Source organism: Epilithonimonas zeae, from assembly GCF_023278365.1.
Classification (GTDB): Bacteria; Bacteroidota; Bacteroidia; order Flavobacteriales; family Weeksellaceae; genus Epilithonimonas; species Epilithonimonas zeae_A.
Genome location: NZ_CP075338.1, coordinates 519,043 through 576,713 on the forward strand (window position 1 = coordinate 519,043; position 57,671 = coordinate 576,713).

Here is a 57,671-nt window from a genome sequence, read left to right on the forward strand (position 1 = left end):
GCCTGTTATTGTGATATTTCTGATACTGCCACCCGTATTACCTCTGAACACTGTGCCTCCAGGAAAAGAAAGCACATCCTCATTGGCATCAAGACCGGAAACATAAGCATCATTAAGGTTAATTGGAAAAGCTAAAGCAATGGTACCGTTAATTTCATAATACTTATTGCTGTCCAAAAGGTAGCTGCTACCGCCTCCAGCTGCCAGTTCGGGTGCAAGATCAGCTGCTGATTTGACAATCTTAAAATTATCTCTTCTGCTGCTGAGGTCATTTGCCAGTTTAAGCCAAGAAGTGGTAGATGTATTGTAATAAAAAAAAGCTTTTTCTGTGGTGTCAAAAACCAATAGACTTTCTGCAGGACTACTTATTGTATTGCGTTGCAAGGTAGTCATTCTTGGAATCAAAATACCTCTCAAAGCATTTCCTGACTGAATTTCCAATGCTGCAGAAGGATGCGGATTGGAAGTATTGATACCGACTTGCGCGAAGGTAAATGTCACTGACAAAAGTAGAATGAAAGAAGTAAATAATCGCATAATCAATGAGAAAAAAATTAGAATAATAATATTGTTACAAAACACTATTTGAATTTCAAATATATTGTGTGATGAATAGGAATTAAATTTTTATAAAATTAAATCTATGATTATTAATGGATTATGATTTGAGTCATATGCATTACATTTCAAATACTGACACCTATATTTAAAGCTGATAATAAACTGTAGTTTACCTAAAACTAGGAAGTCAAGTTTTAGAGCTTATTCAAAAAAGAATTTTATTAAGCTAATCATTCATCACAAACAAGAATGAAAATAACAATTGGTAGTTCGTATATTTGAAGAAAGAATGCAGTTGTACAATTTATGAATACAGATAAAAAAAACAATACGATCAAAGCTGTCTTTTTTGATATAGACGGCACTTTATTCAGTTTAAAAAGCAAAACAATCCCAGAGTCAACACAGAAAGCTATAAAGAAACTTCGAGAGCAAGATATCAAGGTTATCGTAGCAACTGGACGTTCTATTAATGATCTTGATCATGTTAAAGCCATTGAGTTTGACGGTTTCCTAACATTTAATGGAGGTTACTGTATGACTGTTGATGGCAAGGTTATGTCCAAACAGGCAATTCACCCGGAAGATATCCAAAATCTGATTAATTATTCGGAACAAACCAATGTGGGTTTCTCCCTGATGTATGAAGATAAAGTACAGATCAGCCATGCAGCGCCCAAAGTTTTGGAGCTTTATACAAATCTCAACCTTAAGATACCGCCACTGTATGATAAGAACAATGCTGATATAGATGATGTATTGCAAGTGAATGTTTTTATTGATCCTCAAGATGAAGAAACTTTTATGGAGAAAGTAATGCCCAATTCCTTATCATCTAGATGGACAGATTTGTTCGCCGATGTCAATCCAGGAGGCATAAGTAAGCAGAAAGGTGTTAAAAACTTCTGTGACCATTTCAATATTGATATCTCTCAAACGATGGCATTCGGTGATGGAGGCAACGATATTTCTATGCTGAAATATGTCAAAATTGGAGTTGCAATGGGCAATGCCAGTGAGAATGTGAAGCAGGCAGCCGATTATGTAACTGATGATGTTGACAACAACGGTGTTGAAAAAGCTCTGAAATATTTTGGACTTTTAGACTAGCAACTAACTAAGATCATCAGACAAAAACCATTCAAAATAATTGAATAATTATTGATAGGCATAGAACTTGTTAAGCAAGTGGCTATGAAAGCTAAAGAATTAAGAATAGGAAATCTGGTTTCCAATATGACTACAGGAAACAATGAACAAGTGGATATCAATATTATCCAAAGTATAATGAATGGCAGTACCGATTATAAACCGGTTGAGCTGAATGACGAATGGTTTAAAAAGTTTGGTTTTTCCAAAGAACATTTTGGTTACTATTATGAAAATATATATGAATTCTCAGTGCTGACTTCCCGGAACAATGCTTATATAGTACGCTGGGGAAACCAGGTCTTGGCTGGTGCAGAACCTATTCGCTATGTTCACGAACTACAGAATATATTCTTCGCATTAAAAGGTTCAGATCTTCCCACAAAAAGACCATATAAAAATATAGTAAGCCAGGCTTTATCTAGTTTTGCTTAGGTTACGATTTTATTAAAAGATTCTCAATAATTAAAACGTCATTAGTACTAATGACGTTTTTTTAGTGGCGCCTTTGCAATCAATATTCAAAAAGGGATAAAACTAATATAATTTTATCCCTTTTGACTTCTTATAATGTTGTGAAAAAATACTTTTTTGTTATCAGCTAATTTTTTCAAGAACTTTGAATTTGTTATAGGAAACACTAAGCTGTTGAAGCTGCTGTCCAACTAATGCTTCACTCTCGCGACATAGATTGCCACTTTTGAGTGCATTTTGGAAGGCATCGATAGCTGCTTTCTCACCAAAAACCACATTTTCAAGTGTCGATTCCACTTTATCCGAAACGAAGGTATTCTTAATATCAATCCAGGCTCTGTGGAATGCACCAGAAATACTAGTTTCGTTATCCGGATTTCCTCCTTTGCTTTTGATAAGATCAATCAGTTCATCCTTCATATCCCATGCTTCTGCAACCATATTATCGTAGGCTGGTCTAAGATCAGCATAATTTTCCCATACTTTGTCGGCTACTTTAGCAAATCCAGCAATCCTGTCATTGGTAATGTTCAGCAAATCGTTTAGTACTGAAATTGTTTTGTCGTTATTCATAATAAAAATTGTTTTAGTGTGCATCGAATTTTGCAAGAATGATGCCTATAAAACAGAATAGAGCAATTTTATGATATCCCAATTAATTATTTTTACTCCACAATAACCTTAAAATTCCGATTCAGATTCTCCCCAGAAACATTTAAAATATAAATTCCGACAGCTTTTTTATTAACAATATTCAAAGTGAAAACTCCTTTTTCATTAGAAGTGATATTTTCATTAATAATAATTTTACCTGTCATATCTCTTAATGTTGCTGTTAAATTAGACTTTTTATAATCAGGAAGTTGGATAGAGATTTTATCTTTTACAGGATTTGGATAAACAATTCCTTTTTCAGAAAGGAATTTATCCGTACTCAATGTCGTTTGGCTATACAAAGCTTGTACTTCCGAAAGAGGTAATGCATAATTGAACATTTTCAACTCATCAAATGCACCTTTGTAAGGAGCTGGAGCTGTGGTTGACATTAATTCAAATTCACCAATGTTTCCAATAATCAAATCACTGACTTCACCAATTCCAGTAACAGCAGTTTCATCGCCTTCCGCACTTAAAACTCCATTACTGTAAATTCTCATTTTATGAGCAACAATGTCTCTCATTATTACAACATTTACCCAATCTCCTGTGAAATAATTAGCGATAGGAGAAGTAATCTCTTTTTTCGTTACATCGTCATCAATAGCAAAACGTAATTGTCCGCCTTTTATCTCAATATTGTAACGTTTTCCTGTTGCTCCGGTTGTTGTATTTTTCGTAAATGAACCTTTGCATAAAACATAAAGACTTGTAGATGATGAAGATGGAATCATAGTCGTTGGAGCTTTCATCCAAAAAGAAACAGTGAATGAATTTTTATCAAAGAAGATATGGTCTTGATTCGGAACACTTGCGATGTACATATTGCTTGGAGAAGTTGCTAAATCAAGAGCGTAATTTTCCTTTCCTTGGATTCTGACGTTAGAATTATCATAGGCAACATCCAGTATTCCGTCATTTTCATAATCGGTTACATCTGCAATTTTTTCTCCTTCAAAAGGTGCTTCTTTGAATGGCCAATATCCAACAAGAGTGGGAGTTAATGTATGAAAATTCCAAACATCACCGGTTGCAGTTCCTTTTTCATTTGAAGCATCTATTCTCCAATAATAAGTCGTTGCAGGACTCAATCCGGTCAATTGATAAGATGGCGAAGTTGAATAATTAACATCTGCAACTTTACTTAAGGTTGATGAATTAGTTCCAAGATAAACTGAGTATTTTGTTGTATTTGTACTTCCTGCCCATTTCAATGTCAGATTTCCGCTGGTCAATTCTACATTGTTACTTCCGTTTGTAGGAGCAGGATTTGTGGCTTTCGTCGGAGCTGATGGAATTGGTGGAGTGGTAATAGATGCAATCGAAGTATAAACTGAAGATTCTGTTGCATTAATAGCTTTAACTCTATAATAATATTGAGTATTTGGAGTCAAACTGGTTTCATTATAACTTACAATATTAGCTCCCAATGTTGCTATTTCTGAGAAATTAGTTCCATCTGTTGAACGTTCCAAAATATAGTTGGTTTCGTTAGTTGAATTATCGCTCCAATTGACTGTAAAAGAGCTTGCCGGTGGAACTTCTGTTGTCGCGACATTCGTGAAATTAAGATTTGTCGGGGGAATAATAAAATCTGGCGGGGTTTGATTGGGTAAGCTGTTGATATAAACTTCAATATTTAGATATGGAGCATTTGTAGTGCTTACATTCAAAGCATCTGGAGTATATTTGTCTAATCCGTTTGCATCTTCCCAAGCATCTGGCATTCCGTCATTATCTGTATCCAAAGGAGCTGGCGCACCATAAACGTGTCCTGCACCACCATTTGTAAAACCAAATTGAGAAGTAAGGTCAGATTGAACATAAACATAAGTCGCCGTTGTTCCTTTTGACTGCAAATCAGAAATCATCAGATTCTCGACTTGGTCACGTCTCGGATAAGATGCACCGACATTCAAAATTGCTTTGTCATAAGCTTGTTGAGCTGTTAAAGTCGGATTTTTCATTGGATAATCGTAAGGCTCTGATTTGATGGAATTAATATCACCAGTAGGAAAACCTGTCAAATCCGAAGGTACCAAAGTTCCGTTCAGGATTCCGTCTTTGTTATTATCAAAATAATTTCCAGAACCATACAAAGAAAAATTGTCATTTCCTCTGTTGAAAGGTGTTGTAACAGTATTACTTGTATTTGGTCCGCCAATAAAATAATTATTAATGATATTCACATCCGAAGTTCCAGCCGAATCTCCGCCCATAATATAAGCGTCACCCGATTCTGTATGCCCATAAGTATTACTATAATTTCCCCAGTTATAAACAATGTTATTGACGAATTCGTTGATTCCCTTTACCTTATTGTTGCGAGTCTTGTTGCAGATATACAAATTTCCGATTAAACTGATTTTTCCACCGGAAGGTTGCATCAATCCTCCAGCCGAGTGATTGTGACGATGCAGACCTTGACCAATAATAGAATTCTGAATCGTGATATTATCAGGGCTATCGCCTTTGTTATCCCAGTTGATGGAGAAAACTTCGTCCGTTCCCCAAGTGAAAGACATATGGTCGAAAATCATATTTGAACCATTCGCAAGTCCTGATGTATCCTGACCTTGGGTTGTACTTCCGAAACGGATTCTTATATAACGGGAAATTGTATTACTTGCTCCTGTAAAAGTGACTCTGGAGCCAAGAAGAACAATTCCTTCTCCGAGAGCAGTCTGGCCTGCAATGGTCGTGTTTTTTGCAACTACGATTTGAGATTGAGTATTAATAATTCCCCCAACCTTGAATATAACAAATCGTCCTTCTTTGCTCACCGCATCACGAAAAGAGCCAGGGCCGCTGTCATTGAGGTTGGTTACTAAGTAAATCTCAGGATTTGCAGCACCTCTTGCACCTGTAGTATATCTTCCAAAACCGGTGGCTTCCGGAAAGGCTAATGTTTGTGCGTCAAGACCAATAGTTGTTGAAATTGTTCCGCAAAATATAAATAGCTTAAACATTCGATTGATAGGTAGAATTTTTTTCTTCATAACAATAAATTCTGATTAATTAGAAATAGGCTTTTGATATGAGTGAAAATTAGAGACAACAACTAAGATGACTGTCCTGCTGAATCCTGTTAATTATCAGTTGGTTATAGATTTTAATAATTTTAATGTTAATTAATTATGAACTGAATTTAAGATTCTATCAAGGTTTGATAGCGATTGATTTTACAGCAGATCATTGTTTTTTGAATTAAAATTTAACTCTTTAATCAATGAAAATCTTTTTGGCAGATTCAATTATATTTTATTGACAGGAGAGGACAGGATGCTCCAACTCCTCAAAAACTATACTTTTATTTTCGTTTATTAGCTATACAAAATCGATTATGACATTTCAAAATATATCAAAGCTTTGCTTAACTTTTTCACTTCTTTTTTCTTTTTCAGGATTAAAAAGCCAGGATAAATTCCCAGACGGAACCGCCATTCCGAAATGGTTTAAAGAAAACAAACCAACAGATATCAATAAATTAGGCAAGAAATACATCATCACAGATTTTGGAGTAAAGAACGATAGCACAATTCTTCAGACAAAACAGGTTCAAAATATCATTGATGAAGCTTCAAAAAACGGAGGTGTCATTGTCGTACCAAAAGGAACCTTCCTCATCAGTTCTCTTTTCTTTAAGCAGGGAACACACTTATATTTAGAAAATGGAGCAAAATTAAAAGGAAGTGATGATATCAACGATTTTCCTGTGGTTACAACAAGAATGGAAGGTCAGACTGTGAAATATTTTCCGGCTTTGATTAATGCAGACGGATTAGACGGCTTTACAATTTCAGGAAAAGGAACTTTGGACGGAAATGGTTTAAGATTCTGGAAATCATTCTGGAAAAGAAGAGAATGGAATCCTAAATGCACCAATATGGATGAAATGAGACCGAGAATTATCTATGTTTCCAATTCAAAAAATATTCAGATTGAAGGAATTACAGTGAAAAATTCACCGTTCTGGAGCACGCATTATTATAAGTCTCAATTCGTGAAATTATTAAACTTAACGATTTTAGCTCCGAAAGAACCTGTAAAAGCGCCAAGCACAGACGCTATTGACATCGACGCTTGTTCAAATTTCCTGGTGAAAAACTGTTATATGTCGGTGAATGACGATGCGATTGCTTTAAAAGGTGGAAAAGGTCCAAAAGCGGATACAGACCCGAATAACGGCGAAAACAGAAACATTATCATCGAAGACAATACTTTCGGATTCTGCCATTCTGCGCTCACTTGCGGAAGCGAATCGATTCACAACTACAACATTATTTTCAGAAATTCTACCGTGAAAGATGCTTCAAGACTGTTGCACCTAAAAATGCGTCCCGATACGCCTCAAAATTACGAATACATCACTTTAGATAACATTAAAGGAAACGTAAAAACTTTTATTTACGCAAAAGGCTGGAATCAGTTTTTTGATTTGAAAGGCGAAGCAAGACCGAGAAAAGGATTGGCCAATAATATTACCATCAAAAATATAGATTTAAGTTGCGAAACAGCCTTTTCTATTGAGAAATCGGATTTGTTTGATTTAAAAGATTTCACTTTTGAAAACTTAAAAATCAAGGCTTTAAAACCGGAAATGGAAAATTTAAGCAACATTCAAAATTTGAAGCAAACCAAAGTCAATGTGACAAAAGTAGCTTCTCTTACGCAATCTTACGATAAAAAAGATGACTCCGACATCGCTGCAAAATAATGAGTTTTTCTTTCAAAATATTAGCTCTGTTATGTGTCTGTTCACAGTTTTTATTTTCTCAGTCTAAAGAAATCCAATTCTTAACTGGAAAAGATGCTGAGCACACCAAAGAATGGGATTTTTGGATTAATTCAGGACGAAAATCGGGAAGCTGGAGCAAAATCAATGTACCTTCACATTGGGAGCAACAGGGTTTTGGCTCGTACAATTACGGCCGGGATTATGTGACGTATGGCAAAAACTTCAAGTTTCACGACGAAACAGGTTTGTACAAACACAAATTCACCGTTCCCAATTCGTGGAAAGGAAAAAGCATCAACATCGTTTTTGAAGGTTCAATGACCGACACCGAAGTGAAAATCAATGGAAAATCGGCGGGAGCCATTCATCAGGGTGCTTTTTATGAATTTAAATATGATATTTCGGATAAAATTCAATTCGGAAAAGAAAATATTCTCGAAGTTAAAGTCTCAAAAATGTCGGCTGATAAATCGGTCAATAACGCAGAACGTCTCGCAGATTATTGGATTTTGGGCGGAATTTTCCGACCTGTTTATTTGGAAGCCAATCCAAAAGAACATATTTCTTCAACAGCGATTGATGCCAAAGCAGACGGGACTTTTCGTTCAAATATTCATTTAAATGAAATTAATTCTGCCAACAATATAAAAGTCCAATTATTTGATGTTAAGAATAATTTGGTTGGCGAATCTCAGGTTCAAATCCAAAAAGGCGATACTTTAAAACAGATTCAATTTTCGGTTAAAAATCCAAAACTTTGGACGGCCGAAACTCCAAATTTGTATAAAGCAAAATTCACGTTAAATAAAAACAGGAAAAACATCTTCCAAACCGAAGAAAAATTCGGTTTCAGAACCATTGAAATCCGGAAAGGCGACGGAATTTTCATCAACGGAACCAAAGTCAAAATGAAAGGCATTAACCGTCACGTTTGGTGGCCGGAAACGGGGCGAACTGTCACGGAAAATATCGATTTAATGGACGTTCAGCTCATCAAAGAAATGAATATGAATGCCGTTCGTTGTTCTCATTATCCGCCGAATAAATCGTTTCTGAAAATTTGCGATTCGCTCGGTTTATACGTTCTGGATGAATTGGCAGGTTGGCAAAAAAAATACAGCACAGAAGTCGGAAAAAAGTTGGTGAAAGAAATGGTAACGAGAGATGCCAATCATCCTTCAATTATTTTCTGGAGCAACGGAAACGAAGGCGGACATAATTTTGATTTGGATGCAGAATTTGCAAAATATGACTTGTCAAGTCGTCCTGTGATTCACGCACATCACAAGCCTGGAAACGCTTTCAACGGCATCGACTGCAATCATTACGAAGATTATTACAGCACAAAAAATATCCTCGAAGGCGAAAATATTTATATGCCGACCGAGTTTTTACACGCACAAGACGACGGCGGTGGCGGAACTTCTCTGGCCGATTATTGGGAACTTCACTGGAATTCCAAAAAAGGAGCGGGTGGTTTTCTCTGGGCTTTTGTGGATGAAGGTTTGGTGCGAACGGATTTCAATAATCAGATTGATGTGAACGCAATCAACGCTCCTGACGGAGTTTTGGGACCACATCGTGAAAAGGAAGGTAGTTTTTATGCTATTCGTGAAATTTACAGTCCGGTAAAAATTGATTTGAAAACCTTGCCGAATGATTTTACCGGAATCATTCCTGTGGAAAACCGTTATCATTTTACGAATTTAAAAGATTGTCAGTTTGAATGGAAACTGGTGAAATTTAAGACACCATTTTCTTCAGAATCAGGTTTTGATTTGATTAAAACGGGAAAAGCAGAATCTCCAAATATTAAACCGACAGAAAAAGGAAATATTAGCCTAAATCTTCCTTCAAACTGGAAAGAAAATGAAGGTTTATTATTAACCGCAACCGATGCTTTCGGAAAAGAAATCTACACCTGGACTTGGAAATTGAAGTCTAATGAGGAAATTTCAAAACAGTTTTCAAAATCTTTAACTAAGGAATTTCCAGTTTCTGTGATAGAAAATGAAACTGAATTTATTTTAAAAGCAGACGAAAAAGAATTTATCATTGGGAAAAACGACGGTTTATTAAAATCAGTCATTGTTGATAAGAAAGGCAAAAAAATGACCTTCAAAAACGGTCCTGTTTTCGTGAACGGAACAATGGAATTATCGTCCATAAAATCTTTTGCAGAAGGACAAAACCAACTGATTGAAGTCAATTACAAAAACGGAAATAAAATCATCTGGAAACTCAATCCAAACGGAGTTTTAGAATTAAATTATGAATATTCTTTGTCGGGAGATTACCAATTTTCAGGCGTAAGTTTTGACTATCCCGAAAATTATGTCATCAATGCAAAATGGCTTGGGAAAGGCCCTTATCACGTTTGGAAAAACCGTTTACAAGGACAGACTTACAATGTTTGGCAGAATTTGAAAAACTCAACAAGAACCGGACAATCGCCGTGGATTTACCCTGAATTTAAAGGTTATTGTGATGACGTTTCGTGGTTGCAACTGGATACGGCAGAAGGCAAAATAACGGTCGGGACCAAAGAAGAAAAAATGTTTGTCAGACTCTTCGATTTTTACGGAATTTACGGAGCGGAAGGATATCCGAAATTGCCAAGCGGAAATATTTCTTTCCTAGATGCGATTCCACCGTTGGGAACTGTTTTGGCGTTTAACATTAACGATAAAACTGAATCTTTAGGATTAGAAAGCGAGCCGAATCATCTGAACGGAACGTTTAAGAGAACCTTATATTTCTATTTTGGTTTGCCAGATTTGGGAGATGAAAATAAACAGTTTATAATGCCGAAAGAAAATATTTTAACAGATTAATAATGAGTAAAATAGTTCCATTTTTAGTGTTATGCATCTGTTCATTTTATTTTGGACAGCAAACCAGCTTCAAATTTGATTTTGGTGGAGACAGAGTAGAAGAAGGTTTCATTCCGATTCATTCAACTTCAAAATTCGACAGGAAAATCGGCTATGGTTTTATGGATATTTCGGGTTTAAAATCTGTTGACAATGGCGGAAATGCTTTGACGGGAGATTTTATCACAAGTGACAGACCTTTCTATTTTTCGGTGGCAATTCCTGAAGGAAATTATGATATTCAACTGAATTTAGGTGATACAAAAGGAAGTTCGGAAACAACAGTCCGTGTAGAAAACCGTCGATTGATATTAAATGATATCAAAACCAAGCAAGGCGAAATTGTTGAAAAAACAATCACCGTTCACGTAAAAGATAGCATTATCAGAAATCAAAACGGCGAAAAAATCGGAATGGTAAAATTAAAACCAAGAGAAACAAAATATTTGCATTGGGATAATTTGCTGACGATTGAATTCAATGATAAAACTCCGAAAGTTTGCTCAATAATTATTCAACCCAACAAAACGGCGAAAACCATTTATTTAACAGGAGATTCAACAGTTGTTGATGCGCAATACGAACCGTGGGCTTCTTGGGGACAGATGTTATCGTATTTTTTCGTTCCAAACGAAGTGGTGATTGCTAATTATGCCGAGAGCGGGGAAACCTTAAAAGCATTCGAAGACCGCCACCGAATCGATAAAATCTGGAATAAATTGAAACCCGGAGATTATTTGCTGATCCAGTTTGGACATAATGACCAAAAAGCGGGAAACAGCACAAAATCGGGTTACAGAAAAAGATTAAAAGAATGGATTCAAAAAGCCAGACAATTAGGCGCAGTTCCGGTTTTGGTCACTTCAATGAACCGCAGAGTTTTTGATGAAAACAATAAAATTGTCAACACTTTAGACGATTTTCCTGACGCAATGAGAGAAATTGCAAAAAAAGAAAAAGTGGATTTGATTGATTTGAATGCCTTAAGCAAAACTTTGTTCGAAGCGATGGGACCGGAAGCGGCGAAGAAAGCATTTGTTTATTACCCTGCAAACGCTTACCCAAACCAACCAAATGCTTTGGCAGACGATACGCATTTCAATCCATATGGTGCTTATGAATTGGCGGAATGTGTCGTAAAATCCATCGTTGACCAAAATTTACCTTTAAAAAAATACATTTCAAAGAATTATAAAAATTTTAACCCCAATAAACCCGATGATGTTGAAAAATTCCATTGGCCGGAATCTGTTTTTATGGAATCTTTAAAACCGGATGGAAATTAATTGCTGTGAATAAAGATATACAGTTTGTCATTCAGAACGAAACGAAGTGGAGTGAAGAATCTCAATTTTAAATAGATTTCTCGTTCCTCGAAATGACAAAACTTAAAAAAAATTAATAATGAATATTAGAAACATCATAAAACTCAGTGTCATCTGTTTTGCCTTCGGAAATCTTTCCGCACAAAATCCGTGGCCGAAAGCGACCAACACCGCTCAACCTTGGACGCGTTGGTGGTGGATGGGAAGCGCCGTTGACGAAAAAGGTTTAGACAAACAATTGACAACCCTTTCCAATGCTGGTTTTGGAGGAGTAGAAATTGTCCCGATTTATGGCGCAAAAGGGTTTGAGAACAAATACATCAATTATCTTTCTCCGGAATGGATGAAAATGTTGCAGTTCACAACAAATAAAGCCAAAAGTCTGAAAATGGGCGTTGATATGGCGGTCGGAACAGGTTGGCCAATTGGCGGACCGCAAGTTAATGAACAGGATGCTGCAACCAAAATGATTGTTCAGACTTACAGCATTCAGCCCAATGAAAAATTTTCTGAGAAGATTGTTTTAAAAGACGAAAAACAGAAGAATTTAAAGACCACAAACTTGGATATCGTTACAGCTTACAACGAGAAAAATGAAGCGGTTATCTTAACAGATAAAGTAGCTCAAGACGGAACTTTAAATTGGAAACCAACATCCGGAAAATGGACAATTTATGCGATTTTTGTTGGCAAAACTTTACAGAAAGTAAAACGCGCAGCTCCGGGTGGCGATGGCTATACTTTAGATCATTTTTCTCCCGATGCGACGAAGGATTATCTGAAAACTTTCGATAAAGCTTTTGGAAATTCAAACTATGGAATCCGTTCGTTTTTCAATGACAGTTATGAGGTTTACGGCGCCGACTGGACTGCCGATTTTAAAGAAGAATTTAAGAAGAGAAGAGGTTACGATTTAAGTCAGTATATCAAATATTTGGTGAGTGATGAAGAAAGTGAATTGGCAGGAAGAATAAAATCCGATTACCGTGAAACAATGAGTGAACTAATTCTTCATAATTTTACAGAAAATTTCACGAATTGGGCGCATTCCAAAAACTCAAAAAATACCAATCAGGCACACGGTTCGCCGGGAAATTTGCTGGATTTGTACGCCGCAGTCGATATTCCCGAATCTGAAACTTTTGGAAGTACAAAATTCGATATTCAGGGTTTAAGAAGAAATCTGGAAGATATCAATACAAAGGAAGTTCCCGATATCAATATGTTGAAATTTGCTTCTTCGGCAGCCAATATTACCGGAAAACCTTTGATTTCCAACGAATCTTTTACTTGGTTGACGGAACATTTTAAAACGTCCTGGTCGCAGGTAAAACCGGAAGCTGAACAGATTTTTTTATCCGGAATCAACCATATTTTTTATCACGGAACGACGTATACGCCGGCTGATGTTCAGTTTCCGGGCTGGCTGTTTTATGCTTCGACGAATTTCGTTCCGGAGAATTCTTTGTGGCCAAATATTAAAGGCTTAAATTCTTACATCGAAAGAACACAATCAGTTTTACAAAACGGAAAATCAGACAACGAAATCCTGATGTATTGGCCGGTTTACGACCAATGGGCAAATCCGAAAGGAAAGGATATGGCCTTCAAAATTCACAATATTGAAAAGTGGTTGCATCCGACCGTATTTTACGAAAACCTTGAGAAACTAGGAAAATCCGGCTATTCTCTCGATATGATTTCGGATAAAATGATTGGCGAAGCACAGCTTGATAACCAGAACATTCAGGTGGCGAAAAATGGAGGTTCTTATAAAGTTTTAATTGTTCCTCAATTGAATTATTTTTCTGAATCAACATTAAAAAATATTTTAAACTTAGCTCAAAATGGCGCTTCGGTGATTTTCCAAAGTGAGCTGAAAGACGTTCAGGGATTTTTTGAACTTAAAAAAAGAAGAAATGAATTACAGTCTTTATGGACTAAAATTCCTTTTCAGCAGGACGGAAATTTAAAATCGGCAATATTCGGAAAAGGAAAAATTGTCTTGAGTTCTGATGTTGAAAAAGGGTTGGAATATTTAAAAATCGAAAGAGAAAAATTAACTGATACAGGATTAAAATTTGTCAGAAGAAAGTTCGATGGTGGAAAATATTACTACATTGTCAATCACACTTCAAAAGGAATCAATCAAAATATTCCATTGAATTTTATCGGAAAACAGGTTGCTTTAATGAATCCTGAAAACGGAGATTTTGGTGTTGCTGAAGCACAGAATAATTCGGTAAAGGTTCAACTGAAATCAGGAGAATCCTTAATTATAAAAGCTTCAGAAACGCCGGATAATTCAATCTCAAAATGGAATTATGTTGAAAAAACAGATGCGCCGATTGTTTTAAATCAACCTTGGCAACTGACTTTTAAAGAAGGTGGTCCTGAACTTCCGAAATCAAAAACATTGGATAAACTTCAACCTTGGACGAATTTCACAGAAGATACATCCACACAGAGTTTTTCAGGAACAGGAGTTTACGCAACTTCATTCAAATTAAATAAAAAAGCCGACGATTTTATACTGAAATTCGACAAATTATATGAAAGTGCAAAAGTCATCATCAACGGACAAGATGCAGGAATGGTTTGGAGTCTTCCGTTTGAAATAAAAGTCGGAAAATATCTGAAAAAAGGAAAAAATACCATTCAGATTGAAGTTTCAAACCTGATGGCCAACCGAATCCGTTATATGGACCAGAATAAAATCCAATGGCGAAATTACCACGAAATTAATTTTGTCAACATCGATTACAAACCGTTCGATGCTTCCAACTGGAAAGTACAACCTTCAGGTTTAGATGGCGAAATTCAATTAATTCCAATTCATTATTCGAAATAAATTAAAAAATGAAACATTATTTGTTGAAAAAGTGACAAAATAATTTTATCGAAGATAAAATCTTTGCGCCTTAAAAAAGTATTTTTCTCATTAACTTGCGTCTTTGCGAAAAACCAACAAATAATTTAAAATAAATAGATATGAAGCAGAATATCGTAAAAACATTAGCATTAGGAACACTCCTCACATTCGGATTTTCCAATGCCCAAAACAAACCTAAAGTTGTTTTGGATAACTTTTTCAACAACGAAAAAAAGGAAAATAAAGAAACCAAAGTTCTGGAATCTTGGCATTACACGTGGAACGATACTTCCAACGGAGGATTTTCTTTGCTGGGCGAAATTTTCCAGAAACAAGGCGCAGAAATCAGTACTTTGACGACTGCACCTTCCAAAAAAGACTTGAAAAACGCTAATATTTACATCATTGTTGATCCCGATATCGACAAAGAAGCGTACGGTGGAAAAGCGAATCTTATTGATGCCAATTCCATCAAAAACCTTACAGAATGGGTAAAAAAAGGCGGTGTTTTGGTTTTGATGAGCAACGACAATGGCAATTCTGAGTTTGAACATTTCAACAAATTGGCGGGAGAATTCGGGATTCATTTTAATGATGACAGTTACAACCGCGTTCAGAAAAGAGAATTTGAGCAGGGAAAAGTAATGGTTCCGGCTGGAAACGAGATTTTCTCCGAGCAAAAATTATATATGAAAGAAGTAAGTTCGATGGACGTAAAAGCTCCTGCCAAAGCCATTTTGACGGCAGAAGGGAAGAACATTGGAGCGATTGCAAAAGTTGGCAAAGGAACCGTTTTCGCATTGGGAGATCCGTGGTGCTACAACGAGTATATCGACGGCAAAAAACTTCCGGCAGATTTCACCAATTATCAGGGAACTGAAGAATGGGTAAAGTGGTTGCTGAAGCAGGTTTCTAAAAAATAAACCAATCTGTGCAATCGATTGAATGTGAAGAATTGGAATCATTTGGGCAACTTAATCCACCTTCCGCTCCCAATCTTTTCACTCCACTTCGTTGCGTAAAAAGGATTTCCGCTCAAGTCGGGTTGCGAGAGATTAAACGTTTAAAATGTTATTATTTAGAGCATTTGTCATTCTGAACGAAATGAAATGGAGTGAAGAATCTCAACTAACCTAATGAGATTCTTCCTTCGTCAGAATGACATTATGAAAATATTAGTTTATAAAAGCATTTAGCCAAAACATAAAAATAATTAGATATTGATATAGAATTATGAAAATCAAATATATCTTCCTTACATCCGCTATTTTTCTTTCGCAAACATTCTTTGCCCAAAGACAAATGGAGTACCTGAAAAGAGGAATCGTTGCCATTCCTGCAGAATCAGGCGTTTTTATAAGTTGGCGATTGTTAGGAACGGAAGCTCAGAATACGCATTTCGATGTGTATCGTACAGAAAATAATCAGACCAAAAAACTGAATGAAAAGCCGTTACTCAATGGAACCAATTTTTTGGATAAAACCGCTGACAAAGGAAAAAATTATACCTACTTCGTAAAATCAAATACACAACATCAGGACGTTGACCAGGATTTTGCAAAATACACAGCCAATCAAAAACCTTATTTTTCAATTCCTTTAAAAACTCCTCAAGGTTACACGCCAAATGACGCTTCAGTTGCCGATTTGGATGGCGACGGAGAGTACGAAATCATCCTTCATCAAACCGGAAGATCTCACGACAACAGTCAGAAAGGAGAAACAGATCCGCCGATTATTCAGGCTTATAAACTGAACGGACAGTTTTTGTGGGAAATCAATTTAGGCAAAAATATCAGGGAAGGAGCACATTACACGCAGTTTTTGGTGTATGATTTAGATCAGGATGGAAAAGCGGAAATCGTTATGAAAACTGCCGACGGAAGCAAAGACGGAAAAGGAAAATTCATTGGTGACCCAACCAAAAATTACGTCAACGAAAACGGAATGATTCTTTCCGGACCGGAATTTCTAACGGTTTTTAATGGAGAAACAGGTGAAGAAATAAACACAGTCAATTATCAGGTTCCCAGATTTGCAGGAAGTTTAAATCCTACCAATGAAGAAATGACCGAAACTTGGGGCGACGCCAAAGGAAACCGCATCGACCGGTTTTTGGGAGCTGTCGCTTATCTCGACGGAAAAATGCCGAGCGTGATTATGTCGAGAGGGTATTACACCAGAACAGCGATTGCAGCCTGGGATTTTAAAGACAGAAAACTCAGTCTCCGCTGGCTTTTTGATACCGAAAGTTCAGAAGAAAACAAAAAATACCGCGGACAGGGAAATCATAATCTGAGCATTGCCGATGTCGATAATGACGGAAAAGATGAAATTGTTTTTGGTGCAATGACGGTTGATGACGACGGAAAAGTATTGAACAGCACAGGTTATGGTCACGGTGATGCCTTACACGTCGGAGATTTGGACCCAACCAATCCGGGATTGGAAATTTTTGATATTCAGGAGCGGTTTGATGATGCGGGAGCGCATTTCAGAGATGGAAAAACAGGAAAGGTTTTGTGGAAATTACCTTCGACAGTCTACAGCCAAGCGAGTAAATTTCAGGGGCCGGGAAGAGGTTTGTCGCTGAATATAGACCCTCGTTATGATGGCTCGGAATGTTGGGCAGCCGGTGCAGGTTTAAAAGGAGTTTACAGCGCAAAAGGAAAGAAAATTAGCGATAAAAATCCACCTGCAAATATGGGAATTTATTGGGATGGTGATTTTTTAAGCGAAATTTTAGACGGAACCGTTATTTCAAAATGGGATTGGAAAAAAGAGAAATCAAATGTGATTTTTGATGCTAAAAATTTCCAATGCGAATCGAATAACGGAACCAAGAAAAATCCGGCTCTGGTTGCCGATTTATTTGGAGACTGGCGTGAGGAAGTGATGTACAGAACTACCGATAATCAGGAATTAAGAATTTTCAGTACCACGATTCCGACGAAACATCGTTTGTATACTTTGATGCATAATCCGCAGTATCGATTAAGTATTGTCTGGCAAAATGTAGGGTATAATCAACCGCCGCATACGGATTATTATCTGGATGAATCGGTGAAAGAAATTCCGAAGCCGAATATTGTTACAATAAAACTTCAATAAATCATCAAGTGAGAAGAGAATTAATAAAATTAAATATAAGTATTATGAAAAAGTTACTAACCGCCAGTCTCTTTGCCGCATTGTTCTTTGGAGGGATTTCTTCGTGTACAGCGCAAAAGCAAGCTACAGTAAAGAAAAAATCTGAACTTCCAGATAAGAAGGAAGTTCTGGAAGTCGCCCAACGTGCCAATCAATATTTTATGAATAAATGGCCTGATGCTGGAAAGGAAGTTGTAGGTAAAAAAGTGTGGCCGAGCAATCTATGGACGAGAGCGGTTTATTATGAAGGTCTGATGGCGCTTTATAAAATTGATCCTAAAAAAGAATATTATGATTATGCACTAGATTGGTCGCAAAAACACAACTGGGATATGATGCGCGGAACTTACACCCGAAATGCGGACAACCAAGCTTGTGGACAAACTTATCTTGACCTTTATGAAATCGATGGAAGAAAACATCCTGAAAGAATCAAATTTGTGAAACTTTCTATGGATAGCATGATTGCTTCCGGAAGATCTGATGACTGGTGGTGGATTGATGCTCTTCAAATGGGAATGCCCATTTTTACAAAATTGGGTAGAATCACCGGTGAGAAAAAATATTTTGACAAAAATTACGAAATGTATGCTTTCACAAAATACAAACACGGCGGAAATGGTTTGTACAATGCGAAAGATAAACTGTGGTGGCGAGATAAAAGTTTTGTGCCACCTTATGCAGAACCGAATGGAGAAGATTGTTATTGGAGCCGCGGAAACGGTTGGGTAGTGGCTGCTTTGGCTCGTACTTTAGAAGATACGCCCAAGTCTGATCCTCATTACAAAGAATATTTGCAGGATTATAAAGATTTGTTATCAGCTTTGCTTCCGATTCAGAGAGAGGATGGTTTTTGGAATGTAAGTCTTCATGACCCAACCAATTTTGGAGGAAAAGAGATGACAGGAACTGCACTTTTTGTTTACGGAATGGCTTATGGAATCAATAAAGGTCTGATAGATAAAAAAACTTATTTACCTGTTTTGACCAAAGCTTGGAATGCGATAGTCAAAGATTCTGTTCAGCCGAACGGATTTTTAGGCTGGGTTCAGGGAACCGGAAAGGAACCGAAAGATGGACAGCCTTTAGCTATTGACAAAGTTCCTGATTTTGAAGATTACGGATTAGGATGTTTGCTGTTAGCTGCCAGTGAAGTTTATCAATTAAAATAGAATTTCAATTTCACCAGATAATTAAGACTTAACAATGAGAATTTGTTAAGTCTTTTTATTTATAGCTGTTAAATATAATTTTTGTGATGATTTTTATTTTTAAGTCGGAAATAATCACGACTAAGGTTTAAAATTTGGAAATAATTATAAATATTAAAACGGTAAAAACAGATATAACTATCAATAAAGTAATGAGTTAAAAAATCTCTTTGAGACAATAGAAAAAATCTTATTTTTCAAAACATTACACATGACAGTACAAGATGCGCAATCGATTACATCTTGTTAATTTTCAAATTCAATCGATAAGATAATATTATGAATGCATTACTAGGAGTTATTTTTCATTTTTTAGGAGGTTTTTCATCTGGCAGTTTTTATTTGCCTTACAAAAAAGTTAAAGGCTGGCAATGGGAAACTTTTTGGTTGATTGGTGGTGTGTTTTCCTGGATTATTGTTCCGCCGCTGGCTGCATTTCTTACTATTCCTGATTTTTGGGAAATTATTCAAAATGAGAGTTCATCGATTTTAGGATTGACATTTTTGTTCGGTGCGCTTTGGGGAATTGGTGGTTTTATGTATGGATTAGGCGTTCGTTATTTGGGCGTTGCTTTGGGAAGCAGTATTATGTTAGGATTGACGATGGTAATTGGTTCGCTTCTTCCTTCCATTTTTTATGAATTCTATCCACAAGCAGGAAAAGACAACATCGGTTTGATGCTTTCCAGCGATTGGGGGAAAATGGTTCTTTTAGGATTGTTGATTTGTGTTGTCGGAATTATAATCAGCGGTAAAGCTGGTGTAATGAAGGACAACGAACTTCAAACTAATTTTATTGATCCGCACGGAGCGGAAGTGAAAACAGAATATAAATTTGGTTTGGGGTTAATCGTAGCCATTATTTCAGGAGTTCTGAGTGCTTGTTTTAATTTTGGATTGGAAGCAGGAAAACCAATGGCACACGTAGCCAACGAAGCTTGGAAATTAGCCAATCCAAATCAAGGAGAATTTCTTTTTCAGAATAATGTAACTTATGTGGTTGTGCTTTGGGGCGGAATGGCTTCTAATCTTATTGGATGTCTTTATCTTTCATTTAAAAATAAATCTTACACGGACTATACCAAGAAAAATGTCCCATTTTTAAAGAATATTATTTTCTGTGCATTAGCCGGAACTATGTGGTTTTTGCAATTTTTCTTCTACGGTATGGGCGAAAGTAAGATGGGAAATGGACCTAGTTCGTGGATTTTACATATGGCGTTCATCATTTTGATTGCCAATCTTTGGGGCGTTATCATTAAAGAATGGAAAGGTGTTTCCAGAAAAACTATCTCAACTATTGTATTGGGAATGTTGGTAATGTTTATTTCTATACTCATCGTAGGATATGGTAATTCTTTACGATAAAATCAAATATTAATTCTATAATTTTCTCATTCAATATTCTTATTATTTTCAATTAAAATTGAATTAACATCGAACACTGACAAAAATCAGTGTTTTTGTTTTTAAGTATTAATTTTTGAAAATCAGCATAATAAAATAGTGAAATTCTATTATTTAATATGATTAATTATTTTTCATTTATTTGATATTATTTTTATTGATATTGTATTGATTGTCGATTTTTAAAGTAAATAAGGCTTTAAAATTATGATAAATTAATAATTTGATAATGCAGGATATGACAGGATGCTGAAAGTTTTGTAAGCATGTACATTTCGGTCATAATAATTAAATATTAAAAAAACTTAATATATGTCATTGATAATTAAACACAAGAATGTGAAGAGAATTGTTTTTCCGGCTTTTCTGCTTTCATCTCATTTGCTCTTGTCACAACAGGTTGCAAATGATAGTACAAAAATTAGTACTAAAGATATTGATGAGGTCGTTGTCATCGGGTATGGAACGGTTAAAAAATCTGACCTTACAGGTTCTGTATCTTCTGTTTCAGCAAAAGACCTGGCAGCAACTCCGGCAATGAATGCTCTACAGGCTTTACAAGGTAGAGCGGCAGGTTTGAACATTGTAACTGCAAGTGGTGCGCCTGGTGCAACTGCCAACGTAACCATCCGTGGTGGTGCATCTATTACACAGGGAACAGAACCACTTTATATTGTGGATGGTTTCCAACTAGACAACGCTCTAAACGTCATCAATCCTAATGATATAGAAAGTATTGACGTTTTAAAAGGTGCTTCTGCTATTGCGATTTATGGTGCGCGTGGTTCCAATGGTATCATTGTTATCAAAACGAAGGGCGGTAAGAAAGGAAAAACCATTATCAATTATAATAATTTTACATCGTTTGATACATTATCCAAAAAACTGGACATGTTGTCTAATGCAGAAGATTATGTAAAATACCAGTACGAGATGGCTAATCTGGCTGGAAGAACTGCACAGTGGAGTAATATATTTAATAATAATTTATCACCGGATTCGCCGGGTTTCTATACAGGCGTATATAACACAATAAGTGAAAGATATGCTAATGCTTCCACACTTGACTGGCAGGACAAAATGCTTGGCGGGTCTGGGGTAACTACGAACCATAACTTTAATTTTTCTGTTGGAACTGAAAAAACGCAAGCCTTCGTAAGTTATAACTACAACAAGCAGGACGGTTTGCTTGACAACTTTAGCGAGACTAGAAACTCGCTGAGAGCAAATATTAAATCCGAATTGTACAAGGGCATTAGGGTAGATTTCAATTCTGTATTCAATACCAATTCCTTAAATGGTGGCGGTGCTTATTCTGGGATGAAAAAGATATTACTACAGCCGATTATTGGTGGAACACGTTTCAGCCTGAATCAGCTTTTCAATACACAGACTTATGGTGACTTTGCAGCTTTGGATCCAAGTTATGATACTGAGAATCCATTTATCGAACTTCAAGCATCTACCTCCAATGCCCGCAATAGAAATTTTGTGGCTAATGCAGGTGTGGAGATCGATTTTCTTAAAAATTTCACCTTCAGAACGGCAGGACAGTATAACTGGAGAAGCGTTAAATCGACTTCTTTCTCCGATGAAAATTCAAGAGCCAATCTTACAGACCCAACGACTACAGGTATCAACGGGAAGATCGGAAACAGCGAATCTTATGGCTATCAGATAACTAATACGGTGACTTATAACAATACTTTTGGAGATAAACATACCATTAATGCATTGATAGGCCAGGAAGTCGTTTACTCACAGTCAGAAAGTAATAATATGACTTTGATAAAATTTCCTTTTCCCAACTTCGGACTAGACGATATTTCCACTGCAACCGTTTCCGACAAATCTACAGATAGAAGTAGCAACAGTTTATTATCCTACTTTGGAAGGGTAAACTATAATTACGATAACAGATATTTATTAACCGCAACCATTAGACGAGATGGATCGTCAAAGTTTGGACCGAATAATAAATGGGGAACTTTTCCATCTGTAGCTGCAGCTTGGAGAGCGTCTCAGGAAGGTTTTTGGCAGAATTCTAAAATAACAAATGTTATTAATGATTTGAAATTCAGATTCGAGTATGGTGTGACTGGGAATAATGACATCGGAAATAATCTCTTCCTCACGACCTATTCTATAACAGATTATCCAATGAATAACACACCAGGAAATCCAGTGTACGTTACAAGCTCTAATCTTGGAAATCCTTCTCTAAGATGGGAAGAAATGAAAACTACCAATGTTGGTGTTGATCTGGGACTATTTAATAACAGAATCAAACTGACGTCTGAATGGTATAATAATATTGTAGACGGAATGCTGATGTCAGCTGTTCTTCCAGCGTCATCAGGGTACTCAAGACAATATCAGAATATTGGAAGTATGAGAAACAGAGGTATAGAATTTACTTTGAATACTATTAACTTAAAATCAGACGACTTCAGATGGACAACAGATTTCAACATTGGGCATAACCGTTCCAAGGTTCTTTCTTTAGAAAAAGGAAGAGATTCCAGAACCTTCAGTGTGGGAAGTAACAGAGCAGGAGTTGTAACCTATTATGCGACAGTTGGGGAGCAGCTTGGTGAGATGTATGGTTACGTTTATCAAGGTATTTACACTACAGACGATTTTACCCAAAATGCCAATGGAACTCTAACACTCAAAGATGGAGTAGTAAAACCGGCAACTGGAACGCCAAAACCTGGAGATATCAAGTTCGCTGCAGATAACGAAGCAGGCGATCAGTTTACAAGAAAAATGGTGAAAATTGGAGATGCGACGCCTGACTTCATTGGAGGTATCAGTAATAACTTCTCATACAAAGGTTTTGATTTGGCCGTGTTTATGAAGTTCAGCGTTGGAGGTGACGTTTATAATGCAACTAAACATAGTTTAAGTCCATATGCTTTGTTCCAAAACGTTCCATCGGAATTCGGAACTAACTTCTATCATTTGATTGACCCCAACACAGGACAACAGACCATGAACCTGGCAAGGCTGAAAGAACTAAATCCAAATGAAGATTCTCGTCTTTGGAGCCTTAGCAATACCAATACACAGACCATTACTTATCCTTCATCTTATTATGTAGAGGATGGTTCTTATCTTAGAATTGCACAGTTGACTTTAGGATATTCTTTACCAAAAAGTTTCCTGAGAGACATTATGGTGACTAATGCCAGAATATATGTTACGGTTAATAATCTTGCCACCATTACAGGTTATTCAGGTTTTGACCCGGAGGTTTCCGCTGCAAGTGGAGTAGCTGTAACTCCTGGTTATGACAGTTCTACATTTCCAAGGTCAAGAAGTTACGTTCTTGGAATTAATTTAACGTTTTAATTTTTTTAAATTGATTTAAAATGAAAAATATATTTAATCAACATAGATTTATAAAAAAAATGGTGGTAATGTCTTCAGTTGTTATAACTGTTCTTGCTACCAATTCCTGCAGCGATGATTTCCTGGATCAGCCTTCTTACAACAATACAGATTCTAATAAGGTTTTTGAAAATTTACAGAGTGCGGAAATGTTTGTTTTGGGATGTTACAGAGGTCTTGTTCCTGCAGAGATGTTCTATCAGCTTGGTGCAGGCGATACGGTAAACCATTCGCTGGAGGCACTTAATAATTCAAAATATAATATCGGAAACTATAATTATGATGCCTATACACCTTTTACCGTAACAGGAATTTACTCTGCTATGTATGCTGTTATAGAGCGTACTAATATTGCAGTTTATCAACTGGGAAAAATGGCAGCAAGTGAGAAGAGGGATGCCTTGATAGGAGAGGCTAAGTCGATTCGGGCATTTTGTTATTATAATCTTATCAGGATTTATGGCGATGTACCTTCGGTATTCGAGCCATTGGAAACATTAGACCCAAATGATGAAAATACGTTCTATCCAAAACGTGCATCACGTGACCAAATTTATGATAGGATTGTAGGTGATTTGCAGGAAGCTGCAGTCAATGTACCTACCTTAGCAGCAAGCGGATATGGAACTACTGAACGTTTGTCAAAAGAAGGTGTCAATGCTTTATTAGCTAAAATTGCGCTTTACGCTGCTGGTTATTCACTTCGTTGGGAACTAAATACGTCTAATCCGGGTGTAGTTTCTCGCCGTTCGGATAATGCAAGAGTAAGAGAGCTGTATCAGATTGCAGATAATGCTTGCGCGGCTATCATAACAGGTGGTACTAAAAGTCTTGTACAAAGCCAAAGTGGAAAGAGTGGATTCGAAGCTCTATGGTTCAATTTTGATCGTAGGAATTTTGGTGCAGTCAATTCAGAAATGCTTTGGCATATTGCATCTCTTGGACAGAATACCAATTCTGCATTTCAGGTCTATGCACATCCTGGTTATCGTGGTGGTGTCTTTGGATCTCGTTCTTCACAACAGATGATTTTACCATCTTACTACTTGTCTTTCAATCAAAATGATACACGTAGAGATGTGACTTGTACATCTTATAGCGTTTATTTTCTGGAAAGCGGAGGTACAGGCGATACCTTTGTAGATGTAGGTACAACTTACTCTGCAATTATGCCAGGCAAGTTTAGACTGTCTTGGAGTGTGGAACCGCAGGCTGCTGCTGACAGAAACCTTAATATTCCATTGCTGAGATATGCTGATGTTCTATTGATGTATGCAGAAACTCAAAATTATCTTAATAATGGTCCTACAGCTGCTGCCAATGCTGCGTTAACAGCCGTACGTACAAGAGCTGGCATTGGTTCATTACCATTACCATCCGGGCAAGCCGACTTTTTGAAAGCTATTGTTCAGGAAAGAAAATGGGAGTTTGCAGGCGAGTTTATGCTTCGTACAGATCTTATCAGAACCAATAGTTTAACTACTGAAATCGAGGCTACTAGACAGGATATGAAAGACCTGACTAGAAGAATAGGTAAATATGCCAATGTTGCTACTTACAGACTGTACAAATTCCACAAAAATTCTCAGGTATATGGTGACCCGTTTTTAGCTTTACCTTATATTGATATCACGGATCCAACCGAAATTGCGACGATCAAAAATGTTCCTACCAGTTCAGCAAATTATGCAGCTTATCAAACTGCATTGAGAGCGATTGTGGCAGCACACGGACAGCCAACTTCAACAGAAGATAAATGGTATCCTACACAAATGTTTGAGGCTTATACCAGCACATTTAACGGAAATGCGAGAAAAGCTGTAGGGTTTGGCGCCGGATTCAACGTTTTGGGAATGGGTAATAATATGTATTCAAAAGCGTTTGGTTATGCTGAGAACGGAAATGCTTATCCTGGTTGGGTAGAGTCTGCTAATGATGGTTTATTCTTCGGATTCCAGACCAACAAAACAGAATTGTTGCCATTTGCAGCTGCGTCTGCAGGACACCCAATGATAGATAACCCAAATCTGACCCAATTACCAGGCTACTAATCTTTTACAAATTAGTAAGGTTGGATTTAATATCAATAATCTTTTGATTAATGTTGAATGTTATTTTAAATTAACTTTAAATATAAGATTCATCAGTATAGTACGGGATGCCGTTGACAATTCAACCTTCTAATTTTGAAGAAAAATTTAGAAATATAATTATAATGAATAAAGTAAAAACATTCAAATACGTAGACTATTTGTGGGATGATGAAAAAGCAGCATCTTTCGGAGATGACCAGGTTGCTTTATTTTTATACCGTTCAAACATCTTGGGGGCAGATCTTAGAATCACCAATTATGGAGGCGGAAACACAAGCTGTAAAACCATCGAGAAAGACCCTTTAACGAACGAAGAAGTTGAGGTAATGTGGGTAAAAGGTTCAGGTGGTGACATCGGAACGTTGACAAGAAAAGGGATTGCTGGTTTGTACACAGAAAGATTGAGAAATCTTAAAAATGTATATGAAGGTTTGGCAGACGAAGACAGAATGGTTGGGCTTTTCAATCACTGTATTTACGATTTGGACAGCAAAGCACCTTCAATTGATACGCCACTTCACGGACTTCTTCCATTCAAACATATCGATCACCTTCATCCGGACGCTCTAATTGCCGTAGCTGCAGCAAAAGACAGTCAGGCAGTGACTAAAGAAATCTGGGGCGATACAATGGGGTGGGTTCCTTGGCAAAAACCAGGTTTTGACTTAGGTTTACAGTTAGAAAAATGTTTAAACGATAATCCTGGAATCAGAGGAATCGTTTTGGGAAGCCACGGTCTGTTCACTTGGGGAGACACTTCTTACGAATCTTATATCAACAGTTTGGAAGTGATTGAAATGGCTTCTGAATATATCGCTAAAAAAATCGAAGAAAAAGGTCAGGTTTTTGGCGGACAAAAAGTAGAATCTTTACCAGCTGACGAACGTAAAGAAAAAGCAGCTCAGATTATGCCTTTACTAAGAGGTTTAGCTTCTTCCGAAAACAGAATGGTGGGTCATTTCACAGACAGCGATGTGGTGTTGGAATACATCAACAGTAATGATTTGGAAAGATTGGCTCCGCTTGGAACCTCTTGTCCTGATCACTTCTTAAGAACTAAGATTCAGCCTTTAGTTTTAACTTTAGATAAAAACGAAGATTTAACAGATTCTAAAGCGATTTTAGAAAAATTAAATCCACTTTTCGAGCAATACAGACAGGAATATAAAGACTATTACGAAACTTGTAAGCATCCAAACAGCCCTGCGATGCGTGATCCGAATCCGGTAATCATCATTTATCCGGGAGTGGGAATGTTCAGTTTCTCAAAAGATAAGCAAACAACACGTGTTGCAAGCGAGTTTTATGTGAACGCAATCAACGTAATGAGAGGTGCTGAAGCTATTTCTGAATACACATCATTACCAAGACAGGAAGCTTTCGACATCGAATATTGGTTATTAGAAGAGGCAAAACTTCAGAGAATGCCAAAAGAAAAACCATTGTCAAGAAAAATTGCTATCGTAACCGGAGCCGGAGGCGGAATCGGACAGGCAATTGCTGATAAAATGGTTGCTGAAGGTGCTGTTGTCGTTTATACAGATTTAAATACAGAAGCGGTAGAATCTGCAACTTCAAAATATAACAAAGACCAGGCGGTTGCTGTTCAGTGTGATGTGACGAGTGAAGAAGCGATTGCCAACGCTTTCAAAGAAACTGTTTTGGCTTTTGGTGGAGTAGATATCATCGTTCATTCAGCTGGTTTGGCGATTTCTAAATCATTGGAAGACACGACTACAAAAGACTGGGATTTGCTGGAAAATGTTTTGGTAAAAGGTCAGTTCCTGATGTCAAAAAGCGGTGTAGAAATTATGAAAAAGCAAAATTTGGGTGGCGACATCGTAAATATTGCAAGTAAAAATGGTTTGGTTGCAGGCCCAAATAACGTGGCTTACGGAACGGCAAAAGCAGCGCAACAGCATATGACGAGACTATTGGCGGCAGAATTGGCAGCAGATAAAATCCGTGTGAATGTGGTAAATCCTGACGGCGTAATCGTTGGAAGCAAAATCTGGGAAGGTTCTTGGGCAGAAGGCCGTGCAAAAGCCAACGGAATCACCGTTGAAGAATTGCCTGCATTCTACGCAAAAAGAAACCTTTTAAACGAAATTATTCTTCCGGAAGATATCGCCAACGGAGTGTTTGCCTGTGTAGCGATTTTAGATAAATCTACAGGAAATATCATCAATGTAGACGGTGGAATGGCAAATGCGTTCCCGAGATAATATTTTTGGTTGTCGGTTTTTAGTTGTCAGTTGTTAGTTTTTTAACTTTCAATTTATTTGGGCAGCTTTATCCGCCCTCCGTTCCCGCTTTTTTGTCTCCGCTTCGCTGCGACAAAAAGAGCTCCACTCAGGTCGGGCTGCGAGCGATTCGAAAGCAATTGAGGGAACGAAAATAAAATATTTAGTACTAATTTAGACAATAAATTTAGCCTTGTTAAGATTCAAAACCTAGACAAGGCTAATCAAAAATCAAAATATGATTATAGGAAAAGATATCATTGAACAAAATAATAAAAACGAGGTTGAAAATTTCAATTCAGACTTCGCATATTTATCAGATAAATTAACAAAATCAGGAGCAAACGTTTCTGAAATTGTCAACAAAATTGCTGACTTCCAAGTAGCAATTCCAAGTTGGGCTTTGGGAGCAGGCGGAACACGTTTCGGAAGATTTTCTTACGGCGGCGAGCCCTCTTCTTTAGAACAAAAATTAGATGATGTAGGATTAATTCACGCTTTAACACATTCTGCAGGAGCTATTTCATTACATATTCCTTGGGATATTCCGAGTGATGTTGCAGCGATTAAAGAAAAAGCAGCCTCTCACGGATTGATTTTCGATGCGATGAATTCAAACACATTCCAGGATCAGCCGAACGCAAAACAATCGTACAAATTTGGTTCGTTAAATGCGGTAAATGAAGATGCAAGAGCTTACGCAGTAGAGCATAACAAAGAAGTCATCAGAATCGGGAAAGAATTAGACTCAAAAAGTTTAACCGTTTGGTTGGCAGACGGAGCAAGTTTCCCGGGACAGTTGAATTTCCAGACCGCTTTGTCAAAAACTGAACAAAGTTTAAAAGAAATCTACGCAGGAATGCCGGAAGACTGGAAATTATTCATCGAATATAAACCTTACGAACCGAATTTCTATTCAACAACCATCCAGGATTGGGGAACATCTTTTATGCTGGCAAACGCTTGCGGAGATAGAGCCTATACTTTGGTAGATTTAGGTCATCATTTACCAAACTCAAACATTGAGCAAATCGTTGCAACTTTGATGTACAAAGGTAAATTAGGAGGTTTCCATTTCAACGACAGCAAATATGGAGATGATGATTTAACGGTAGGTTCCATCAAACCTTATGCATTATTCCTGATTTTCAATGAACTGGTGTACGGAATAGAGAACAATCCTCAAAACCCTTATCCGGCTTGGATGATTGATGCAAGTCACAACATCAAAGATCCGTTAGAAGATTTAATTCAGTCTTTAGAAGCGATTTTAATTGCTTATGCACAGGCACTTTTAGTTAATCAAAAAGCATTAAAAGATGCTCAGTTGAACAACGACGTGGTTCGTGCGCAGGAAATTTTGCAGAATGCTTACAGAACAGACGTGCGTCCGTTATTAAAAGCGGCAAGATTACAGACAGGTGCTGCATTAGACCCAATTGCAGCGTACAGAAACCTTAAAGTAAGAGAAACATTAATCTCTGAAAGAGGTCTGAATGTAAAAGCAACAGGATTATAAAGTCCTACCTAATATGATAGAAATAACTTTCATCTTATAATTTGAAAGTTTGAAAAATAAACCACTTATTTTTATTTTAATTAAGGGTGTTTAGGATATTAAGTTTCACTAGTAATGATTTTTCTTAATTTCTAAACACTCCTTAATTATTTTTAATTGAAAGCGTAAGATTCGGAAATTCCATTTTTATACTTTCATACAATTATTAAATTCATTTTCAGGAATGTCCAAAAAGAAAGTAACCATTGTATTTGATATTGGAAAGACCAATAAAAAATTCTTTTTATTTGATAAGAATTATCAAGAAGTTGTTAGGGAATATACAGAATTGCCTCTGACAACGGACGAAGATGGTTATCCCACAGAAGACCTTCCGGCTTTGCAAAATTGGATCAAAGAAAATTTTCATAACATCCTTGAAAATGATGAATATGAAGTAAAAGCTATTAATTTTTCCACTTACGGAGCAAGTTTTGTACATCTGGATCAAAAAGGAAATGTTCTCACGCCTTTATACAATTACACCAAACCAATGGATCAAGAGATTCTTGATCTGTTCTATGAAAAGCACGGTGACAAATTGAAAATTTCCCGTGAAACAGCTTCTCCACAAGCAGGAATGCTCAATTCCGGTTTACAGTTGTTTTGGTTAAAATATAAGCATCCTGAAGTTTTTAAGAAAATCCGTTACAGTCTGCATTTGCCACAATATTTATCCTATTTATTTACTGGAATTTGCGTGTCGGAATTTACTTCAATCGGCTGTCATACCAATCTTTGGGATTATGATAAAAATGATTACCACAATTGGGTTTATGAAGAAGAAATTGATGTTTTGTTACCACCAATTGTACCAACCTCTGCGAGTATCAATACGTCTTACAGAAATAAAAAAATTAAAATCGGTGTTGGGATCCACGATAGTTCTTCAGCATTGTTACCATACATTTTAAGCAAAAAGGATCCCTTTTTATTGTTATCAACAGGAACCTGGAGCATTTCTCTCAATCCATTTAATGATGAAAGTCTGACTGATGAAGATATCGAAAATAATTGTCTCAATTATATGCGAATCGACGGAAAACGTGTGAAAGCTTCTCGTTTTTTTATGGGAAATGAATATAGGATTCAGGTTGAGAAGTTGTGTACTTACTATGGCAAAGAATATGGGGCTCACAGAGAAGTTCAGTTTGATCAGGATTTGTATCTACATTTGATGAAGCACAAAGCGGTTTATTTCCGTTTCGAAGGTATTATTTTGAAAAGAAAAATGATTACAGAAACCGACCTGAATTCGTTTTCAACATTTGAAGAAGCTTATCATCAACTGATGATAGAACTGATGGATTTACAGATTCACACAATAACGAATGCTATTGGAAACTCAGAAATCAAAAATATTTATATCGATGGCGGATTCACGGATAATGATGTCTTTATGAAGCTGATGTCGCATCATTTCCAGCATTACAATGTGATGTCCACGCATTCTCCGCTTGGGTCAGCTTTGGGTGCTTCGATGGTCATCTCGAATAAGAAAATAGACGAAACATTTCTACAGCAACATTATCAGATGAAAGTGCTTCAACCGTTAATTTTTAATCTATAAATTTTGTTGTTGGTTAATAGTTGTCAGTTGATAGCAAATCTCAAAAACCAACAACAATCAACCAACAACCACCAACCAATTATGTCATTTCCATTTGATACCAAATATGCATCGCTTGAACTTTTAATTGAAAAGGCAAAAAAAAGAATGCCTCGTTTCGCTTTCGAATATCTGGATGGCGGTTGTAATGAGAATATTAATCGAGATAGAAATACAACTGAATTAAGAGAAGTTTTACTTCGTCCGCGCTATTTGGATAACAATTTTGCTGAAGCCAATATGGAAACGGAATTATTTGGTGTCAAATATTCTGCACCATTCGGGATTTCACCTGTTGGATTGCAAGGTTTGATGTGGCCCAATGCTCCGGAGATTTTGGCGAAAGCCGCTTTCAAACATAATATTCCATTCATTCTAAGTACCGTTACAACAAGCAGTATCGAAAGAATTGCTGAATTGACCGAAGGAAAAGCGTGGTATCAGTTATATCATCCAAGAGAAGAATGGTTACGTGACGACATTCTAAATCGTTGCGAAGCTTCTGGTTATGATGTGCTTTGCGTATTGTCCGATGTTCCGACGTTTGGTTACAGAGCCAAGGAAATCCGAAATGGTTTGGCAATGCCTCCTCAATTGAATTTCAGAAATGTTTCTCAGGCTTTGGCAAAACCTCAATGGTGTCTTGAAATGCTGAAACACGGTGTTCCGAGTTTCAAAACGATGGATAAGTATATGGATAATAATATGAACGTGAAACAGTTGGGACAGTTTATGAACTCGACTTTTTCCGGCAGATTGAATTCAGATAGATTAAAACAAATCCGTGATAAATGGAAGGGAAAATTAGTGATTAAAGGTGTTGCTTCCGATGAAGATGCGGCGGAAGCTGTTCGTCTCGGTTTCGACGGAATGATTATTTCCAACCACGGTGGAAGGCAGTTGGACGCTGGGGAATCTACAATTGCTGTGGTAAAAGAAATCAGTGAAAAATATAAAAATCAAATCAAAGTAATGATGGACAGCGGTGTGAGAACCGGTCCTGATGTGGCGCGTGCCTTGAGTTGTGGCGCCGAATTTACCTTTATGGGCAGAACGTTTATGTACGCTGTAGGTGCTTTAGGAGAAAAGGGCGGTGATCATATTATCGAGATGCTCAAGATGCAATTCCGACAAGTGATGGAGCAGGTTTGCTGTGAGAAACCTGAAGATTTACAAAATTTCAGAGTAAAATAATTAGTTGTTTGTTTAAGTTTATTCTACTCAGACGGGCTTTATCAAGTCCGTTTTTTTGTCTAAATTCAAGAGAATTCTAGAATAGAATTGGAGTTGAGCTCCGTAGGATCAGAACAAAATCACAGAGATTCTCTCTCAATAAATTTGAAAACATTATTCACCTGTTCTTTTTTATTTTTCAAAACCATATAAGCTGCAGACTCTGCCATCGCTTTGAAATCCGTTGTGACGACGGTGATTCCCAATAGTTCTTTCAGAGGTGTTTCGTTATAGGAAATAATGCCAATGTCTTCACCTAATTTCAGATTTTTCTGTCGGATTTGCTTAACAAGATTTACCAAATCGCGCTCTTGGATGGTGATGAAAAGGTCTTTATCCTGCAGTTCCATATCAGGGTAAACTTCGTCCAGAATTTCATAGTCCAGTTTATAATCTTTGCAGAATTGTTCAAACCCGTGAACAATGCGGAAAGGGTAGGGATGAACCGATTTTGCAGGATAAACCAGAATCAGTTTTTCATATTTTTTTATTTTTTCAAGACCTTCCTTTAATGCGTTGTAAATATCGTGCTCAAAATCCTGAAAAATCGTTCCGTATTCGCCGGAGATATTCGGTTTGGTATTATCCAGAAGCAGAAGTTTGTTCTTCGGGATTTTTTCGATGATGTCAATAACTTCTTTTGTAGAGCTTGTATGCTTGGAGTTTTCGTCGCGGAAGTGCGGCATTATCACATAATAATCATAGACGCCGAGATTCTTTTTCAAGGCATTGATGAAGAGTGTTTCGTCGCAGTGATAAATATACATTTCCACATTACCTTTACTGCCAATCGCATCCACAAAATAATTATAAATCATCATTTTGTAAGTACTGGACTTATTAATCAGAAAAAAGATGTTGATGCTGTCACTCTTATTGATTCTCGAGATGTAGTAACCTTTCCCTTTTACAGACTCGATGATTTGTCTTTTTCTTAGTTCTTTGTAAGCCTTTTCCACCGTGTCTCTAGAGAGAAAACAGGATTCACTCAGCTCATTGATGGACGGGATTTTTTCCCCGATTTTGATGTCTCCGGCGTCAATTCCATTAAGTATAGAGTCCACAATCTGTTTATATTTTGGCACTCTGGAATTTTCATTGATTTGAATTTCTAATATTTCAGACATCGGATTAAGCAATGTTAATGTTTTATGTTGATAAATTCAATTTGGGTTATTAGTGTTTCAAAATCTAAGACAAGTTACAAATTTTATATCAATTGGTTAAATTTCTATTTTAATTAAATGATTAACGCACCAAGTCATTGACATAAACTTCGATATTGAGATAATTGCTTTGCGTTTTATTGAATTTCAATGCATCAGATGAATCATTAGGATCAAGTCCCATTTTCAGTTCAGCAACATCGGGAATGCCATCAGAATCCGAATCTTTCAAAGCATCAATCTTTAGGAAATCGTCAATGCCATTATTGCTTAGCGGCAAATCATTTTCGGTGAAAACATAGATTCCCTTTTTTCCCAAGGATTGAACTTCCGAAATAATCAACTCATCGACATCATCACGTTTTGGAAAGCTGGCGCCGGCATTTTTGATGACATCATCAAACGCCTGCGTAGCAGATAAATCTGTTTTTGCAAAAGGATATTGAAATGGTGAATCCATAAAAACAACAGGCGTTTCACCCGGAAAACCTTCGGAATTATGAGGAACCAATTGACCATCCAAAATGCCGTTTTTATTGTTGTCAAAATAATTCCCGGATTCATAAAGATGAAAAGTGTTTGTTCCTCTGCTGAACGGTGTTTTACGGTCTTCCAAAGTCAGTGGTCCCCCTATAAAATAATTGTTGATGATATTAACTTCAGATTTCTGCACAGAACCGCCCATAATGTAGCCATCACCCGAAACGGTATGACCGTTCTTGTTGCCAAGATTTCCGAAATTGTAAATGATATTATTGACAAACTCATTTTTACCCTTCACTTTCGGATTACGGGTTTTGTTGCTGGCATAAAGTGATTTGATAATGCTAATGCTACCATTCGTCTGAATCAATCCACCTGCCGAATGATTATAGAGATGCAATCCCTGCGCAATAATCGAATTCTGAAGCGTAATACTGTCAGGTTCTGTGCCGCGCTTGTCCCAGTTGATGGAAAAAACCTCGTCCATTGACCAGGAAATTGAAAGATGGTCTAGCATTATATTTTTACCGTTCGATATTCCGGAAGCATCGGTATTATTGGATGGTTTATTCTTATTCCCGAGACGTATTTTCAAATATCTGGCAATGGTATCATCGGCTCCGCTGAAAGACACTTTTTCACCATAGAGAAAAATACCTTTTCCCGGCGCGGTCTGTCCCGCAATTGTAATGTTTTTAGAAACCGTAACCGGACTTTTCAACTCGACAATTCCATCAACAGAGAAAACTACAAATCGCCCGGGCTGGCTCACAGCGTCGCGAAAAGAACCTTTACCACGATCATTCAGATTGCTAACAATATAAACTTCTGGTTTTGCTGACGCTCTCGCACCTTTTGCAAATTTTCCAAAACCTTCCGCTCCGGGGAAAGCAATCGTTTTTGGACGGATTGTCCTGGCATTCTCAAGATTTTGGGATTGACAACAAATAGATAAATACGAAATGACGATAATTGCTATTTTTTTCATAACTGATAATAGATGAACAAGTTATTATCTTAACCTTATTAAATCGTCCTGCACTGTGCTGTAAATAAAAAGTCTGCCATTGCTGACAGACTTCAAATTAAAAATATGAACGTAAAATTAAAGTAATATTTAAGGCATCTTTTTGAACCCTTCCGCTTTTATTTTCCAGGTTCCGTCTTTCGGGAAACCGGGAAATTGTCCTGTAGAATTATCCCAACCTTCCAGCATCATTGCAACGGTCGTCAGAATACCACCATTTCCGGGAAGATAAATTCTCAGTCTACCATCCTGAAAATTATGTCCGTTCTTAAGGTATGTATTGGTCTGAACATCCATAAATAAAGCATCCAACGCTTTGTTCGGAAGTCCTAGTCTCGCTGCATTCATTGCTGTCATCGGGAAATCCCAACCCCACGTGTGACCCCAGTTCCATCTGTCCCAAACGATGTCGAGCGTGTTTTTCATTATTTTTTTATCCAATTTCGGAGATTCGGGAACCATTCCCAAAGCTCCTAAAACTGCAGGATGATCGGTCATCCATTTTGGAAATGTGAAAGAATCTTTCGCCGATTCTGTCGATAAATAGACTCCATCCTGAACCGGAAGCGGAGCTAATTTATTAATCACATCATCCCACTTTTTATCTCTCGACTCTCCTAATCTTTCTTTCCATTTTTGCGCCACTTTCAACGCCCAGTCCCAGTACGCAACTTCATAAGTCGGGTTAAAAGTATCTTTCGCGGGGAAAACTTCCTGTGCTGGAATGACACCTTTTCCTAAGTTGTAACGGTTTTTTTCTTTATCATAAGTTGCATAATCAGCCATAAATTCTGCTGTTGCAAAAACCAGATCCTTATATTTTTCCAACACTTTTTTGTCTTTGTTGTGACGGTACAAAAGTTCGGTCATATAAATCAAATGCGGTTGTTCCCAGATCAGAAATGCGGCTACGGAAGACGGACTTTCATTACCATCATTATCAGACATTTTAATCCAGCGAACACCTTTATAGCCTTGTCTTTCCGCTAATTTTTTTGCTTTTTCAAACGACCTGAAATAATAATCCAGCTGTTTTTCCAGAATCTCCGGTCTTCCCCACAACGCGAAATGAACGCCGTGCCACCAGTGCATTTCTGTGTGTGGTTTTCCGTACCAGCTGTTAAATGTTAAACCTGTTTCCTGCGGCGGATTGCTTCCTCCGCACTGAACTTTTGTTAAATATTCTGACAAAACAATTCTGCGCTCCAGTTCGTTGGCTCTTTTATCCGTACTTCCTTCAAAATCGACAGCTGCACCGCTTTCCCAAAAGTTTTTCCAACCTGAAATACTTTCTTTTTCAGCATCAGCAAATAAACTTTTACTTGATTTTTGATTTTTCTCTGAAAACTCAACAGTCAATTCAACCGTTTTGTTTTTTGATGAAGGTTCGTAAACGAAATAATGTTTGCCTGCTTCACTTAATTTTCCATCGGTAAAATACATTTGCGTAAAATAATCCGCAGTCTGCAACTGATGCTCAATTAATCCCTGTGTTGAGTTTGATGAAACAATTTTTGTCGAATGTTTATCTGTGTTTCCGTAGAAAGCCGCTTCATCCAAAAACTGTCCGCTTGGATAAGGATATTTTATAAAAACTTTGAGTCTCTTTTGCTTTACCAAATCCGATTCGATTTTAACACCAATTTTATCTGAATTTTGGAAAGAAGCCGTCCAGACTTTTACAGGAGTTCCTTCTAAAGAAAATTCACTGGTGATAATTCCCGTCCACAAATCAATTTTCTGATTGATATTCTGTAAATCTGCAACCTGTGCTTTTTGTCCGTTCTTTTTAATCAGTTCAATCCCAACATTCCCCAACTGCAGACGATGTTGATTGACTCTGAAATATTCAACTGCCTTTTTGTTGCGTTCCGGTTCCTTGATTTGAACACTGTACAACGCTTTTCTTCCGTCATTATTAAAATCGTAAGGCTTTAAAGTCTCCTCGAATTTGAAATTTTCGGTATTCGGAAAACTGTTCCAGCCCCATTCTGACTGCGTTCCCAAAGAAACCCCGTTTTTGTAATATTCAGGGAACGACTGCATTCCGGTGATGTCAACCGTGTAAGCAAATTTTCCGTTTCCAACCGTCAAAGTTGATAAAGTATCTGCTTTTACATTGACGATATTATGTCGCTGAACGACTTTTTTACGGTCGATTTTCTGAGCATTCAGGGACGAAAGCTCGATGCAGAAAAGACTCAGATATATTGCAATTTTCTTCATTTTAAATTTTTATTTTATGTTTTCACGTTTGTCATTCTGAACATAAACCGAAGGTTTACGAACGTAGTTCAGTGAAGAATCTCAATTTTCCAATAGATTTCTCGTTCCTCGGAATGACAAACCGTCAACTATATTTTATTTATCATTATCTCAAAACAGTCGCACTCATCATTCCGATCACCACATCATTGCTCACAGCTGTTAATTTTATCGATTTTAATTCTTTACTAGCATCAATTGGCAAATCAAGAATCGTTGCAGCTCCACCATCAACCTGACGGTCTGTAAATCCTTTAATGCTCGAATATTTACTTAAAGTTCCGCCTTTGTACAATTCGCCCGTTTTCAATTGAACTCGATACGGAATTTTATCATCCGGAATTTCAAAAGCAAAATTGTCATCAAACAAATCCTGCTCAATCGGCCACCAATTCACTGGATTTTTCAATTCCAATTCAGAAGTTGAACCGTCAACATATTGAACCGTAATTGTTCCATTTACAATCTGCGACTGCATTGGATTGGTAGAGCCAGCCATCAGAAAATAAATTTTCTTTCCTTTTCCATTCAAAGGAATTTCAATAGAATCAGGATAATTGTCCCATTGACTTGCATAGGCAATATTTTTATCTGATTTATCAATTAAAAAAGGAATTCCAAGAAAATCAACTTTGCCATTTTTTCTTTTGTTCATTAATCCGCTGTCATCAATTTGAGCGGTAATCAAAGGATAACACCAATTCCCAATTCCCTGCCACGGAAGTTGCAGGGTAGGGACTTTCAATCTCGGTGAAAGATATTTTTGATTGAAAATTTCGGTTACCTTTTCATTGTATTTTGATGCTAATGAAATATTGTTAAATTGACCTTGATTTCCAATTTCCCAATCTGTAATTTCTACATTTTGTTTAATTCCGTTGTATTCAAGTGTGATAGAATTGGTTCCTTTGCTCAAGTAATTTGCAGGAATTTCAATCGATGTATTTTGATTTTTCTGAATGTTAAAAGTTTTGTTTAAACCATTAATACTCAGTTTTCCATTAATTTCATTCGAAGATTTTGACTGAATCTGCAGTTTTTTATTCACCCATTCTGTCTCCAAAGGAAAACGAATATCCACATTCACAGGTTGCCACCAACTCGTTCCGTTTTGTTCGACCTGCACGAAAAATGTTCCTTTTCTCTCTTCCTGAATTAAATTGAACTGATTTCCGTTTCGATTTTTAACTAATTCCTGTGGGTCAAGAATATCTTTAATTTTCTTTTTTGAATCGAAATTCAACTGAAGATTTTCCGAAATATAATTAGTAAAATCTGTCTGTTCGTTTTTCAGTTCTTCACCGGAATAATTAATTTCAAGCTTAAATTCTTTTCCTTTCGGCGTTTCAAACTGTATGATTGGCTGTAAAATAGAATTAGGTTTAATCTTCCAATCCACTTTTTTACCATTCACTTTCACCGATTTGATATTGGACTCATTCACAGGAATCTGCATTTCCAACGCTACAGGATTCTGATATTTTGATTTAAATAAATATTCCGTTTTTTTCGAACTTCTTTTAAACTGATAATCCCAATCCGGAAGCTTCAATTCGGCAGAATTCCAGTCTTTCGGGAAACCAGGTTTAATGCTGATTTTATTTTCAAGCAAATTCGGATAAACGCCGAAAAGTCCTTCTGTCAAAGTTCGTGAAGCCACCCCAATCGGGTCGGCAAAATCCCGGTACAATTCGCCACGAAATGCATCATAATGAGACAGTTGCTCAAAATTTCCCGGACTGATGCCGTAATACATCGACTCGACCAGATTTCCTTTCCAAAGTTGGTAGGCATCCTCATTTCTTCCGGCTTGCCAATATGCCAAAGCGGTCTGTAAATTTTCCGCCAAAGCGACGTTGTTAATCGACCAGTCGTAAGGTTGCCAATTGGTTGTTGCTAATGTAAAATAGTCTTTATTGTCCACACCCTTTACCGTAATCGGGATTTTCGGAGTGTGATTGTTGATGTATTGTAAATTCTGATAATCCTCAAATTCATTCAAAATAAACGCATCGGAAACGTGATAAATCGACCAGATTCCCGGTTTGTCGTGAACGATTTGATTGCCCAAAGCATCTTTATATTCAGCAAAATAGCCTTTGTTTTTAATCCAAAGTTCGTTTTTCATCGCCTTTAAAATCGCATCAGCTTCCTGTTCGTAAGGTTGCGGATTTTCGCCAATAATTTTTGCGAGCTTCGCCATTTCACGGTTGGCTCTGTAATTATATGCTGAAGTATGCGTCACTTTTCCACCCGAATATTGAAGGGCATCACTCGCCCAAATCGCCGCGTATGCATCATACAAATCGCCACGCTTGAAATTCCGCTTTTCCCAACTCATATGACGAACCATCGTCGGCCACATTTTTTTGAGAAATTCTTTGTCGCCCGTGTAATTGAAATGCGAAAAAAGCTGGTCAAAAAATACCAGATTCATATCGTAATGATGCGGTTTTGTATTGTCATTCGGATTTCTCGAAATATATCCGCTTGAAAAAACAGAAGTTCCCATTTTCTCCACACTTCTCGCCAAATGAAGCAAAGTATCCATTTCTACAGGTGCAGAATCCGGCTTCAAAACCTGTGAATTCGCATAACTTTCAAAATGTTCTTTCGCTCGGTCGTGCCAACTCAACGCATCAGCTGTGTAAGCTCCTCTCCACGCATTCAGTCGCATTCTCCACGCCACTGCACCGTGAAGAAAGGTAGGACTTTCCCAAATTCCGTCTGCGGCAACGGCTAAATTGGCTCCGAATTGATTTAAATCTGCATCCGGAGTTTTTAACTGAATTCTGTTCGTTAAGATTAAACGAGCTTTTTCAGCTTCATTAAATATGTTTTTTAAGTCTTCGTCCGAAAAGTTTTTAGCTGATTTTCCTTTCGCAATCTGAATAAAAATCGGTTGCTTTTGTGAAGAATAGGAAGCGTAAACAATCGGTGATTTGTCTGTTTTATTTTGAGTAAACTCAGCCAATTTTTCTAAAGTCTGAGCATCGGTTTGTTGCAAAGAATTCACATTTGAAAAACTTCCGCTAACGATTTGAGTTTCTTTTTTCTTATTTAAATAATTGAGTTGGAATTGATTTTTATTCAACTGAAACTGATTATTCAGACAATATTCTGGTAAAAGATAAAATCCGGATTCCGGGTCTGCGCCGATGTCGCCATTTCTGCTGAAAGTTGTTCCGCTCGCTCCGCCATAAACCGCATAGATTTTTGTTGAAGAATCTATATTGACCATTTCCATTTTTAAAACCAAACCTTCTTCTTTCGCTTGAGCCAAAACGGTTAGTTTCAAAGTTCCGGTTCCAAGAATCGGGTCTTTGATTTCATACAATATCGTTCCGGGACGATAACGGGTTTCAATTTTATCAGCCTGAATTAATTTTTTAATGGAATTTCCTTTCTGAATGACGAATTGAAGATTTCCGCCCATCCCCGGAAGATACAATGCAAATTCCGGCAAGTCTCCCGCTTCAACTCTCGATGCACGATTATCTCCGTACAAAGCTCGATTGAAACGGTATTTTCCGTTGACCAATAAAAAATCACCTTTGTCTTCTTTATAATGCAGTTCACGCTCTTTGTTCTGCCAATGCTTGGATTGGGCAAAAGAATGGGAGAGTGCCGATAAAATGATGAGTCCGGCGAAAATGGTTTTCCTGCGCATTTTAATTGTTAAAATATTTTGTAATCATTTCTGTCACATTGATTTTTTGAACACTAAGCTCACAAAGAGTTTTGATAATCATCTAATAATTTTAGTCTCACAAAGCCGCTTCGCTTATAAAAGATTCTTTGTGAAAAACTTATAATGCTTTTATAAGCGAAGCGGCTTTGTGGACTTTTAAACAATATAATTTTTAAAAACATTGTGTTCTTTGTGTTCACTTATACAAAATCTGAATTACGGTTTTAACTCAGTTAATGGTAGTCCGTTAACGGTTACATTTTTCAGCGTCACGTTTTTCATATAATCCACTTTGTAAGGAATCTGAACGCCCACCATTTTAGCATTAATCATTGTGAAATCGGTTACCGGGGAGGATTCGTAAGCATCAGAAAATACGGCATATTTTCCACCTTTGTCAACGGTTAGATTTTCAACCCAGATATTTCTCATCGTCGGAATGTGATTTCCCGGCTTTTCATAATGCATATTGAAACGAACCGCAGCTTCTTTGTAAGCACCCACTTTTGTGTTGTAGAAAAATACGTTTTCGATAATTCCGCCACGGCTTGAGCTGGTTTTGATTCTTAAAGCACGATCAAGATTTTTACTGTCCATTACATTTCCGATGGCGTAAATGTTTTTTGCCCCGCCTGCAATTTCGCTTCCGATAACGACACCGCCGTGACCGTCTTTCATTTCGCAGTTTTCGATGATGTGGTTTTCGGCAGGTCTTCCGATGTCTCTTCCGTCCTCGTCTCTTCCAGATTTGATGGCGATACAGTCATCACCTGTGTCGAAATAGGAATCTTTAATCCAGACATTTTTACAGGCTTCAGGGTCGAAACCGTCGTTGTTGGGTCCGTGACTGATGACTTTTACTCTTTCAATTAAAACATTTTCACACAAAACAGGATTCAAATTCCACATTGGAGAATTTTTAACCAAAACATCCGCCATATAAAAGTTTTTAGATTTGTAAGGCTGAACAAAATTCGGTCTTAAATACCATCCATCCCCGAAAACTCTTTCTCTTGCAGGTTTTCTCTGCGCCATATATTCGTGAAGTTTCGCACGGGCAGGATTTTGTCTTCCCGGACGAGTTTCGTTGTAACCATATTTTGTAGCACCGCACCAGAACCACCAATTGTCATTGTCAGAATTTCCATCTAAAGTTCCTTTTCCGGTTACGGCGATATTTTCTTCTTCATAAGCGTAAATCAACGATGAATAATTCATACATTCCATACCTTCCCAACGTGTGAAAACGATAGGGTAGTCGTTGCTGTCCTGACTGAATAAAATCGTAGAACCGTCGCTCAAATGAAGATTCACGTTTGATTTTAAATAAATTGCTCCTGTTAAGAAAACGCCGTTTGGAACGACAACTCTTCCGCCGCCTTCTGCATTACATTTTTCAATCGCTTTTTTGAAAGCTTCGGTATTTTTTGTTTTTCCATCTCCAACCGCGCCAAAATCGGTAATCAGGTAATCAACTTTTCTGAATTCAGGCTTTTTGATTTGCTTTTTTAACGCTTTGATTTCTTTTAAAGGCTGTTTTGCAGAAGTCCAAGGTTTGTATTGTGCCGAAAGGGCCACAGACAAAACCAATGCGAACAAGAGTGGAATATATTTTTTCATAAGGATTTAGATTCAAGGTTTTTGAAGAATTTCTTCGTATTGCAAACTAACATTAATACAAAGAAAAATTATCCTGCACTGTCGGTTAAAAAGATTATTTATTTGGAAATAAGGTTTTCAGCCAATCAGAGCATAATTTTTTCCATTGGTCTGTGAGTTCAGATTTAATGGTAATTCCGATTTTATGCTCGCCTTCCGGGAAAATAAATAGTGCACCTTTCACTTTATTCTTAGTCATTGCCTGATAATATAGAAGGCTGTTCATCACCGGAACAGTTTTATCATTTTGTGCGTGAATCAGTAATGTTGGTGGCGTTTTCTCTGTTACCTGGTTTTGCATAGAATATTCGCTGATTTTTTCCTGAGAAGCATTTTCTCCAAGCAAACTATTACGGCTTCCAACGTGAGCAAATTCTCCCAAATCAATAACCGGAGAAACTAAAATTGCAAAATTCGGAATGGTTGGTATTGATGTCCAGTTGTCTTTAAGTTCTGTATAATCTGTGGTAATGTTGCTTACTGTGGCTGCCAAATGTCCACCAGCTGAAGTTCCGATGACTCCAATTTGTTTAGGTGAAATTCCATATTGAGCAGCATTTTTTCGAAGGTATTTTATCGCTGCCTGAATGTCTTGAAGTGGTGCAATTTCTCTTTGCTTCACATCGGGAGAAATCGGTAATCTGTAATTCAAAACAAAAGCTGAAATTCCCAAAGTGTTGAACCATTTTGCAATCTGAAATCCATTCAGGTCATAAGTCAGTTTGTAATAACCTCCGCCTGGAATAACAATCACTGCCATTGGTTTCCTGTCTTCTTTTGGCGGTAAAAAAGCAAACAGTTCAGGTTCTTTGATTTGTACAAGCCGACCATCTTTCTCTTCATTTTTTAATTCTAAACCTTTGGAATTCGGCATCTGACCTTTTGTCCAAAGCGTAATTTTTTCCTGAGCAGAAATTGAGTTTACAATTAAAATCAAAAGGAGCAATCCGAATTTTCTCATTATCAAACAGTTAAAAACAATGGGTTATTTGATATATTTCTCCAATCCAATATTTAAAGTTTTCAGAGCGTTGACAGCAAGCTTTGCAACAGTTTCTGCGCCTAATCTGGATAGATGTGTATCATCAGCTTTGTCTTTTCTATAATATGGATTTTCACCTTCTTTAAAATGAAGATGTAAAAGTTTTGATTTTTCCGGACCGGCTGAAATCTCCATTTGCTCGGTCAATAATTGCATATCGACAAAAGGGACTTTCATTGCATCAGCAACCAATCTTACTACTAGCGGATATTCTTTGTGCGTATCGACTAAAACGCCATTTTCATTAAAATTTCTTCTTGTGATTGAAGTCATCAGAATCGGCGTTGCACCTTTGGCTCTTGTTTCGGTCACATACCTTTCCAGATTGGCTCTATATTGTGTATAAGGATTGGTAAATTTTGTAGAATCTTTCAGCTTTTGGTCATTATGCCCAAACTGAATAATCACAAAATCACCTTTTTTTAGCTGCTTTTCAACTTTGTCCCAACGTCCTTCTGTGCGGAAACTTTTGGAACTTCTGCCGTTCATAGCGTGATTTTGGATTTCGATTCCTGATGCAAAAAACTGTTGTAGAACCTGTCCCCAGCCGTGTTCGGGATTTTTTTCAGGATTATCCTTATTAGACATTGTAGAATCGCCAATTAAAAATAATGTTGGTTTCTGAGCCCATATCATTAATGAAAGAAACAGAAATATGATGGAAAGTTTTTTATTCATTTTTGAATTGTTTTAACATTGAATCATTCGCAGCCCGACTTGAGCGTAAATCCTTTTTGTTTTTACTAAAAAATAAAAAGATTGGGAGCGGAAGGCGGATACAGCTGCCCTAATTTAAATAATTATAGTTTTATTTCTCGAATTCTAAGCTTGCCAAAATGAAAGGTCCGGTTCCTTTCCCGTCATTGGAACGGATTTTTTCCTTAACATAATATTCATAAGAACCGTCTCTGTAAGGTTTTCCACCTAAGCCCGCAACAGCACAACATTTATTAAGATTGACAACGCCATTTTCATCAACTGTGATTAGATTTTTGATAATTCCGTCATAACCTTTTTTAGCAGCAGCCTTGTAAGATTGTGGTAAATAGCCTTCGTTTACAGATTTGATAATTGTATAAACAAACATCGCCGAAGCGCTCGCTTCCTCATAGTTACCATTTTCCAAAGGTTTGTCCAAAACCTGATACCAAAGTCCGGACTTTTTATCCTGAACTTTGATTACAGCATCAGCGTAAGATTTGATGTAGGAAATGATTCTCGTTCTTCCGGGATGATCTTTTGGTAAAAAGTCCAAAACATCAACCATTGCCATTCCGTACCAACCCATCGCTCTGCCCCAAAAATTGGGGGAAAGTCCCGTTTGTTTATCTGCCCAAGCTTGTTCTTTGCTCTCGTCCCAAGCGTGGTAGAGTAATCCTGTTTTTTTGTCTAAAAGATTTTTCTGAACCGAATCAAATTGGAAAGCAATATCATCGTATGCTTTAAGAGCATCTGAGCCTTTTGTGAAATCTTTTGTATAATGCGTGTAGAAAGGCATTCCCATATAAAGACCGTCCAACCAGACCTGATATGGATAAATTTTTTTGTGCCAGAAAGAGCCTTCGTTAGTTCTTGGTTGTCCGTCGATTTGTAAACGCAAAGTTTGAAGCGCTTTCAGATATTTTTCTTTTTTCTCTTTTTCGTAAAGATAAAGCAATACGTTTCCGCTATTCAGCATATCGATATTATACTTTTCCAGCTCATATGTCTGAATGGTTCCGTCTTCATTAATTAACTTTTCGCCGAAACCACTGATGTAATCATAGTACTCCTTCTTTCCGGTTTTAGCATAGAGTTTTTCTGCGCCGTCTAATACAATGGCGGAAGGATAAGTCCACTTCGGACTCTTGCTGAAATCTAACATCCAAGCTTCCGGGAAACGATGCATCTCGGAAAGCATCATTCTCTCTGACCATTTTAGATTGGTGGGAACAACTATTCCTGATTGTGATTTTGAAATTTCTGCTTTAGTTGCCACTTTTGATTGTGCAGAAACCAAGGATAGACCTGAACTTAAAACTGTGAAAGTGAGAATTTTTATTTTATGCTTAATTAAATTCATCTTTATTGATTTTGAATTATAATCGCAATCTAAAATAATCACAATTAATAATTGTCCTGCACTGTCGGGATACGAAAAAGGTGAATCAAATGACTCACCTTTCGTATAATTATGTATATTCTGATTACCCCTCAATAAACTCCAACAAATCCTTATTAATCGTTTCGTGTTCCGTAGTCGGCATTCCGTGAGGGAAACCTGGGTAAGTAATTAACTTTCCGTTCTTTAATAATTTAATTGATTTTAATGCAGCATTGGCGATAGGCACAATCTGGTCATCTTCACCGTGCATCACCAAAACCGGAATATCAACAGCTTTTAAATCTTCAGTAAAATCTGTCTCTGAGAAAGCTTTGATTCCATCATAATGAGCCACGATTCCGCCCATCATTCCCTGTCTCCACCAGTTTCTTTGTACACCTTCTTTTACATTAGCGCCTTCTCTGTTGTATCCGTAGAAAGGGAAAGTCAAATCAATATAAAATTGGTTTCTGTTGTTCAAAGTCTGATCTCTGATATTGTCAAAAACTTCCATCGGAACTCCGTCCGGATTACTTTCGCTTTTTACCATTACTGGCGGAACAGCACTAATTAAAACCGCTTTTTTTGCTCTACCATTAGCATATTTGTTTACATAACGGATCACTTCACCACCTCCTGTAGAGTGACCAATGTGCACTACGTCTTTCAAATCTAAAAATTCAACCAATTCCGCCGCATCAGAAGCATATTGCTCAATCGTGTGGTTATAAATATTCTGACTTGATCTTCCGTGACCTCTTCTGTCGTGAGAAATCACTCTGTAACCTCTCTGTAAAAAGAAAATTACCTGTGCATCCCAATCGTCTGAAGATAAAGGCCATCCGTGGTGAAACATCAATACTGGTCCTTCTCCCTGATCTTTATAAAAAATTTCTGTTCCGTCTTGTAATTTTAGTGTACTCATTTTGTTAAATTTTTAATGTTGTGATTAATTTATTTGATAATATTTGTTGTCTTATTTATTTAGCAAATGTATGATTGATAAAGTTGATAGAAATTAATCTAGTTTAATTTCGCACATTTTGTTGAATATTTTTTATTGGGGCAGCTGTTTCCGCCTTCCGCTCCCAATCTTTTCACTCCGCTGCGCTGCGCAAAAAGGATTTCCGCTCAAGTCGGGCTGCGTGAGATTCGCTGTTAAAAGAACTTAAGAGTACTTTTATAAGTTTAGTATGAACTTACAATAACTTAAGTGTAAAAAACTTTGTGCCTTTTGTAGTTTACCCAACCGTATTCTCCCGTATCAGCTGAAGCAAATCCATCGCACTTCCATTGAATTTATTTCCGTTAACGAAAAAAGAAGGCGTTCCGTTTACTCCGCTTACAATTCCGCTTTCAAAATCCGAATCTACTTTTTCTTCCAGTTCGGTTTTCTGTATATCTTCTTTAAATTGAGAAATATTTAAGCCTATTTTTTCTGCAAGTTCAAACAAGAATAGTTCATTCAGAGATCCCTGGTTTTCGTAGATCGCATCGTGCATTTCCCAGAATTTTCCCTGAAGATTGGCGGCTTCAGCTGCGATTGCGGCAGGTCTTGCATATTGATGCATTTCCGACAAAGGAAAATTCCTGAAAACAAATTTTACCTGACTTCCGAATTCTTTCATTAATTCTTTCAAAACAGGATAAGCGGCTCCGCAATACGGACACTGATAATCGCCGTATTCTACAATCACAAGGTCGGCATTGTCGTTACCTTGGGCGTGGTCAGTTGTGCTGACTGATGGTTTTAGTGACATAATTATTTTGTGTTAAGATTTTCCAAAGCTTCTAATATTCCGTCTGCGCCGGGATTGATGGCGGTAGGAGACAGGTAGCTCCATTCGATGATGCCATCTTTGTTAATGACGAATAATGCGCGTTTGCATTCTCCTTCCTCATCATCGTAAACGCCGTATTTTTTTGCTGTTTCTCCTTTCGCTTCAAAGTCAGCCAACAATGGGAAATGTAAGTTTCTGGATTGTGAAAAAGCAAGATGACACCATTTGCTGTCCACAGAGATTCCAAAGAGTTCTGCGTCATATTTATGGAAGAACTTCAAAGTTTCGTTGTACAAAGCCATCTGGTCGCTGCAAACCGGGCTCCAGTCTGCGGGATAAAATGCTAGGATTACATTTTTTCCTTTAAATTCAGATAAAGTTATTTTCTGATCGGGCGTCGCAAACAATGTAAAATCGGGAGCAACAGTGCCTTTTTGTAACATAATATTTAGTTTTTGGGTGTTATTGAATTGAAAATTAATCCTCTACAAGTTAGCAATAAAACTGCAGGTAAAAGCAAAATCCAGTTTTTCCATATACTTAATAAGAAGGGAGCTGTCACAGCACCTGACAAAAATCCCATCCACAAAAGCAAGAGATAGATTGCATTTTCCTTAGCCTCGTTCTTCTCATTTTCATCATTACTCATCGTGAATATTGCCATATTTTTAGCAAGGCTGTTCAATGTACCGGTTACAAAATCTGTATTCACTTTCAGGTTTCCAACAGTCGTTACAATCGTATTCATCATTCCCATTGCAAAACCGATGATGGCAATCGAAGGAATCACAGGAATTTGACGGTAATGATTAATAAAAGTATAAAGCATCAAAATTCCCGAAACAATATAAAAAGCAATCGTTTTAATGCTGCATTTCTTCCATAATGAAAAACAGGTTCCTGCATAAATTCCCATCAAAAAACTTCCAATTACCGTAACTGATGTGATGATAACTCCATATTTTCCACTGGAAAAAGCCGCTCCCAATTGCGTGGTGTTTCCACTCATAAAGGAAACATAGGTTTTCCATTTGATCAATCCCGTTGCATCGATATATCCTGCGATGAATGCTAAAAAGATGGCCAATTTCTCCTGTACTTTGATTTCTTTGGAAGACAGAAGAGATTTTTCCGCAATCAAAACCGTTATTTTTCAGGTTGAATAAATACTTTTTTCGAAGGGAATTTTTCAATTTCACCTTCCTTTAAACCAAAATTCGTTATGACAACATCTTTTGGATTTCCGGCCAGCCATTCGCTTAGATCAATGGATTCATAAGTTCCGCTGTTGAATCCAATCAATACTTTGCAGACCTTATCGCCTGTATTTTTGATGTAATGTCCGGCTCCCATCGGAACATAACCTACATCTCCCGCATTAAACTGTTCGGTAACAATCGCTCCTTCCGCTAAGAAAACCGACATCTCGGCCTGTCCGGAAATAAAATACTGCCATTCATCCGCATTCGGATGCCAGTGCATTTCTCTTAAAGCGCCCGGTTGAAGTTCCAAAATAGAACCAGCCATTGTTTTGCTGATAGGAAATTCTTTACTTGTTACCAATCTCTGCAAACCACCTCCGGGAATGATTCTCGGTTGCTGGGAATGCAGTGGATAACGGTGAAGATTGGTCAGTTCTATATCAGATTCTTCAGGTCTTGCTGTGGCCACAAATGACATTTCGTCCGGAACAATTCCTGCTGCGAAATAGGCTTCTTTCTGTGGTAACGCTGCCACTTCTTCAAGGGTTAATCCTAAGTTCTGAGCGGCAATTTCTGGTGGTACACTGGATACAAAATCTGTAACGCTGAATGTGTGGTCTTCAGAAAAATTACCGTTATCAAAGATCAGAATGAAATGACATTCTTCCGTTCCTGTCGCCTGGATCGAGTGGCCGTACCCTTTTGGGAAATACCATACATCTCCCGGCTCAAAATTATCGGTATAGCTTTTTCCGTCCGGATGAATAATAGTGGTACGAACCGTTCCCGAAATCACATACGCCCATTCTGCGGCATTGGCGTGCCAGTGCAATTCTCTCATACTTCCTGGCTGCAGTCTCATAGAAACTCCGGCAATACCTATTGATGCAGGAAAATCTTTTACAGAAGCACCTCTTGTAGTTCCTCCGTCATTAGTACGTGGGTTTTGTTTTTCTAACTCGTATTTGAAGCTTAAAGTTGAAGTATTCATCGTATTATTTTTAGTGATTATCTCTTGTTCTTAATTCTATGGTAAAGCTACTTCCGAATCTGGCTTTTTTCAGTTTCTATTCGGTGAATAGGCAAAATCAGTCGTTGAGTTTTATGATATAAAAGATGATGATTTTTTTTCAGCTCCGTAGGAGCATTCTGTTAATAGAAAGATATATTAATTATGACGAGTTCCGTAGGAACGACCTGATAATTATTGGTTCACAGGTCGCTTTTACAGAGCTTTAATGTATCTTTATATGTTTATCTATTAATAGTTATTTTAATCTGAACAATTTATTTTAGATTAAAGTAAAATACATTTTTCAAACAAGTTACAGGAAACAAAACACAAAGTCGTTTGGTTACAAAACAGTTGTTTTTAAACCAAAAAAAATCACTGGCTGAACCCAATGATTTTAATTACTATATAAAATGTTGATTTTAAAAAGGCTGATTGTATTGGCCTGTCAAAGCTTTGTTCTCGATACTTTTTGCAAAATTAGGTGTTTCTTCGTGGTTGTGAGCATCAGAGGCAGCTTGTCTTGAAGCTGCGGCATCTGCAAGATTAATATTGTGCTCTTTCAAATATTCGAACATTTCGGGAGTTGCGGTTGCGTGAATTTCGTTGGTGTACAAAGTCGTGTTGTCATCAATTTTTGTCGCTTTCAGTTCCCATAAAACCTGAACTTTTGTTCTTCCGTTTTTCGTAATAGAATCAGAAACAGATAACATTCTGCAATAATCCGGGCGATACACTGTGGCTACATAATGCTGAACCATCAAAGCATCTCCGATTGTTTCAACATTTAACGAAACTGGTTCGCCGTCAAAAGTAGTAGAAATAGCGGCTCCGATGTGCTGGGTGGAGCATCTTTGATATTCGGCATCGGGTAAGTTTAATAACCAATCTGCGATGTTAACTTTTTCGAATGGTGCATTGATAATAGCGGTTACACTTGAGTGAGACAGTGCGTTTTCTGGTGTTTGTAGAATTTCCATAATGTTTTGGTTTTAATTGTTTGTATTAATTGATGATGTAAAGCTACAGGCAACTTAATGGAAAATCAATGGGTGTTCGATGAACGGGCGAAATGTATCGTTGAATCAGTACGATGAAATTTTGTAACCAATTTGGCTACTAAATAAAAAAAATCACTGCATTTCACAGTGGTTTTTAATTAATGATGTAATCAATATCAAAGTTTGTTTGAAGTTTTATTTAACCACAAAAGGAACAAAAGATGAGTTAAAACGTTTATTTAAAGTAATAATATAAATGAAAAAGGTCACAACAGCTTTTAAAAATCTTGATTTTTACTCTTTGAGAACTTTGAATATTCTAATTATTGCTTTATGATGGTCTTTTGTGACTTTTGTGGTTAATTCTGAAATTGGTTTAAACATATTATTTAAAAAGCCATTTTCTAATCAGTTTTGTATAATTCGGCATTACGACGAAAACCATTAGAAAAACGATACATCCTGAAATCAGAAGTCCGTCTGAATAATGATTTGCAGGGATTTTTAATAACCTTAAAAAGGGGAGAAGTACCAATGGAACCAACAATGACAATGGATAAATGGCTGACCAGGTTACCAGGAACTGTTTCCATCGTACGGGAACTTTTGTTTCATTTTCAGTTTCAAAAAGAAAATCGAGCCCGGATTTTATTTTGTAATTATCATTTTTTCGGAAAAGTGGATTGGCTTTTTCAATCAGTTTTTTTCTGTCGTCAGATTCCATCCATTTTTTGAGATTTTCAATAGTGTCAAACCGAATAATTACCGTGTAAATAAACGTAAGATGGGGAATCGGGCGCACAATCTGATGGTCAATAAAACCTTCTGAATGCTTTGTGAGCGGAACAATATGCTCCAGCCATTTTTCGTATTCTGCCTCTTTGCCGTCTAAAACGTGATGGGTAATTACGACCGATGCGCCTTGAGTTTCCATACTCTTAATTTTAAATGAATGATATTTAAAAAGCTCTTTTATACTGCCACGGAATCTCAACCTCCAATTCCAATTCTTTCGCGGAATGTAATGCAAAATAAGGGTCACGCAAATGTTCTCTGGCGATGAAAATCAAATCTGCTTCATCATTCACGATAATATCATTTGCCTGAACAGCTTCGGTAATCATCCCGACCGCACCTGTTGCAATCCCGGTCTGTTGTCTGATAGTTGATGAGAACGGAACCTGATAATTAGGAAAAACACGGTCTTTGCTGACGTTGGCAAATCCACCGCCTGAAGCCGTGATAAGATCGACACCGTTTTCCCTAAGAATTTTTGCGAGAATAATGCTGTCATCCAAAGTCCACGCATCCGGTGTTTGCAGATAATCGACCGCCGAGATTCTCACCAAAAGAGGCATTCCGTCAGGAATTGATCTTCGTACTTCGCCAACAGTTTCTACCAGAAAACGGATTCTGTTTTGCAGACTTCCGCCATATTCGTCATTTCTTTTATTAATGACTGCGGAATAGAACTGGTGGAAAAGATAACCGTGACCGGCGTGCAGTTCTATGGTGTCAAAACCTGCCTCCACAGCTCTGTGTGAAGCTTCTACAAATTTTACTTTCAACTCCTGAATTTCATCAACCGTCAATTCCTCAGGAATCACACCGTTCATTTCTGTAGGCGAAGAGGATTTTACAGTCCAGCCACCTTCTTCTTTAGGAAGTGGCTTCATTTTTTCGTTGGGATGTTTCAGGCTTCCTTTTCCACCGGAATGCCAGAGTTGCATTCCTATTTTTGCATCCTGCTCGTGTACAAAATCGACAATGTTTTTCCACGCATCTTTCTGCTCGTCATTCCAGATTCCGACGTCGCTCAGAGTAGCTAAACCTTCTGGAGATATAGCGGTGCATTCGGTCATTATCAAACCTGCTCCGCCAACGGCTCTTCCACCGAGATGGACAAGATGCCAATTTCCCGGGATGCCGTTTTTTGCACTGTATTGTTGCATTGGTGATACCACGATTCTGTTTTTCAGGGTCAGCTGGCGCAGGGTTAAAGGTGAGAATAAGTTCATTATATTTTATATTTATAGTGATTGTAAAAATAATTTGCTTTCATCAAGTGATTTCAGCAAAATATCTCGTGTTTCTTCCAAAGCCTGTTTCGATATTGGATTTTCGTTGTTGGTTAATTCCAAAATATTCAGTTTTTCTTCTAATAATGGTAGTAATCCCATTATTGCCACACTTGATTTCAAATCGTGAGCTCTTAATTTTACGATCGTAAAATCGGCTTTTTCATAACCCGATTTCATTTCCTGAAGATGTACCGGAATTTTGTCTAAAAACTGCTGTGTGACCGTTCTTTCAAAATCTTTATCTCCATTGCTGATGGATTTCATATAAGTAAGATCAATATATTGATAAACAGTACTGTTTTCCTTAGCTTTTGCTTGATTATTTTTACCTTCTTTCAATCCGAAACCTGAAATCAATTTAAATAATTCATCTTCATTGACGGGTTTGGAAATATATTCGTTCATTCCGCGGCTCATACATCTTTCCCGTTCTCCCGCCAGTGCGTGCGCCGTCATTGCGATAATCGGGATATCAAGTTTTAATTCTTCACGGATTTTTTGTGTTGCAGCATAACCGTCCATTTGTGGCATCTGAATATCCATTAAAACCAAATCGCAATCGTTATTTCTGAGATATTCCACCGCTTCCAGACCGTTGTTTGCAATATCATAATCAATGTTCCATTGCGAGAGAAGATGTTTCATCAGGCTTTGATTGATCGCGTTATCATCTACAATTAAAACTTTTAAAGGTACATTGGATTTATCTTTGAAATAATTGATATTAACAGAAGGCACCACATTAATCTGTTCTTTCGCAATGGCATAAGGAATGTAAAAATGAAAAGTCGTGCCTTTTCCCTGTTCACTCATTACCTCAATATCGCCATTTTGCAATTGAATTAAACTTTTCACAATGGATAAGCCAAGCCCGGTTCCGCCATAATTTCTTGTTGTAGAATCTTCACCCTGATTGAATCTTTCAAAAACCTCGCTAAGCTTTTCTTTATCGATTCCAATTCCTGTATCTGAAACTTTAAAACCGACAATCACTTCGTTTTCAGTTTGATGTTTATTGTAAATTTCGATACTGATATTTCCGTGATGGGTAAATTTGATAGCATTTCCGATGAGGTTGACTAAAATTTGAGTGAGTCTTGTTGCATCACCGTTCAAAGTATCAGGAATCGAGGAATCTATTTTGCTGGAAATCGCTAATCCTTTTTCTTTGGCACGTTCCACAAAAAACGTTTCGACAGAATTCACCAATCCGTTGATACTGAATATTCCTTTGGTAATACGCATCATTCCTGCTTCGATTTTGGATAAATCCAGGATGTCATTGATAATGGCCATCAGATTTTCTCCTGAGCGTTGAATGGATGATACAAATTCTTTTGAAGTTTCATCCAATGGTCTTTTTTGTAAAAGGTTGGTAAAGCCCAAAATTCCGCTCAGAGGTGTTCTGATTTCGTGGCTCATATTGGCTAAAAAATTTTCTTTGGTCTGTGCGGCAACCGAAGCTTTTTTCTCCGCAACATCCAATTCCTGGATCAGCAATCTCTGACGTTTAAACTGGCGAAGAATATGATAGCCAACGATAGATCCGCTTAAGATCAAAAGAATCAGCAAGGAAATATCATACAATCTGGCTTTCTGTCCCATTTCCTCGTTTTTTTTGCTGAGATCTACCATATGAATTTTTCGACTTTCATAGATCTTTGCGGTGATAGAAGTGATTTCGTTCGATATTTTTCTGGCTCTTGGATTAGCAATGGAAGTCTGATCGTCCATATTTCCGAGGGTATGATAACGCAGCAATAATTTATCCTTCGTTGTTTTCTTGTCCATCGCGAGAACACTCAACCGGTGAATTAATCTTTCTTCCTCTGTATCGGCATTGTCTTTGGAAAGGGAATCCAAAAAGTTTTCTATCTGATTGATCTTTTGGTCGATTCCTTCAAGGTGAGTGGTATCATTGGTTGCAATGGAAGCTCGGATCCTGCTTTCAACGCCTAAAATATCACGGTCAATTTCACGCAAATGGTTGCTTGAACGTAATTCTTCGAGAAGTTTGTTATTGTTACGAATAAGTTCCTTTGTATTTTGGGCTGAATTGATCTGAACTGCAATCAATAGGAGAGACCCCACAATAAATGTGAGAATAATGAAGTAACTGAATCTCCTGTTGTTCATTACTGAGGATATCTTTTTCATAAGTCTATTATGTTGACTTTAAAATTATTGTTAACCACCCCGTCAAAAATTCTTCGAATTTTCGCCACCCCTCCAAAAGAGGGGAATTTTTGCATTGCAATTGGAACGGCGAATTGTTGCAGCCCGACTTGAGCGGAGCTCTTTTTGTCATTGCGATTGCTGAATAGTTCAACAGATTGCTTCACTTCGTTCGCAATGACAAAAAAGCGGGAGCGGAAGGCGGATTAAGCTGCCCAAATCCTAAAAAACATTCATTCTCGTATTGAGTGCTTTTCGGTAAGCGTCCGCAACGGGAATGAATTTTCCGTTAATCATAATTCCGCCGTCCTGAAGTGTATCAATTTTACCGACAGAAACGATGTAAGACCGATGAACTCTGATGAAATGATCTTTCGGTAGACGTTCTTCCGCCGTTTTCATCTTGCCGTGGATGGCAAACATTTTTTCTCTTGTATAGAACTTAACGTAATCGCCCATTGCTTCTGCATACAAAATATCATCCAGTTTCAGGCGTCTTGTAATATTGGAATCCCGTACGAAAAGAAACTCGTCTTTTGTGATTTCTACATTTTCCTTTCGGCTTTCAAGAATAGCCTGTGCTTTGCTTACTGCCTGTAAAAATCTTGCCGGCATCACAGGTTTTAACAGATAATCTGCGATATTCAATTCGAAAGCTTCGAGTGCATATTCTTTATTAGATGTAGTGAAAATGATGATTGTTTCTTTTCCTGAGAGATTTTTGGTGAGTTCTATCCCTGTCATTTCAGGCATTTCGATGTCTAAGAAAATGAGATCAACAGGATGGGTCTGCAGATAATTGTAAGCTTCAATCGCGTTGGAAAATTCATTGACAATTGTAAGACTCGGAATTTGTTTTGCCAAATGTGATAATGTTGTTCTTGCAATGTCGTTGTCATCGACGATTAAAGCTTTCATAGGGATAGTTATTTATGATTTTACACAAATATAATTATTCCTTTTTTCTTTTCCCAATTATCTGAAATATGAACGGATCATCCAGGCCATTTCTTCGTGGGTTTCCATCAATCCCGTAATGAAATCGCTGGTTCCGTAATCTTTGAATTCTTCGGCAAAAGGGGTGATGTTTCCTCGTAGGAATTCAATGATGCTTTCGTGGTCGCTCAAGAGGTCTTTCATATAGCCTAAACCGTCGTTGGTTCTATCGCTGTATTCTGTAAGATGGGTTAATTCAAGGTAGATTTTCATTGTTGCTGGTGCATAATGTCCGATTTTACGCATACGTTCTGCAACGCTGTCAATCAGTTCATCCAATTGTTTGTATTGCTCCTCGAAAAAAAGGTGATTGGCGTGGAAATTATCTCCGGTGACGTTCCAGTGTGCGTTTCTTGTTTTGATATAAAGAAGCGTTTCATCAGCTAAAAGTTTTGCCAATTGATCTGCAACAGCTTGTGTGTTTTTTTCTGTAATTCCGATTTTTGTTTTCATAATAGTGAGATTTAAGTTGTTCTTTTTTGATGATGTAAAGTTCGGATGGAATGTTGCGGAATTGAGAGATTTTTCGGTGAATGGGCAAAATGAGTCGTTGAATTTGGTATTGAAAATATTTTATCTGAATTTGATTGAAAAACTCATTTATTAAACTAGTTAAATGTGCAGCATTTCTAACCATCATAAATTTGTCATATCAAAATTAAACAATCAACAAAATGGAAAATAGAATATTAGGGCTGCACCATATCACAGCGATTGCAGACAACGCAAAAAGAAACTTAGATTTTTATACTCAGGTTTTAGGAGTAAGACTGGTAAAGAAAACCGTAAACTTTGACGATCCGGGAACCTATCATTTTTATTTCGGAAACGAAGAAGGAACTCCGGGAACGATCTTAACGTTCTTTCCTTGGGAAGGAATTGGTAAAGGAACCAACGGTTCAGGTTTGGCAACGCACATCGGATATTCTGTTCCAAAAGGAAGCTTAGAATTTTGGAAAAACAGATTGCAGCAGTTTAATGTAAACGTTGAAGAAGGAGAAATTTTCGGTGAAAAACTGATTTCATTCCAAGACCCGGACGGTTTACAATTACAATTTATCGAATCTTCTACACCAGATGACAGAAAAGTCTGGACAACCGATGATATTAAAGACGAAAATGCTTTGAAAGGTTTCCATAACATCACTTTAACCTTGAAAAAAGCTGATCCAACGATTAAAGTTTTAACGGATATTTTCGGATACGATTTACAAAAACAGGAAGGTGAAAGATACAGATTTGCAACCGATGCCATTGAAACTGCAAATCTTGTCGATATTATTGAAAACGATAAAATTCAGGCTGGAAGAAATGCGGGAGGAACCAATCACCACGTAGCTTTCAGAGTAAAAGATGACAATATTTTAATGGAATTCCGTGAAAAAGTAATGTCTGCAGGATTGAATATTACCCCAAAAATTGACAGAGATTATTTCTACTCATTGTATTTCCGTGAACCGG

At 37.3% G+C, this 57,671-nt stretch carries 39 protein-coding genes (2 of these 39 only partly in view); 17 read left to right on the plus strand and 22 right to left on the minus strand.

Features of this window, described 5'->3' with window-relative positions; genetic code table 11:
* Window positions 1-537, minus strand: the 5' portion of a protein-coding gene (locus tag KI430_RS02125) for a hypothetical protein (protein WP_248876638.1). It extends 933 nt beyond the left edge of the window; 537 of the gene's 1,470 nt are visible here — the first part of the coding sequence; its start codon is at window positions 535-537; the stop codon falls past the left edge of the window.
* 330 nt (window positions 538-867) lie between these two features.
* On the opposite strand from KI430_RS02125, the gene KI430_RS02130 reads away from it, so the two are divergent.
* Together KI430_RS02130 and KI430_RS02135 are read left to right on the plus strand one after the other, a co-directional pair.
* On the plus strand, window positions 868-1,671 hold the full coding sequence (locus KI430_RS02130) for a Cof-type HAD-IIB family hydrolase (protein ID WP_248876639.1): 804 nt from the start codon (window positions 868-870) through the stop codon (window positions 1,669-1,671).
* Between the two features lie 51 nt (window positions 1,672-1,722).
* Window positions 1,723-2,145 (plus strand): hypothetical protein, encoded by a 423-nt coding sequence (locus KI430_RS02135; RefSeq protein ID WP_248876640.1) that lies wholly within the window; start codon window positions 1,723-1,725, stop codon window positions 2,143-2,145.
* Window positions 2,146-2,307: 162 nt separating this feature from the next.
* Here the strand turns inward: KI430_RS02135 and KI430_RS02140 are convergent, their stop codons facing one another.
* The gene (locus KI430_RS02140) at window positions 2,308-2,757 is read right to left on the minus strand and encodes a ferritin-like domain-containing protein (RefSeq protein WP_248876641.1); all 450 of its coding nucleotides are present in this window, start codon (window positions 2,755-2,757) and stop codon (window positions 2,308-2,310) included.
* Window positions 2,758-2,849: 92 nt separating this feature from the next.
* On the minus strand, window positions 2,850-5,840 hold the full coding sequence (locus tag KI430_RS02145; protein ID WP_248876642.1) for a LamG-like jellyroll fold domain-containing protein: 2,991 nt from the start codon (window positions 5,838-5,840) through the stop codon (window positions 2,850-2,852).
* 344 nt (window positions 5,841-6,184) lie between these two features.
* Here KI430_RS02145 and KI430_RS02150 point away from each other — a divergent pair, with 344 nt between their 5' ends.
* The 14 genes from KI430_RS02150 to KI430_RS02215 all read left to right on the plus strand — a co-directional run bounded on the left by KI430_RS02150 (window position 6,185) and on the right by KI430_RS02215 (window position 32,507).
* Window positions 6,185-7,558: a glycoside hydrolase family 28 protein gene (locus tag KI430_RS02150; RefSeq protein ID WP_248876643.1), complete on the plus strand. Its 1,374-nt coding sequence runs from the start codon at window positions 6,185-6,187 to the stop codon at window positions 7,556-7,558.
* On the plus strand, window positions 7,558-10,413 hold the full coding sequence (locus KI430_RS02155) for a glycoside hydrolase family 2 TIM barrel-domain containing protein (protein WP_248876644.1): 2,856 nt from the start codon (window positions 7,558-7,560) through the stop codon (window positions 10,411-10,413). Before KI430_RS02150 ends, KI430_RS02155 begins: the two co-directional genes overlap by 1 nt.
* A gap of 2 nt (window positions 10,414-10,415) precedes the next feature.
* A complete protein-coding gene (locus KI430_RS02160; RefSeq protein ID WP_248876645.1) occupies window positions 10,416-11,738 on the plus strand; it encodes a rhamnogalacturonan acetylesterase in 1,323 nt (440 codons plus the stop codon).
* A gap of 118 nt (window positions 11,739-11,856) precedes the next feature.
* On the plus strand, window positions 11,857-14,628 hold the full coding sequence (locus tag KI430_RS02165) for a glycosyl hydrolase (protein WP_248876646.1): 2,772 nt from the start codon (window positions 11,857-11,859) through the stop codon (window positions 14,626-14,628).
* Between the two features lie 140 nt (window positions 14,629-14,768).
* Window positions 14,769-15,572, plus strand: coding sequence for a DUF4350 domain-containing protein (locus KI430_RS02170; RefSeq protein WP_248876647.1), 804 nt, complete (start codon window positions 14,769-14,771; stop codon window positions 15,570-15,572).
* Between the two features lie 310 nt (window positions 15,573-15,882).
* Window positions 15,883-17,760 carry a rhamnogalacturonan lyase gene (locus KI430_RS02175; protein ID WP_248876648.1) on the plus strand — a complete coding sequence of 626 codons (1,878 nt, stop codon included), beginning with the start codon at window positions 15,883-15,885 and terminating at the stop codon, window positions 17,758-17,760.
* A 44-nt stretch (window positions 17,761-17,804) separates the two neighbouring features.
* Entirely contained in the window at window positions 17,805-18,971 is a 1,167-nt protein-coding gene (locus tag KI430_RS02180; protein WP_248876649.1) for a glycoside hydrolase family 88 protein, read from the plus strand.
* Window positions 18,972-19,289: 318 nt separating this feature from the next.
* Window positions 19,290-20,378: an L-rhamnose/proton symporter RhaT gene (gene rhaT, locus KI430_RS02185; RefSeq protein ID WP_248876650.1), complete on the plus strand. Its 1,089-nt coding sequence runs from the start codon at window positions 19,290-19,292 to the stop codon at window positions 20,376-20,378.
* A 351-nt stretch (window positions 20,379-20,729) separates the two neighbouring features.
* The gene (locus tag KI430_RS02190; protein ID WP_248876651.1) at window positions 20,730-23,771 is read left to right on the plus strand and encodes a SusC/RagA family TonB-linked outer membrane protein; all 3,042 of its coding nucleotides are present in this window, start codon (window positions 20,730-20,732) and stop codon (window positions 23,769-23,771) included.
* A 20-nt stretch (window positions 23,772-23,791) separates the two neighbouring features.
* Window positions 23,792-25,861 carry a RagB/SusD family nutrient uptake outer membrane protein gene (locus tag KI430_RS02195; protein WP_248876652.1) on the plus strand — a complete coding sequence of 690 codons (2,070 nt, stop codon included), beginning with the start codon at window positions 23,792-23,794 and terminating at the stop codon, window positions 25,859-25,861.
* 164 nt (window positions 25,862-26,025) lie between these two features.
* Window positions 26,026-28,128, plus strand: coding sequence for a bifunctional aldolase/short-chain dehydrogenase (locus tag KI430_RS02200; protein WP_248876653.1), 2,103 nt, complete (start codon window positions 26,026-26,028; stop codon window positions 28,126-28,128).
* A 256-nt stretch (window positions 28,129-28,384) separates the two neighbouring features.
* On the plus strand, window positions 28,385-29,665 hold the full coding sequence (locus tag KI430_RS02205) for a sugar isomerase (protein ID WP_248876654.1): 1,281 nt from the start codon (window positions 28,385-28,387) through the stop codon (window positions 29,663-29,665).
* A gap of 223 nt (window positions 29,666-29,888) precedes the next feature.
* On the plus strand, window positions 29,889-31,274 hold the full coding sequence (locus KI430_RS02210; RefSeq protein WP_248876655.1) for an FGGY-family carbohydrate kinase: 1,386 nt from the start codon (window positions 29,889-29,891) through the stop codon (window positions 31,272-31,274).
* Window positions 31,275-31,355: 81 nt separating this feature from the next.
* Window positions 31,356-32,507 carry an alpha-hydroxy acid oxidase gene (locus KI430_RS02215; protein WP_248876656.1) on the plus strand — a complete coding sequence of 384 codons (1,152 nt, stop codon included), beginning with the start codon at window positions 31,356-31,358 and terminating at the stop codon, window positions 32,505-32,507.
* Window positions 32,508-32,626: 119 nt separating this feature from the next.
* Here KI430_RS02215 and KI430_RS02220 read toward each other — a convergent pair whose 3' ends face one another.
* From KI430_RS02220 to KI430_RS02310, 19 genes are all read right to left on the minus strand, one after another.
* On the minus strand, window positions 32,627-33,673 hold the full coding sequence (locus KI430_RS02220) for a GntR family transcriptional regulator (protein ID WP_248876657.1): 1,047 nt from the start codon (window positions 33,671-33,673) through the stop codon (window positions 32,627-32,629).
* Window positions 33,674-33,794: 121 nt separating this feature from the next.
* A complete protein-coding gene (locus KI430_RS02225; RefSeq protein WP_248876658.1) occupies window positions 33,795-35,183 on the minus strand; it encodes a polysaccharide lyase family 1 protein in 1,389 nt (462 codons plus the stop codon).
* Window positions 35,184-35,312: 129 nt separating this feature from the next.
* A complete protein-coding gene (locus KI430_RS02230; protein WP_248876659.1) occupies window positions 35,313-37,448 on the minus strand; it encodes a hypothetical protein in 2,136 nt (711 codons plus the stop codon).
* 145 nt (window positions 37,449-37,593) lie between these two features.
* Window positions 37,594-41,157 (minus strand): DUF4450 domain-containing protein, encoded by a 3,564-nt coding sequence (locus tag KI430_RS02235; RefSeq protein ID WP_248876660.1) that lies wholly within the window; start codon window positions 41,155-41,157, stop codon window positions 37,594-37,596.
* Between the two features lie 237 nt (window positions 41,158-41,394).
* Complete coding sequence (locus KI430_RS02240) at window positions 41,395-42,798, minus strand: glycoside hydrolase family 28 protein (RefSeq protein WP_248876661.1); 1,404 nt, start codon at window positions 42,796-42,798, stop codon at window positions 41,395-41,397.
* A 94-nt stretch (window positions 42,799-42,892) separates the two neighbouring features.
* Entirely contained in the window at window positions 42,893-43,798 is a 906-nt protein-coding gene (locus KI430_RS02245) for an alpha/beta hydrolase (protein WP_248876662.1), read from the minus strand.
* Between the two features lie 24 nt (window positions 43,799-43,822).
* Window positions 43,823-44,557, minus strand: coding sequence for a rhamnogalacturonan acetylesterase (locus KI430_RS02250; protein ID WP_248876663.1), 735 nt, complete (start codon window positions 44,555-44,557; stop codon window positions 43,823-43,825).
* A 130-nt stretch (window positions 44,558-44,687) separates the two neighbouring features.
* Window positions 44,688-45,941 carry a glycoside hydrolase family 105 protein gene (locus KI430_RS02255; RefSeq protein ID WP_248876664.1) on the minus strand — a complete coding sequence of 418 codons (1,254 nt, stop codon included), beginning with the start codon at window positions 45,939-45,941 and terminating at the stop codon, window positions 44,688-44,690.
* 124 nt (window positions 45,942-46,065) lie between these two features.
* Window positions 46,066-46,887, minus strand: coding sequence for an alpha/beta fold hydrolase (locus KI430_RS02260; RefSeq protein WP_248876665.1), 822 nt, complete (start codon window positions 46,885-46,887; stop codon window positions 46,066-46,068).
* 316 nt (window positions 46,888-47,203) lie between these two features.
* Window positions 47,204-47,722, minus strand: a complete 519-nt coding sequence (locus tag KI430_RS02265) for a DsbA family protein (protein WP_248876666.1) — start codon at window positions 47,720-47,722, stop codon at window positions 47,204-47,206.
* Between the two features lie 2 nt (window positions 47,723-47,724).
* Window positions 47,725-48,186 (minus strand): redoxin domain-containing protein, encoded by a 462-nt coding sequence (locus tag KI430_RS02270; RefSeq protein ID WP_248876667.1) that lies wholly within the window; start codon window positions 48,184-48,186, stop codon window positions 47,725-47,727.
* 5 nt (window positions 48,187-48,191) lie between these two features.
* A complete protein-coding gene (locus KI430_RS02275) occupies window positions 48,192-48,884 on the minus strand; it encodes a YoaK family protein (protein ID WP_248876668.1) in 693 nt (230 codons plus the stop codon).
* A 5-nt stretch (window positions 48,885-48,889) separates the two neighbouring features.
* On the minus strand, window positions 48,890-49,936 hold the full coding sequence (locus KI430_RS02280; protein ID WP_248876669.1) for a cupin domain-containing protein: 1,047 nt from the start codon (window positions 49,934-49,936) through the stop codon (window positions 48,890-48,892).
* A 443-nt stretch (window positions 49,937-50,379) separates the two neighbouring features.
* A complete protein-coding gene (locus tag KI430_RS02285; RefSeq protein WP_248876670.1) occupies window positions 50,380-50,937 on the minus strand; it encodes a hypothetical protein in 558 nt (185 codons plus the stop codon).
* A 406-nt stretch (window positions 50,938-51,343) separates the two neighbouring features.
* Window positions 51,344-51,892 carry an antibiotic biosynthesis monooxygenase gene (locus tag KI430_RS02290; protein WP_248876671.1) on the minus strand — a complete coding sequence of 183 codons (549 nt, stop codon included), beginning with the start codon at window positions 51,890-51,892 and terminating at the stop codon, window positions 51,344-51,346.
* A gap of 25 nt (window positions 51,893-51,917) precedes the next feature.
* Window positions 51,918-52,976 (minus strand): NADH:flavin oxidoreductase/NADH oxidase, encoded by a 1,059-nt coding sequence (locus KI430_RS02295; RefSeq protein WP_248876672.1) that lies wholly within the window; start codon window positions 52,974-52,976, stop codon window positions 51,918-51,920.
* A gap of 12 nt (window positions 52,977-52,988) precedes the next feature.
* Window positions 52,989-55,196, minus strand: coding sequence for a hybrid sensor histidine kinase/response regulator (locus KI430_RS02300; protein ID WP_248876673.1), 2,208 nt, complete (start codon window positions 55,194-55,196; stop codon window positions 52,989-52,991).
* 240 nt (window positions 55,197-55,436) lie between these two features.
* Window positions 55,437-56,132, minus strand: a complete 696-nt coding sequence (locus KI430_RS02305; protein WP_248876674.1) for a LytR/AlgR family response regulator transcription factor — start codon at window positions 56,130-56,132, stop codon at window positions 55,437-55,439.
* 57 nt (window positions 56,133-56,189) lie between these two features.
* Entirely contained in the window at window positions 56,190-56,663 is a 474-nt protein-coding gene (locus KI430_RS02310) for a Dps family protein (protein WP_248876675.1), read from the minus strand.
* Between the two features lie 221 nt (window positions 56,664-56,884).
* Here KI430_RS02310 and KI430_RS02315 point away from each other — a divergent pair, with 221 nt between their 5' ends.
* On the plus strand, window positions 56,885-57,671 hold the 5' portion of the coding sequence (locus tag KI430_RS02315; protein ID WP_248876676.1) for a ring-cleaving dioxygenase. It continues 146 nt past the right edge of the window; the window shows 787 of its 933 coding nt (coding positions 1-787); it begins with the start codon at window positions 56,885-56,887; the stop codon falls past the right edge of the window.

What these genes read in the sequence shown, in the direction of transcription:
- KI430_RS02130 (WP_248876639.1), top strand. Translation starts at nt 868, where the DNA reads ATGAATACAGATAAAAAAAACAATACGATCAAAGCTGTCTTTTTTGAT.
- KI430_RS02140 (WP_248876641.1), bottom strand. Translation starts at nt 2,757, where the DNA reads ATGAATAACGACAAAACAATTTCAGTACTAAACGATTTGCTGAACATT.
- KI430_RS02145 (WP_248876642.1), bottom strand. Translation starts at nt 5,840, where the DNA reads ATGAAGAAAAAAATTCTACCTATCAATCGAATGTTTAAGCTATTTATA.
- KI430_RS02150 (WP_248876643.1), top strand. Translation starts at nt 6,185, where the DNA reads ATGACATTTCAAAATATATCAAAGCTTTGCTTAACTTTTTCACTTCTT.
- KI430_RS02155 (WP_248876644.1), top strand. Translation starts at nt 7,558, where the DNA reads ATGAGTTTTTCTTTCAAAATATTAGCTCTGTTATGTGTCTGTTCACAG.
- KI430_RS02160 (WP_248876645.1), top strand. Translation starts at nt 10,416, where the DNA reads ATGAGTAAAATAGTTCCATTTTTAGTGTTATGCATCTGTTCATTTTAT.
- KI430_RS02165 (WP_248876646.1), top strand. Translation starts at nt 11,857, where the DNA reads ATGAATATTAGAAACATCATAAAACTCAGTGTCATCTGTTTTGCCTTC.
- KI430_RS02170 (WP_248876647.1), top strand. Translation starts at nt 14,769, where the DNA reads ATGAAGCAGAATATCGTAAAAACATTAGCATTAGGAACACTCCTCACA.
- KI430_RS02175 (WP_248876648.1), top strand. Translation starts at nt 15,883, where the DNA reads ATGAAAATCAAATATATCTTCCTTACATCCGCTATTTTTCTTTCGCAA.
- KI430_RS02180 (WP_248876649.1), top strand. Translation starts at nt 17,805, where the DNA reads ATGAAAAAGTTACTAACCGCCAGTCTCTTTGCCGCATTGTTCTTTGGA.
- rhaT (WP_248876650.1), top strand. Translation starts at nt 19,290, where the DNA reads ATGAATGCATTACTAGGAGTTATTTTTCATTTTTTAGGAGGTTTTTCA.
- KI430_RS02190 (WP_248876651.1), top strand. Translation starts at nt 20,730, where the DNA reads ATGTCATTGATAATTAAACACAAGAATGTGAAGAGAATTGTTTTTCCG.
- KI430_RS02195 (WP_248876652.1), top strand. Translation starts at nt 23,792, where the DNA reads ATGAAAAATATATTTAATCAACATAGATTTATAAAAAAAATGGTGGTA.
- KI430_RS02200 (WP_248876653.1), top strand. Translation starts at nt 26,026, where the DNA reads ATGAATAAAGTAAAAACATTCAAATACGTAGACTATTTGTGGGATGAT.
- KI430_RS02205 (WP_248876654.1), top strand. Translation starts at nt 28,385, where the DNA reads ATGATTATAGGAAAAGATATCATTGAACAAAATAATAAAAACGAGGTT.
- KI430_RS02210 (WP_248876655.1), top strand. Translation starts at nt 29,889, where the DNA reads ATGTCCAAAAAGAAAGTAACCATTGTATTTGATATTGGAAAGACCAAT.
- KI430_RS02215 (WP_248876656.1), top strand. Translation starts at nt 31,356, where the DNA reads ATGTCATTTCCATTTGATACCAAATATGCATCGCTTGAACTTTTAATT.
- KI430_RS02220 (WP_248876657.1), bottom strand. Translation starts at nt 33,673, where the DNA reads ATGTCTGAAATATTAGAAATTCAAATCAATGAAAATTCCAGAGTGCCA.
- KI430_RS02225 (WP_248876658.1), bottom strand. Translation starts at nt 35,183, where the DNA reads ATGAAAAAAATAGCAATTATCGTCATTTCGTATTTATCTATTTGTTGT.
- KI430_RS02230 (WP_248876659.1), bottom strand. Translation starts at nt 37,448, where the DNA reads ATGAAGAAAATTGCAATATATCTGAGTCTTTTCTGCATCGAGCTTTCG.
- KI430_RS02235 (WP_248876660.1), bottom strand. Translation starts at nt 41,157, where the DNA reads ATGCGCAGGAAAACCATTTTCGCCGGACTCATCATTTTATCGGCACTC.
- KI430_RS02240 (WP_248876661.1), bottom strand. Translation starts at nt 42,798, where the DNA reads ATGAAAAAATATATTCCACTCTTGTTCGCATTGGTTTTGTCTGTGGCC.
- KI430_RS02245 (WP_248876662.1), bottom strand. Translation starts at nt 43,798, where the DNA reads ATGAGAAAATTCGGATTGCTCCTTTTGATTTTAATTGTAAACTCAATT.
- KI430_RS02250 (WP_248876663.1), bottom strand. Translation starts at nt 44,557, where the DNA reads ATGAATAAAAAACTTTCCATCATATTTCTGTTTCTTTCATTAATGATA.
- KI430_RS02255 (WP_248876664.1), bottom strand. Translation starts at nt 45,941, where the DNA reads ATGAATTTAATTAAGCATAAAATAAAAATTCTCACTTTCACAGTTTTA.
- KI430_RS02260 (WP_248876665.1), bottom strand. Translation starts at nt 46,887, where the DNA reads ATGAGTACACTAAAATTACAAGACGGAACAGAAATTTTTTATAAAGAT.
- KI430_RS02265 (WP_248876666.1), bottom strand. Translation starts at nt 47,722, where the DNA reads ATGTCACTAAAACCATCAGTCAGCACAACTGACCACGCCCAAGGTAAC.
- KI430_RS02270 (WP_248876667.1), bottom strand. Translation starts at nt 48,186, where the DNA reads ATGTTACAAAAAGGCACTGTTGCTCCCGATTTTACATTGTTTGCGACG.
- KI430_RS02280 (WP_248876669.1), bottom strand. Translation starts at nt 49,936, where the DNA reads ATGAATACTTCAACTTTAAGCTTCAAATACGAGTTAGAAAAACAAAAC.
- KI430_RS02285 (WP_248876670.1), bottom strand. Translation starts at nt 50,937, where the DNA reads ATGGAAATTCTACAAACACCAGAAAACGCACTGTCTCACTCAAGTGTA.
- KI430_RS02290 (WP_248876671.1), bottom strand. Translation starts at nt 51,892, where the DNA reads ATGGAAACTCAAGGCGCATCGGTCGTAATTACCCATCACGTTTTAGAC.
- KI430_RS02295 (WP_248876672.1), bottom strand. Translation starts at nt 52,976, where the DNA reads ATGAACTTATTCTCACCTTTAACCCTGCGCCAGCTGACCCTGAAAAAC.
- KI430_RS02300 (WP_248876673.1), bottom strand. Translation starts at nt 55,196, where the DNA reads ATGAAAAAGATATCCTCAGTAATGAACAACAGGAGATTCAGTTACTTC.
- KI430_RS02305 (WP_248876674.1), bottom strand. Translation starts at nt 56,132, where the DNA reads ATGAAAGCTTTAATCGTCGATGACAACGACATTGCAAGAACAACATTA.
- KI430_RS02310 (WP_248876675.1), bottom strand. Translation starts at nt 56,663, where the DNA reads ATGAAAACAAAAATCGGAATTACAGAAAAAAACACACAAGCTGTTGCA.